Origin of the sequence: Nocardioides lacusdianchii (genome assembly GCF_020102855.1) — a bacterium.
GTDB lineage: Bacteria > Actinomycetota > Actinomycetes > Propionibacteriales > Nocardioidaceae > Nocardioides > Nocardioides lacusdianchii.
The window spans coordinates 1-56,242 of the sequence record NZ_JADHZD010000009.1; the positions used below are offsets into that span (position 1 = coordinate 1).

The following is a 56,242-nucleotide window of genomic DNA, read 5'->3' on the forward strand; positions in this document are numbered from 1 at the left end:
GGAAGCTCAACACCCGACCACGCAAGACGCTGGGCTGGGCCACCCCAGCCCAGCGACTCGAAGAGCTACTCTGCGGACACCAAATCAATCGTGGTGCAACGACCGGCTGAATCCGCCCGGCGTTACAACACGCGCCTGGACGCCGCGGCTCTCAGGGACGCGCGTGCTCGATCGCCTCGTCCTCCTCCGGCGAGAGCTGCTGCTCGCACGTCCAGGAGGAGATCGACTTGGCGTAGGTGCGGGCCTCGCTGCGGCCGTGGATCGAGGTCAGCACGACCCCGTGGCCGGCGTCGTCGAGCACCGCCAGGCTCCAGCTGAGGTGCCCGCCGACGTCGCCGAAGGCGTCGTAGCGCACGACGGAGAGGTGGCGCAGCGCGTCGGCGCTCTCCGCCTTGAGGGCCGCGACCTCCTGGCGCAGGCCGTGCACGTCCTCGGGCAACGCCTCGACCCCGTCACCGCCGGAGCGGGACGGCGTACGCCGCAGGGCGAGCACGGCGAGCACGCAGGCCAGGGCGGCGAGGACGACGGCGACGACGGAGAGCACGAGCACGCCCCGACCCTATGTTCGCGGGGCGGTCAACGACTGCCGGACACGGCCGGAGGTGACACACTCGCCGACGTGACAGCCCGACGGATCGCCTACCAGGGAGAGCCGGGAGCCAACTCCCACCTGGTGTGCCAGCAGGCCTACCCCGACTGGGAGCCGATGCCGTGCGCGTCGTTCGAGGACGCCTTCGCGGCGGTGGAGAACGGTGACGCCGACCTGGCGATGATCCCGATCGACAACTCGATCGCCGGCCGGGTCGCCGACATCCACCACTTCCTGCCGACCTCGGACCTGCACATCGTCGGCGAGCGCTTCCTGCGCATCCAGTTCTCCCTGATGGCCCTGCCGGGCGCGAGCGTCGGCTCGCTGCGCACCGTGCACAGCCACGTCCACGCCCTCGGCCAGTGCCGCGGCGTGATCCGTGAGCTCGGGCTGACCCCGGTCGTCGCGGGCGACACCGCCGGCGCGGCCCGCGAGGTGGCGGAGTCCGGCGACCTGACCCAGGCCGCGATCGCTCCTCCCCTGGCGGCCGGCATCTACGGCCTGCAGGTGCTCCGCGAGGAGATCGAGGACGAGGACCACAACACCACCCGTTTCGTGGTGCTCTCGCGCGACTTCGAGCAGGCCACGGCCGGCGAGGGACCGGTCGTGACGACCTTCATCTTCAACGTCCGCAACCTGCCGGCGGCGCTCTACAAGGCGCTCGGCGGCTTCGCCACCAACGGCGTCAACATGACCAAGCTGGAGAGCTACATGGTCGGCGGCCACTTCACCGCCACCCAGTTCCTCGCCGAGGTCGACGGCCATCCCGACGACCCGGGCGTGCGCAACGCGCTCGAGGAGCTCGCCTTCTTCACCACCGAGGTCAAGGTGCTCGGGGTCTACCCCGCCGACGCCTTCCGTGCAGAGTGATTGAGACACTTCCGCGGTGATCGATCTCCTCGTGGTCGCCCTCGCCTTCGGTGCCATCTTCGTCGTCGAGCTGCCCGACAAGACCTTCATCGCCACGCTGGTGATGTCGACGAAGATGCGTCCGCTCTTCGTCTGGATCGGCGTCGGGCTCGCCTTCCTCGTGCAGACCGGCATCGCGGTCGGCCTCGGCAAGGCGGCGTCCTTCCTGCCCGAGCAGCTCATCCACACCGTCGCCGCCCTGATGTTCCTCATCGGTGCGGTCATCCTGTTCCGGGAGGCACGCTCGGCCGACGACGACGAGGCCGACCAGGAGGAGGAGTACGCCGCGAAGGCCGACCCTGCCGCGCACGGCTTCCGGGTGGTCGCCACCTCGTTCCTGGTGCTCTTCGCCGCCGAGTGGGGCGACCTGTCGCAGCTGCTGACCATCTCCCTGGTCGCGAAGTACGACGACCCCCTGTCGGTGTTCCTCGGCGCCTGGGGCGCGCTGCTGGCCGTCTCCGGCCTCGCGGTCATCGTGGGCCGCCTGCTGCTCCAGCGGATCAAGCTCTCGCTGCTGCACTACGTGGGTGCCACGGTCTGCGTCCTGATGGCAGTCTTGACGGTGTGGGAGATGACGCGCTGACCCATCGGGTGCGGATGGCGGTCCACGACCGCTACGTCGCCGTCAACGGCGACCACCCGATGACCGCCGACGACGACGCCTACGTGCGCGAGCACTTCGTCCCGGCGACACCCGAGGCGATGGCGCTGATGCTCGAGGGTCGCCTGCCGCTGGCGTCGTACGTCCTGCGCGACGGCACGCCGATGGTGCCCGCCGCGCACGGCGAGCTGGCCGAGATCGCCGGAGGCATCGACCGTCTCCGGGAGTGGTTCGTCGCCTTCTGGGAGGGCGAGGAGGAGACCGGCGCCCAGGAGTGGGCGCACTACCTGTCCGGGCAGGAGGTCAGCCTGCGCGACGTCAACCCGGTGCGGATCCGGCAGCGCGAGGAGCGCATCGCCGAGGCCGCCGCAGCGCTCGACCTGCTGCGCCGCGACCCGCGCGACGGGACCGGCCGGGGGATGCTCGGCGAGGCCGTCGACGGCGTCCTCGCGGTGCCCGGGCTGGACTGGCTGCTCCTGCCGATGACGGCGTACGACCGGCTCCGGTTCGGTGGACCGACGGTGCGCGAGCTGTGGGTCGACCTCCCCCGCGCCGAGTTCCTCACGCCTGCCCCGCCGGCGTGGCCCCTGCGCACCGAACGGCTGGTGCTGCGCCCCTACGAGCCGCGCGACGCGGAGGCCTTCGTCGAGGCGTGGGCCTCCGAGGAGTGGAGCAGCCTGCTGCTGAGCCGCCCGATGAACCGGGCCGAGGTCGTCGAGATGGTGCGCCGGCGCACCGCCGCGGCCAGCGACGAGTTCGTCTCGCTCGTCGTCGAGCACGAGGGCGTGGTCGTCGGCGACTCCCTGCTCCACCTCCAGGGCACCGGGATGAGCGAGGGCGAGATCGGGTGGACGGTCCTGCCCCAGCACGCCGGACGCGGCTTCGCGACCGAGGCAGCCCGGGAGGTGCTGCGCCTCGGCTTCGAGCACTACGGCCTGCGCCGCATCGTGGCGAACCTCGACGCCCGCAACCACCGCTCCGCCGCGCTCTGCGAGCGGCTCGGGATGCGTCGCGAGGGCGACAAGGTCGCCGACTTCTGGTCCAAGGGCAGGTGGACCAGCTCGTACGACTACGCGCTCCTGCGCGAGGAGTGGGAGGCGGCGCTCGGCTGATCCGGCCGCCGCACGTGCGGCGGGCGTGGTTGACCGGGCCCCCTCGGCACTAGAGTCCGCACATGGTCTCCCACACTCCCGCCCCCCACGGCGCGGACAGCGAAGTCGGCCGGCTGGCCACGGTCATGCTCCACCGGCCCGGCAACGAGCTCAAGCGGCTCACGCCCCGCAACAACGACCGCCTCCTCTTCGACGGCATCCCGTGGGTCAGCCGCGCGCAGGAGGAGCACGACGCCTTCGCCGCGACCCTGCGCGAGCGTGGGGTCGAGGTGCTCTACCTCACCGAGCTGCTCACCGAGACCCTCGAGAGCGAGCTCGCCCGCAACCACGCGATCACGAGCGCGCTGTCCGGCTTGCACCTCGGCGACACGATGCGCCGCTACCTCGCCCAGGCGCTGCGCAGCCTGTCCCCCGAGGAGCTCACCGGCGTGCTCACCGCCGGCATCCGCAACGACGAGGTCAAGGGCGGCCACGGCCTGGTGACCAGCCTGCTCCACCCGCACGACTTCCTCGTCGACCCGCTGCCCAACCTGCTCTTCACCCGCGACTCCAGCGTGTGGGTCCGCGACCGGGTCGCGGTGACCAGCCTCGCGATGCCGGCCCGCAAGCGCGAGACCCAGCTGACCGAGCTGATCTACACCGAGCACCCGCGCTTCGCCGGCACCCGCAAGATCCACGGCTGGCACAACGAGCACGTCGAGGGCGGCGACGTCCTGCTCCTCGCGCCCGGCGTGATCGCCGTCGGCGTCGGCGAGCGTACGACGCCCGCGGGCGTGGAGCGGCTGGCCCGCCAGGTCTTCCACGCCGACCTCGCGCACACCGTGCTGGCCGTGCCGATCGCGCAGGAGCGCGCCACGATGCACCTCGACACGGTCTGCACGATGGTCGACGTCGACAAGGTCGTGATGTACCCCAACGTCGCCGACACCCTCCGCGCGGTGACGGTGACCCTGGCGGACCGCGGCTCGGGCGAGTCCGACCTGACGCTGAACGTCAGCGGGTCCGAGCCGTTCCTCGTCGCGGCCGCCAAGGCGATGCAGATCGACACGCTGCACCAGATCGACACCGGCCTCGACCCGGTCACCGCCGAGCGCGAGCAGTGGGACGACGGCAACAACACCCTGGCGCTCGCGCCGCGGGTCGCGGTGGCCTACGAGCGCAACGACGAGACCAACGACCGGCTCGAGGACGCCGGCATCGAGGTCGTGCGGATCGCCGGCTCCGAGCTGGGCTCGGGTCGCGGCGGGCCACGCTGCATGAGCTGCCCGATCTCGCGCGAGCCGCTGCAGGTGGACTGAACCACGCCGAACGGGCATCACCCTCGCGCCGGTGGCTCGTTGACCGGGCATGACTGACTCGATCCTCGACGCCCTGGAGCCCGCCGACGCCCAGCGCGTCCTGGCTGCCGGCAACGCCCTGCGCCTGCCCCAGGGCTGGTCGCCCATCGCCGAGAGCACCCCTGCCGACAAGGCGTACCTCATCACCGAGGGCGAGGTGTCGGTGCGCAAGGGCGGCGTCGAGGTCGCCACCCTCGGCCCCGGTGCCGTCGTCGGCGAGACCGCCATCGTCAACCGCACCCTCCGCTCGGCCACCGTCGTCGCGCTGACGCCGCTGCGGGTCGTGCACTTCACCAGCGAGCGGATCGAGCAGCTGGCCGACGAGATCCCCGCCTTCGGCGCCGCCCTGCGCGCTGCCGCGGCCGGGCGTGCCGCGGGCAGCTGAGCGACATGGGCGAGGGCGCCCCGGTCGAGGGGGCTCCCCCCGCGCTCGACGTGCCGGACGGGACCGTCCGCGCCATGGAGGCCTTCCTGCTCGGTCAGGAGCCGAGCCTCACCCGGGTGCAGGTCGCCGAGCGCGCCGGCGTACCGCTCGAGCTGGCGGTGACGCTGTGGCACCACCTCGGCTTCCCGCACCACCGCGACGACGACGTCGCCTTCGCCGAGAGCGACGTCGAGGCGCTGCGGCTGAGCGCCGACCTGGTCGAGATGGGCATCCTGCCGCCGGACTCGCAGGCGGCGCTCGTCCGCACGTGGGGCCGCAGCTACGCCCGGCTCGCGGAGTGGCAGACCGCGCTGCTGGCCGAGCTCGCCGTCGAGGGCGGTGACCCTGCCGCGGCGCTCACCGAGCTCGCCTCGGACGTGCTGCCGCGCGTCGAGGCCCTCCAGAGCTATGTCTGGCGCCGCCACCTGGCCAGCGCCTCGCAGCACCTGCTCGGGCACGCCACCACCCTCACCGTCGGCTCCGGCGAGGCCCGGATGTCGGTCTGCTTCGTCGACATCGTCGGCTACACCACCCAGAGCCGCAGCCTCGACGGCGCCGAGCTCGTCGCGTGGGTCGACCGCTTCGAGTCCGACACCACGACCCTCGTCGTCGACCACGGCGGCCAGGTCATCAAGACCATCGGCGACGAGGTGCTCTTCACCGTCGCCGACCCCGGGGCCGCCGTCACCATCGCCACCACGCTCACCGCGCGCGGCGACGACCCCGACGACCCGTTCCCCGCGGTCCGCGCCGGCATCGCCCACGGGGACGTCGTACGCCGTCTCGGCGACGTCTTCGGCTCCACCGTCAACGCCGCCTCCCGCCTCACCTCGGCCGCCCGGCCGGGCACCGTGCTGGTCGACGCCGGGGTCCGCGAGGCCCTGACGGAGGCGGCCGACGAAGGCGAGGACGACGGTGACGACACCTCACCCTGGCGCTTGCGCAGGCTGCGCCGGGTGTCGGCCAAGGGCTTCAAGAACCTCGAGGCCTGGCGGGTCAGACCGGCACCCGGGAGGAAGTGACGCGCATCGCGCGGATGCGATCAGGACGGCTGGGTACCGGGGGTCAGGTTCGCGGGCATTCATGAGTGCCCACGAGCTGAGGCCCGAGTGCTCATGATGGCGGGCACTCGGGCCGCCCCAAGCATCTGGAGACGTGAAAGCCCGGTCGTTGTTGACGGGGGAAACAACAACGACCGGGCAGGGACGAATCTACTCCGCTCGTGACGGCACGCACAACCGTTGGCCCGCTTGTGTTCTGCATGTGGCCAACACGTGGAGCCGCTCTTACCGGATCGTCACCTGACGGTTGGCGAGTCCGGCCCGGGCAGAGCGCTCGGCCGCCGTGAGCGCTCCGCCGCCGAGGGCCTCCTCGAGGTCGGCGGCGAATCGCGCAGCCGGCTCCTCGAGCACCTCGGCGCCGGTGCCGAGCGGCAGGTCCCACACGGGCGCGAGCAGGCCGTGCGCACGGAACATGCCCACGAAGCGCGAGCCCTCGGCCACCGAGTCCCGGCCGGCGGCGTGGAGGCGGGCGAGCGCGTCGAGCAGCGCGTCCTCGGGGTGCGGCATGACCCAGCGCAGGTGCTCCTTGGTGCCGACGTCGGTCCAGTACGCCGCCTCGACCGAGGTGAGCCGCGTGGTGGGCATGACGCCGCCGTTGGCCTGCTCGAGGGCGGCCTCCATGCCGGCGTCACGCTCGGGGATGTCGTCGATCCAGTAGTCGAAGCCGTCGTGGACGGTGATGTCGAGGCTGGTGTCGGTGATGAGGTCCTGCAGGGCGGGGCCCTCGCCGGGAGCGCTCAGGAGACCGACGACACCGGGCTCCTCGGTGGCCAGGGCCAGCTCGAGGACGGCGCCGAGGTCACGGGCCGGGTTGCCGTAGGCGTGCTGCACCTGCAGGCCCAGCCAGACGTCGCCGGAGTCGCGCACCATCGCGGGTGCTGCGCCGGGCAGGAGGGTGGCCAGGCGGACCGTGCGGTCGCCGTCCTTGAGGGTCAGCGGCGCGGTGGCCGCGGGCACGAGCTCGCGCAGCGCGATGACGTCGCACTCGCTGGGCATGCCTTCGAAGGGGCGCGCCACGAAGGTGGGTGCGGCACCGCCGGCCGCGCCGTGACAGGCCTTGTAGCGCTTGCCCGAGCCGCAGGGGCAGGGCTGGCGGGGGCCGACCTCGCCGGCGGCGGGGGCGGACGCGGACGTGCTGCGGTTGCGCGACTTCTTGGCCATTCCCCGAGCCTAGTGCGGGGTCCCGATGCCGCGCTCAGCGGTCGAGCAGCTCGAGGATGTGGGCCGGGCGGTCGCTGATCACGGCCGTGACCCCCAGGTCGAGGCAGATCTCGAGGTCGTCGGCGGTGTTGACCGTCCACACGTGGATCTCGCGCCCGGCCTTCACGAGGTGACGGCCCAGGCCGGGATGCTCGCGCAGCTCCTTGATGCCCGGACCGATGATCCAGTCGTCGTCGACGACCGGTCGCAGCACCGGCCAGTGGTGCGCCTTGTCGACGAGCATCACGACCTCGAGCCCCGGCGCCAGGCGGCGCACACGGCTCACGGCGTTGAGCGAGAAGCTCATCACCCGGGCCGGCGACCCCGCCCGGTCCCAGCCGAAGTCGCCCAGCGTCTCGACCAGGCGTCGCTCGACCAGCCCGCCGTAGCGGGTGGGGTGCTTGGTCTCGATGGCCAGCTCGACGTGGCGGTCGTAGTCGGCGACCATCTCGAGGAGCTTGCGCAGGGTGAGGACCTTGCCGTCCGCGGGGTCCCGGTCGGGGGCCTCGTCGTCGAGGTCGGACCACGGGCTCTTCCACGACGCGAAGTCGAGCTCGTCGAGCTCGGCGAGGTTCATCGTCGACACCAGCCCCGTGGTGGACGCCGTACGCCTCAGGTCGCGGTCGTGCACGCACACGAGGTGGCCGTCGGCGGTGAGCCGGACGTCGCACTCGAGCGCATCGGCCCCCTCGTCGAGGGCCTTCACGTAGGCCGCGAGCGTGTGCTCGGCCCTCTCGTGGCTGCTCCCGCGGTGGGCGACCACCTGCGGTCGGGTGCGGGGGTCACGGGGGCGCCGGATGCGCGGCGTACGACGCATGGTCCGAGCATGGCACGTCCGGGGACCTCCGCGTCGCAGGACGGCCGTCCCCCGGGCGGGTGCCATGCTGGGCGCATGTCCTGGGTCGCGCAGTACGCCGTCGCCGCCGTGGTCTTCTGCGTGCTCGACCTGATCTGGCTCGGCACCGTGGCGGAGGACACCTACGCGCGCCACCTCGGCGACCTGCTGGCGCCGGAGCCCGACGTCGGCGCGGCGTTCGTCTTCTACGCGATCTTCGTCGCCGGACTGCTCTACTTCGTGATCCACCCGGCGGTCGCCGCGGGCTCGTGGCGCCGGGCGCTCGGCGCGGGCGGCTTCTTCGGGTTCGTCACCTACGCCACCTGGGACCTCACGAACCTCGCGGTGCTGCGCGACTTCCCCGCGGCGCTCGTCCCGATCGACCTGGCCTGGGGCACGTTCCTGGCCGCGACGGTCTCCGTCACGACGTACGCCGTCGCGCAGCGCCTGCCCTCCTGGGCGCGCGGGGGCAGCTGAGCATCGCGGTCAGTGCACGTGGTCGCGCCAGTCCTCCGGCACGCGGCCGGCGGGCCCGGGCACGGGCTGGTCCTCGGGGCGGGACTGCGGGTCGGCGAGCCGCGGCCCGACCACCCCGACCGAGCGGGCGAAGTCCCAGAACCAGTCCTCGCCCGGCTCGTAGCTCTGCATCACCGGGTGCCCGGACGACTCGAAGTGGGCGGTCGCGTGCTGCGAGGGGCTGGAGTCGCAGCAGCCGACGTGGCCGCACTGCGCGCACCGGCGCAGGTGCACCCACCAGCCGCCGGCGGCCTCGCACTCCACGCAGCCGGGACCGGACGGGGCGACGTCGGGATCGATGCCTGCTGTCATGGGACCAGCGTGCCCCGTCGCGGTCGGATGTGCCAGAGCCGCGTCAGCCGGTGCCGGCGAGGAAGCCGGGCAGCCAGTGGGCCTCCCACGCCGGGATCTCCTGGTGCTCCACCGGCGCCCGCTCGGGGGCCCGCGCGGCCGTCCGGTAGCGGCCGTCCTCGCGCTCGAGGTAGCGGTAGTTCACCAGCTCGCGGCGCAGGTAGGCGAAGTCCTCGTGCACCCCGAGCAGGACGTCGTTCACCTCCCGCTCGGAGTAGACCCGCCCCGGCTCGAAGCGGCGCACCACCTCCAGCAGCACCGCCGCGCGGACCTTCCGCCTGGCAGGCACCCGCGCGATGCGGCCGTCGGCGAAGAGGCGGCCCACCAGCCGCTCCTGCTCGGCCCGCGCGGCGTCGTACGCCTCCCGGTGCGGGCTGCGGGTCTGCTCGAGGGTCGCTCGTGCGGCGGCGTAGCCCTCGCCGGTCTCGGCCATGCGCGCACGCACGACCGACTTGAAGTCACTGTCCCTAGTCATGTCGTGATCACCTTCGACTGCGCTGCGCCCCCAGTACGCCGCTGCAGCGGGCGTCGACGATGCGACTCGTGGATGCGCCCGAGGATCTGCTCCCCTTCGCCACCTCGCACGGACTGGGGCCGACGCGTGGGCTGGGCGCTGGACGGCGCCCTCGGGGTCGAGTCTCCCAGAGACTCAGCAGCAAGGGCAAAGACTTTCCCGCGGGGTCGACCGCGCGCCCTCGGGCAACATCCACACCCGCGAGAGCCGCTGGGACATCACCTGCTACACCTGCGGCTGCTGACCGGCCGGCTCCCAGCCGCGCAGCCCGGCCAGGGTGCGCTCCACCAGGTCCACCTCCACCCGCTGCGGGTCGTGCGACCACCACTGCGGGTCGTCCGGCGGGAGGCCGAGCGTGGAGCGGAGCAGCGCGAAGAGCGGAGCGTCCTCGTGCGCCACGTCGTCGTACGAACGGGTCGCGAGGTGGTGGATCATGGCCGGCTCCCCTGGATCAGCGGTGATTCCGTGGCGTTTCTCCCGAGCTTCCGCTGCGTCATCTGTTGTCGAACCTAGGCACCCCCGCGTGGGACGGGAGCGGTGTTACCGAGCAGTGGTCGGGACGTGCACGCACCGATGCCCCCGCACGGCCACCGGGCCGACATGGTCTAGCCCGGAACCGACGGGGGCACCGTCGCGGTGGAGCTTCAGCGCGAGCCGACCGGCTCGTCCTCGTCGAGGCCGGCGGCCGCCTTCGCCTTCGTGCGCCGGTTGGCGACCAGGCTGGTCGTGATGGTGACCGTCAGGATGCCGAGGATGACGAACAGCGACGTCAGCGTGGGCACGTCCGGCACCGACGGCCAGACCAGGTGCGCCCAGTGCAGGACCAGCTTGAAGCCGATGAAGCCCAGGATCGCGGCGAGGCCGTAGCTGAGGTGGGCGAGCGCGCCGAGCGCACCCTCGAGCACGAAGTAGAGCGCGCGCAGGCCGAGCAGGGCGAACGCGTTGGTGACGAAGACCAGGTAGGGGTCACCGGTGATGCCGTAGACCGCCGGCACCGAGTCGACGGCGAAGACCACGTCGGTGGCGAAGACCGCGACGGTCACGAGCGCGAAGGGCGTCAGCGCCCGCGCGCCGTCCTTGATCACGGTGAACTTCGCGCCCTCGTAGTCGTCGGTGACGGGCATGAAGCGGCGCATCACCTTGACCACGCGCATCTCGGCGACCTCGACCTCGTGCTCCTGGCCGCGGATCGCGTCACGCAGCAGCTTGACGCCGGTGAGCAGCAGGATCGCGCCGAAGACCAGGAAGACCCAGTCGAAGCGCGAGAGCGCGGCCGCACCGAGGGCGATGAAGATGCCGCGCAGCACGAGCGCGCCGATGATGCCGTAGAGCAGCACGCGCTGCTTGAGCACCTCGGGGACGGCGAAGGCCGCCAGCAGCAGCATGAAGACGAAGAGGTTGTCGACGCTCAACGTCTTCTCGACGAGGTAGCCGGTGTAGTACTCCAGGCCGCGGTCGCCGCCGTGGACGTTCCAGACGTAGAGGCCGAAGGCGAGCGGCAGCGCGACGTAGAACGCCGACCAGGCGATGGCCTCCTTCATCGACACCTCGTGCGGCTTGCGCGTGGCGATGAAGTCGACGGCGAGCAGGGCAAGCACCACGCCGATGGTGATGAACCACAGGGTGGGGGACGCGATGGACGTCATGGGTCTCCTCAGGATCGATCTCCTGAGGTCTCCCCCGCCGCGAGCTGCGATCGGCCGCTCGCCGGGGCGCCTGCTGAGGCGCCGTAGTGACCGACGAGTGTTGGTGGGGTACTCCCCTCGCCGCGGAGTCTAATTGACCCTTCAAGGTGATCGCCAATCGGCTCGGGCGCCGTAGTCTCGCGAGCATGGACGAGCTGGAGTACGACGTCGTCGTCATCGGCGGCGGACCTGCGGGCGAGAACGCCGCGCAGTACGCCGTCGAGGGCACCGACATGACCGCTGCCATCGTCGAGCGCGAGCTGCTCGGCGGGGAGTGCAGCTACTGGGCCTGCATGCCCAGCAAGGCGCTGCTGCGCCCGATCGCCGTCGCCGACCTCACCGCCGACCTGCCGGGGGTCTCGACGGCCCACGTGGCTCCGAAGGCGCTGCTGGAGCGGCGCGACGCCTGGGTCTCGCACTACGACGACGCCGGGCAGGTCACCTGGGCCGAGGACGCCGGTCTCGCAGTGCTCCGCGGCGACGGCCGCCTGACCGGCGAGCGGACGGTCCGGATCTCGGGCTCCGACGGCGAGCGCACGGTCCGGGCCCGCCGGGCGGTGGTCATCGCGACCGGCAGCGCGGCCCACGTGCCGGAGATGTACGCCGAAGCGCTGCCGTGGGACTCGCGCGACGCCACCGCGGTGACCGAGGTGCCGGACCGCCTCGTCGTGGTGGGCGGCGGCGTCGTCGCCTGCGAGGCCGCGATCTGGATGTCGGCCCTCGGCTCCGAGGTGACCCTCGTGGTCCGCGACCGACGCCTGCTCGGGCGCACCGAGCCCTTCGCCGGCGAGGCCGTGCTGGAGGGCCTGCGCGCGCGGGGCGTCACCGTGCACCTGGGGACCGACGTGACCGGCGTACGCCGTGAGGGCGCGGAAGCCACCGGGGTCGGCAGGATCCACGGGGGGACCGTCGCGCTGGCCACCTCGGCGGGCGAGATCGAGGCCGACGAGGTGCTGCTCTCGATCGGGCGCGCACCGCGGCTCGACGACCTCGGCCTGGACTCGGTCGGGCTCACCCCCGACGACGTCACCGGCGGCCGGCTGCCCGAGTGGCTGCACGCCGTGGGCGACGCCAGCGGCGGCCCGCCACTGACCCACTGGGGCAAGCACCAGGCCCGGCTCGTCGGCGCCCGCATCGTCGCAGCCGCCGCCGGCGAGGTGGCGTGGGAGCCGGACCGCGAGGCGCCCGTGCCGCAGGTCGTCTTCAGCGACCCGGAGGTCGCGAGCGTCGGGCTCACCGAGGCCGAGGCCCGCGACGCGGGGCACGACGTGGTCACCTCCCGCGTCCCGACCTCGGCCGCAGCCGGCACCGGCCTGCTGCGCGACCACGTCGCCGGTCATGCCCAGCTGGTCGTGGACACCGACTCGCGGCTCCTCCTCGGCGCGACCTTCGTCGGCCCGGAGGCCGGCGAGCTGGTGCACGCCGCGACGGTGGCGATCGTCGGCGACGTCCCGGTGCACGTGCTGCGGCACGCCGTGGCGTCGTACCCCACCGCTGCGGAGCTGTGGCTGCGGCTGCTCGAGGAGCTGCCGCGCGAGCTCCGGGTCCCGCCGGAGCGGTGAACCGTCAGCCGCGCTCGCGCAGGTAGCGCCCGAAGTGGGGCACGGTGAAGGCGATCCGACCGCGCTCACCGGAGTAGACGAGGCCCTTCTTGAGCAGGGAGTCGCGCGCCGGGGAGAGCGACTGCGGCTTCTTCCCGAGGTTCGCCGCGACGTCCGCGCTGAGCACGGCGTCACCCTCGGCCTCGTCCTGCGCTGCCGCGACCTCGGCCATCGCCATCAGGTAGTCGCGCTCCCCCGGCGTGGCCCGCTCGTAGCGTGAGCCGAAGAAGCCGACCGCGAGCTCCGACTCGGCCTCCGGTGCCGCGACCGCGACGTCGGCGGCGGTGATCGGCGAGCGCGGGGCGAGGTCCCACACGGCCTTGCCGTAGGCCTGGATGAAGTAGGGGTAGCCGCCGGTGGCGTCGTACATCGCGGCCAGCGCGTCGGCGGCGTACGCCGCGTCCTCGTCCGCGGCCGGCGCCTCGAGCGCGCGGTCGGCGGCCTCGCGGGAGAGCCGGTCGATGCGCTGGTAGCGGAAGAGCCGCTCGCTGTAGGACTTGCTCGCGCTCAGCACGGCCGGCAGGTGCGGCAGGCCGGCGCCGACGACGATGACGGGCAGGCCCGACTGGCTCAGCTCGTGGCAGGCCGCGCACAGCGCCGAGATGTCGTCGGGGCCGAGGTCCTGCATCTCGTCGATGAAGATGCCGATGCCCTTGCCCACGTCGGCGGCCAGGCCGCCGAGGTCGGTGAAGAGCTCGACGAGGTCGATCTCGATGTCGCCGGAGTCGGCCCGCCCGCGCACTGCGGGGGCGTCGATGCCAGGGCTCCACTGGTCCTTGAGCTTCGCGGCGGCGCCGGCGTCACGGTGGGCGAAGGACTTGATGACGCCGAGGACGTGGTCGACCGAGTCCTCGTCGCGGTGGCCGAGCTCGCGCACCGCCTGGTGCAGGGCGCTGCTCAACGGGCGCCGCAGCCCCTGCCCCGGTCGGGCCTCGAGCTTGCCGGTCCCCCACCCCTTGCGCACGGCGGCGCCGCGGAGCGCGTTGAGCAGGACGGTCTTGCCCACGCCGCGCAGCCCGGTGAGCACGAGGCTGCGCTCGGGGCGCCCCTTGGCGACGCGCTCGAGGACGACCTCGAAGGCGGCGAGCTGCTCGTCGCGGCCGGCGAGCTCAGGCGGGCGCTGCCCCGCGCCGGGGGCGTACGGGTTCCGGATCGGGTCCACGATCAGACGGTATCCGGGAATCTAGTTCGCGCCTTAGATTGCCGGATAGTCCGCGAGTCGGGCCTCGGACCTCAGCCCGCGCGGCTCGGCCGCTCCACCCGCTCGACCCGCTCGCGGGCGGTGTCGTACGCCTCGTCGAGCCCGCGGCGCAGGAGCGTGATCAGCTCCGGCACCTCGTCAGCGGCGAGGCGGAAGGTGCCGGCGCACACGTTGTCGCGCCACAGCGAGAGCACCACGACCTGCTGCTCCTGGTGCCAGGTGACGCGCATCGTGCGGTCCTCACCGCGGGGGTCGAGGAAGACCGTCCCGGTGCGAGGGGTGCGCTGCTGGGCCATGTCTCATTGTGACCCGTCGCACACAGATCTGCCTAGACTCGTCCTTGTGCCCGAGCTGCCCGAGGTCGAAGCCCTCGTCCAGGACCTGCGCGGCCGCCTCGTCGGTCGTGCGATCAGCCGCGTCGACCTCGCCGCCTTCAGTGCCCTCAAGACCTTCGACCCGCCGCTGCACGCGCTGCACGGCACGCTCGTCGAGGACGTGACCCGCCACGGCAAGTTCCTCGACATCGACGCCAGCGGGGTCCACCTCGTGATCCACCTCGCGCGCGCCGGCTGGATCCGGTGGCGCGACGAGGTGCCGGCGCTGCCCGCCCGGCCCAACAGCAAGAACCCGCTGGCCGCGCGCGTGGTGATCGACGACCCCGACCTCGACACGCAGCCCGGGCTCGACATCACCGAGGCCGGCACCCGCAAGGGCCTCGCGATCTACGTGGTGCGCGACCCGCAGCAGGTCGAGGGGATCGCGCGCCTGGGCCCGGACCCGCTCTCGGACGACTTCACGATCGAGGTGCTGCGCGGGATCCTCCAGGCCGAGGGGCGCAAGCAGGTCAAGGGCGTGATGCGGATGCAGTCGATCATCGCCGGCATCGGCAACGCCTACTCCGACGAGATCCTCCACGCCGCACGGATGTCGCCCTTCAAGCCGGCCAGCAGCCTCGAGGAGGACGACCTCGAGACGTTGTACGCCGCCATCCGCGGCACGCTGGGCGACGCGGTCCGGCGCTCGAGCGGGCTCGCCGCGAGCGAGCTCAAGGGTGAGAAGAAGAGCAACCTCGCGGTCCACGGCCGCACCGGCCAGGCGTGCCCGGTCTGCGGCGACACCGTGCGCGAGGTGTCCTTCGCGGACTCGAGCCTGCAGTACTGCGCGACGTGCCAGACCGGCGGGAAGCCGTTGGCGGACCGGCGCATGTCGAAGCTGCTGAAGTAGCCCGACCCGGACGCAGCGAAGGTGCCGGTCGGACTCACCCCCGTGAAGCCCGCCCGACACCTACTGCGTCAAGCGTACCTTGACAAGGACAGATCTTCTCACGCAGTGGCGCTCTTGTCGCTCGATTTCCGCGAGAACCTCTCCCAGGCAGCCTGCCGCGACACCCCGAGGGTGCGGCCGATCTCCGCCCACGAGACGTTGCGGGCGCGGAGCAGGTCGACCCACTCGTGCGCGAAGGACTGGTTCTGCTCGGCCGAGGCCAGGATCATCGGGAGCGCGGCGAGCACCTCGGTGTCGCTCATCCGCTCCCACGGGAAGGTCCCCCGCGCCTCGGCGACCTGCGACGGCTCGTGGACCATGACGTGGAAGTCGTCGACGCAGCCGCGGCAGATCTGCGCGCCGAGACCGCCGATCAACGGCACGTCGGTGTCCGGCCCCCCCTGCGTCCCGCAGAACGAACAGATCCTGCCCTCACGCGTGATCGCCATGGCCCTCGCCTCCCGCCGTCGATGCTACTCCCCGGCGGGCGAGCCCACCGGCGTACGCACAACCCCGGCTGCGGCTCATTCCGTCGACCCGGGCATCTCCGGCATCTCGGGCAGCTCCGGCATCTCGATGTCCCTGAGCGGGTCGCCGCAGGTCGTGGTGAGGTAGTCGGCGAAGGCCTCGGCCTCCTTCTGCGCAGCCTCCGAGGCGTCCGCACCGCCCTGCTCGAGCTCCTCGAGCTTGTCGATGGAGAAGTCGGCGGCATCGATCTCGCCGGCCTGCTCGACCAGCTGCTCGAAGCCGGCGCGGGCCTCGTCGGAGATGTCGTCGGGCGTCCCGACCTCCTCCAGCTCCCGGCCCCAGTCCTTGACCGCCTGCGCCATCTCCTCGTTGCTGGGGAGCTCCGGGGCGCTCATGTCCTCGGGCAGCAGGTCCGCGAACAGGCTGCTCTGGGTGTCGCAGAAGTCCTTCTCGCTGGCGTCGGCCGGGGCTCCCCCGCCACCGCCGCAGGCCGAGGTGGCGGCGCCGACGAGCAGCACGGTGCTGGTCAGGGCGAGGCGGGCGCGGACGTTCATGGGGATCCCCTTCGATCGGACGCGGACGCGTCGCGGTGTCGTCACTCGCGCCTACCCTTGCGCGGGTCGCCTCAATCGTCCATTCCGAAGGCGTCGGGCAGCGGCACCCGCAGGGACCGCTCGAGCGCCTCGAGGTACTCCCCGCGCGGACGGCGTACGACGCCCAGCGAGGCCAGGTGCGGCGTCTGCCACTGCACGTCGAGCACGCGGTGCCCGGCGTGCCGGTCCTGCATCATGTCCACGAGGGCGAGCAGGGCGACCTTCGAGGCGTCGCGCTCGTGGTGGAACATCGACTCCCCGGCGAACAGCCCGCCGACGGCGACGCCGTAGAGCCCCCCGGCGAGCCGGCCGTCGCGCCACGCCTCGACCGAGTGCGCCCAGCCGAGGCGGTGGAGGCGGCCGTAGGCCTGCTTGAAGTCAGGCGTGATCCAGCCGTCGGGCCGGTCCGTGCGTCCGCACTGCGCCACCACCTCGTCGAAGACGGTGTCGACGCGGATCTCGAAGTCACGCGCGGACCGGCGCAGCGAGCGCGACACCCGCATCCCGTCGAGCGGCAGCACCCCGCGCTCGACGGGCGAGAACCAGCCGAGCTGCTCGTCGCCGTCGAGGGTGACCGGCATGGGGAACAGGCCCGCCGCGTACGCCGTCACCAGGGTGCCGGCCTCGAGGTCGGCGCCCAGCGCGACGAGGTCGTCGTCGGGGTCCCACGTCGAGTGGTGCGGGAAGGCCCACGGCGTAGGAGCGGGAGCGATGGGCACGCTTCGCACGGTAGCGAACAACCTTTCGCACCGCGCCGACGTCTCCCCCTCGACACCCATCTCGGAGGACACATGCGACGCACCACCACCCTGACCGTCCTGAGCGGCCTCGCCGGCCTCGCGCTGGCGCCCGTCGTCGGCTCGGCACCCGCGCACGCCGCCGTCACCTGCGACGGACTGGCCGCGACGATCGTCGTGCCGGAGTCCGACCCCTACACCTCGCAGCCGGCCGTGCGGGGCACGCCCGGCGACGACGTCATCGTGGGCTCGTCGGGCGACGACGAGATCGAGGGCCTCGGCGGCAACGACACGATCTGCGGGCTCGCCGGCGCCGACACGATCCGCGGCGGCGAGGGCGACGACCGGCTCTTCGGCGGTCTCGACTTCTACGACTACGAGGACTACGACGGCGACCACGTCGAGCCCGGCCCGGGCGACGACCACGTCGACCTCGGCCACGACCCGGTGACCGAGGAGCTGTCCTGGGGCACCTACACGTGGGACCAGGTCTCCTTCGCCGGCGCCGCCGGATCGGTGACCGTCGACCTGACGGCCGGGACCGCGACGGGCGAGGGCACCGACACCATCGCGCCGACCACCCTGGTCGGCGGCGTGGAGGGCTCGGCCTTCGACGACCGCATCACCGGCTCGGAGCAGATCGACTGGATCACCGCGGGCGGGGGCGACGACGTGGTCGACGGCAGGGGCGGCGACGACTTCGTCCAGGCCGACGCCCCGACCCGGAGGCTCCCGGCCAAGGAGACCCAGGTGCCCGGCGACGACGTGGTCGACGGCGGCGACGGCAGCGACGTGGTCGAGGGTGGCCACGGCACGGACCTGCTCCGGGGCAACGGAGGGCGCGACGCCATCCGGGTCCAGGACGGTGAGCGCGGCACCCGGGCCCTCGGCGGACCCGGTCGCGACGGGATCGGGTCGTGGAGCTTCCGGGCGACGGGCGAGGCCCTCATGCTCGGCGGCGGTGGCGACGACACGTTCTACCCCGCGATCAGCGACCGTCGCGACCGGGTCGTCGTGCGCGGCGGAGGAGGTGCCGACCGGCTGGCGCCAGCCGTGTCGCTCAAGGCGGCGCCGCACAGGAGCAAGGTCGTCGTCGACGCCCGCAGGGGCACGGTGACCACGAAGGTCGGCACCCGGATCCGCTTCTCCTCGGTCAGGTCCTTCGGCTTCGAGGGCAGCACCGAGACCCGCTTCCACTTCCGCGGCTCGGACCGCCCCGAGGTCCTGCGGTTCACCGAGCAGTACGGCCCCGTCACCGCCACCGGCGGTGGCGGCGGTGACCGGCTCACCGGCGGGTGGGGACGCGACCTGCTCGACGGGGGCTCCGGGCGCGACGTGCTCGACGGGGACAAGGGACGCGACCGCTGCCTGCGGGGCGAGCGGCTGCGCAGCTGTGAGGCCCGTCGCTGACGCAGCGCTCTGGCGCGCCGCCGTACGATCGATGCATGGGCCTGAAGCAGACCGTCGCGCGCCAGCTCGCGCCGAGGATCACCGAGCTGACACCCGGGCTGAGCACGGGCTTCGTCCGTGAGGCGCTCAACCGGGCCATCGACGGCGTCGGCCCCCTCGCCCCCGCGGCGGTGGCCGCCGACAAGCAGCTCAGGGAGCAGCGCGGCAACGTCGAGCGCGCGATCCACGAGGTCATCGAGAACAACGTCCGCATCGCCGGCGCGCAGGGCTTCGCGACCAACGTCGGCGGGCTCGTGACGATGGCGGTGGCCATCCCCGCCAACGTGACCGGCCTGGCGATCATCCAGTGCCGGATGGTCGCCGGCATCGCGCACCTGCGCGGCCACGACCTCAGCGACCCGCGCGTGCGCAACGCGGTCCTGGCGCTGCTGCTCGGCGAGGAGCACGTCACCGAGCTCGTCAAGAAGAAGAAGCTGCCGGCCACGCCGATGGCCCTGGCCACCGCGCCGGTGCACGACCCCACCCTCGACGGCACGATCTCCGCGGTCGTCGCCTCCGACATCGTCACCCGCGTCGTCGGCAAGCGGCTGGCGACCACCGTCGGGCGCCGCGTGCCGGTGGTCGGCGGCGTCGTGGGCGCCGGGGCGGACGGCTTCGCGACCTGGAAGGTCGGGAGGTACGCCGACCGCGAGCTGCTGGTGCGCCGGCGCTGAGGCCTCAGCCCGCGCGGGCCGCCCACTCCTCGGCGAGCAGCGCGTAGCCGACCTCGTCGAGCCACCCGAGCTCGTGGTGCCACAGGGACTGGCGCGAGAGCCGCTCGCGTCGCATCCCGGCCTTCTCGAGGACCGCGACCGAGGCGTGGTTGTCGGCGTTGGCCGCTGCCGTGACGCGGCGCAGGCCGAGGTCGTCGAACGCGGCGCCGAGCAGCGCGCGGGCCGTGGCCGTGGCGATGCCCTGGCCGGCGAACCGCGGGTCGACGATGTAGCCGATCAGGCCGTCGGTGCCGTCGGGGACACCCGGCTGGCCGGGACCGTCGACGACGTCGAGGAAGCCGATCGCGACGACCTCGCCGTCACGCTCGACCACGCAGGAGTGGTCGGTCGGGCTGCCGGGCACGGCCAGCAGCTCGCGTCGCAGGTCGTCGGGGTCGACGTGGGTGCGGACCATGAAGTGGTTGACGACCGGGTCGTTGCGGAAGGCCAGCAACGCCTCGACGTCCGCCTCCACGGGGTCGCGCAGGAGCAGGTCGTCGGCACGGGCGGGCCAGGGGCTGGAGGGCACGGCGGGACCCTCGCACACGACGACGGTCCGGCGCACGGCGGTTTTCCGCCGCCGAGCGGGCTCAGCCGCGGAGCCGGCCCTTCGCCCGCCGGTAGGCGTCGAGCGTGCCCCGGCCCGCGGGACTGTCCTCGAGCGTGGTCACGACCTTGCGCCGGACCCGGTAGGACGGCGTGGCGCGCGCGTGGTCGCGCTCCTCGCGCGCCTCGCGCAGCTCCTCGTGCAGGCGCTCCTCGACGGCCCGCAGGCGGGCGCCCTCCACGAGCAGGGCGCTGATCGCGTCGAGCGCCGGCGCCAGCAGCTCGTCGGCGGCGGTGGTGTCGGGGTCGGCGAAGGTGCCCGGCTCCGGCCCGAGCAGGTCGTCGAGCGAGCCGACGACGTCGTAGCCGCGCTCGGCCAGCACGGCCGTCCAGCTGCGCGAGAGGTCGCGGGCCCACGCGTGGGCGTCGGGCGGCAGGCCCAGCCGGGCGGACGCGACGCCGCGCGACAAGGTCTGGTGGGCCAGCACCTCGCGCACGAGGGGGCGGTAGTCGGGAGGGGCGATGATCGAGGTGACCCGCTCGTTGATGGTGCGCAGCAGCGACGTCTCCGGGACACCGAGGGACGGGTTCTCCCGCTCCGCAGTCAGGTCCAGCGGAAGGTCGCCGAGGCCGAAGGTGCGCTCGAAGCGGCGCCAGAGCTCCCCGCGGTCGGAGCCCGACGGCGGGAGCGTGACGAGGTGGACCCGCTCCGGTGGCAGCGAGCTCCCCCAGCGCTCGAGGATGTCGGGGACCTCCTGCACCGCCCAGAACCACGACCCGATCCGCGACTCGCGCGCGGGGTCGCGGATGGTCTCGAGGAAGCGGGAGTAGGTGATGTGGCTGCGGTGCTTGACGTTCTCCTGCCACTCGGCCGGCACCTGGCGCACCAGGTCGCGCGCCGACAGCACGAGGTGGACCTCGGCGTCGCCGAGCGAGTCGAGCGCGCGCCGGACCTGGGTCGGGGTGGCCCGGGCGAAGATCTCGTGGCTGATGATCGAGGTGCCGTGCCACTCGCGCACCTCGGCGGCGAGCCGGTCCCAGGCCCCGACGGCCTCGGTCTCGATCCCGCCCCACGGGAGCGTCATCAGGTCGAGCGCAGCGAGGAAGTGGGCGTCGAAGCGGTCCGCGGGGTAGAGGATGTCGTGCTCGCGCAGCAGCGACTGGTTGCGGAACAGCACGTCCTGGAGGTAGGACGTCCCGGTCTTGGGGCAGCCCACGTGCAGCAGCACCTTCCTGCTCACTGCCCCACCTGCCTCTCCGTGCGCCATGCCGGGTCGACGACCATCCTGATCGCCAGGTCGAGGACCTGCTCGTCGTCGGCGCCGGTCACCGTGGCGGGCGCGCTGCGCGGCGCGAGATCGGCGAGGTCGCCGACGACAGGGTAGCCAGCGCGCGTCAGGTGGCGCGTCATCCGTGCCGCGGAGGAGGCGACCCAGTCGCGTTCGCGATCAGGTACGCCGACCGGTGCGACGCCGCTGTCGGGGATCCGCCGCTGCAGCGTGCGCATCAGCGCCGGCCGCTCGGCCGCCGGCACGCGCAGCCCGACGACCGCAGCCACGCGGCGGGCGAGCTCGGCCTGGTCGGCCCCGGGGACGCGCGCAAGAGACGACGGCAGGGACCGTACGCCGAGCTCGCGGGGCAACCGGTCGAGGTCGGTGACGACCCGCACGAGCGGGCGGCGTGGGTGCCAGCGGGCCACGGATTCGGCGAGGTCGACGCGGGCCGGCAGCTGGTCGCGCTCGCGCCAGAAGCGCAGCCACTCCGCCCACGGCTTGCTGCCGTGCTCGAAGCAGCGCTGGGTCCAGGTGCGCGCGAGGAGCTCGTCGAGCGGCGCGCCGAGGGCGACGACGTGCGGCCGAGGACCTCCCTCGGGCCGGCCGAGGGCGCGCAGGTGCTCGCGCAGGCCGGTGGCCAGGACCGGGTCGCCCACCAGGCGGAACCTGCGGCGCCACGGCCGCGCCCAGGTGGTGCACACGGGATCGGCGCCGAGCGCGACGAGGTCGTCGGCCACGAGGACGCTCGCCACGCGCAGCAGCTCGTGGGCGCCCACGGTCGCCGGGTCGACGGGTGCGGGACCGAACCCGGACCTCGGTAGCCCGACGAGCGGCAGGTCGGCCTTGCCGCGGCCGGCGGCCGTGGTCGCCAGCACGCGGTCGGCGAGCGCCGGGTCCGGGACCGCGGACCCGCGAGCGAGGTTGATCCGGCGCAGCAGCTCGAGCTGCTGGGCGCCCGGCAGCGTCGGCGCGGCCACCGGCGTGGTCCGGTCGGCCCACGCCAGCCAGGGCGTCGTACCTCCGTGACGGAGGTGCTCGACCCAGCTCGCGGCCGAGCCGGAGGAGTCGCCGGTCAACGGTCGCGCAGCCGACGCGCGGTCTCGCGGATCCTGCCGCTCACCGTGTCGGCGGAGGCGCGGTTGGCGGCCTCCTGCGTCATCACGGTCAGCGCGTCGAGCGCCGCCCCGAGCTCGAGCTTCGCGCGGACCCGGTCGGGGTTCTTCCAGTCCTCGCCCTCGGCGGGACGGCGCGGGCGGAGGTCCTCCACGTCGCCGATGACGTCGACGCCGCTGCCCCTGATCCACTCGATCCAGAGGTCGGCGCGCTCCTCGGCGAAGGCGTAGCGCTCGGGGGGCAGGCGCACCGGGACGGCGGTGCGGGAGACCAGCACCTCCTGGGCGAGCACCTCGCGGATGAGGTTGTCGTAGGCCGGCTCGCGCCACACGCCGAGCTCGAGGCGGCGGTTCAGCTTGCGCAGCAGGGACGTCTCGGCGATGCCGAGCGAGCGGTTGTCGCGCTCGGAGTCGAGCGGCGCCCAGTCCGGGTCGATGCTGAAGGCGCGGCAGAAGCGCAGCCACAGCTCGTCGCCGTTGGGACCGCGGTCGTGGGGCACGGTGACCACGTGCACGCGCTCGGGAGGGAGCTTGGCGCCCCACTGCGAGAGCACGCGCGGCAGGTCCATCGCGTTGAAGAACCACGTCTGGCCGCGCTCGACCTTGTTGAGGAAGCGGCGGAAGGGCCACTTGCGGCCCTGCTTGATCGACTCCTGCCAGGCGGCGGGCAGCTGGCGGCCCAGGTCGCGCGCGGAGTAGACGATGTGGACCTCGTTGCCGGCGAGGTCGTTCATCGCCTTGGCGATCTTGTCCGGCTTGGCACCGGCGAGGATCTCGTGGCTGATGACCACGTTGCCGTCGGAGCGGTTGACCCGCTTCACCATCGCCTCCCAGGCGCCCTTGGCGTGCCCGGGCGCGCCGCCCCAGTCCTGCTCGAGCAGGTCGAGCGCGGCGCGGAAGTGGAACATGTCCGAGCGACCGCCGCGCGTGCTCGGGACGGTCACGCCGTGCCGGGCCAGCGACGCGGAGTTGAGCAGCAGCCGGTCCTGGAGGTAGGTCGTCCCGGTCTTGGGTGCCCCGATGTGGAGGTGGACGACGCGGCTCATGGCGCTGATTGTGCCAGTCCCCCACCCAGTGCTCGTACGACGGCGCTCGGGCTCGGGCGGCCCAGCCGGCCGGCCATCCACACGCTGGTCGCGACCACGGCGTCGAGGTCGACCCCGTGGTCGATGCCGAGACCGGTCAGCATCCACACCAGGTCCTCGGTGGCGAGGTTGCCGGTCGCGGACTTCGCGTAGGGGCAGCCGCCGAGGCCCCCGGCACTGGCGTCGAAGGTGGTGATGCCGGCCTGGAGCGCGGAGAACGTGTTGGTCAGCGCCTGGCCGTAGGTGTCGTGGAAGTGCATCGCCAGCCGGTCGGTGCCGACGCCGACGTCCGCGAAGGCCGCGACGAGCGCCTTCACGTGCCCGGCGGTGGCCACGCCGATGGTGTCGCCGAGGCTCAGCTGGGAGGCGCCGAGGTCGAGGAGCCGGGTGCCGGCGGTGACGACCTGCTCGACCGGCACCGCTCCCTCCCACGGGTCGCCGAAGCACATCGACACGTAGGCCCGCACGTCCATCCCGGCCTCGCGGGCGCGGGCGACGGTGGGCTCGAACATCGCGAACTGCTCGTCGAAGGTGCGGTTGAGGTTCTTCGCGGCGAAGGTCTCCGTGGCGCTGCCGAAGATCGCGATGTGCTCCAGGCCGAGCTCGAGCGCCCGGTCGAGGCCGCGCTCGTTGGGCACCAGGACCGGCAGGTGACGCCCGGCCTCGCCCAGGTCGGCCATCAGCTCCGCGGCGTCGGCGAGCTGCGGCACCCACCGCGGGTGCACGAAGGAGGTGGCCTCGACGATCGGGAGCCCGGCGGACACGAGGCGGCGTACGAACTCCGCCTTGACCTCGACGGGCACGATCGCCTGCTCGTTCTGGAGGCCGTCGCGGGGGCCGACCTCGTAGATCGTGACGGCGGACGGAAGGCCGTCGGCCCGCACGGTCATGGGCAGCGGTTTCGACGCAGCCTCATCGGTCCCTGAGGTGCGAGGAGCGCCAGCGACGAGCCTCGAAGGGCGCACCTCAACCACCGATGCCTTCGGCGAGGGTCTCCACGACGAAGAGGGTGGCGCCGAGCTTGACGAGGTCGCCGGTGGCCGCGCCGACCGACGTGACCGTGCCGGCGAAGGGTGCCTTGAGCGCGAGCTCCATCTTCATCGCCTCCATCACGCCCAGTGTCTCCCCCTCGGCCACGGCCTGGCCCTCGGCGACGTTGACCGCCAGCACGGTGCCCGGCATCGGGGCGAGCAGCGTCCCGTCGCCCGCCGCGGCGGCGTGGTCGGCGAAGGGGTCCGGCCGGTCCCACACCCAGCGCTGTCCGCGGTGCACGACGTCGACGAAGTCGCTCTGCACGTTGAGCACCGCGTGCTCGGCCACGCCGTCGACGAGGAGGTGCACGGTGTGGTCGGCGGCGGAGACCAGGCGTACGCCGTGGGTCGTCCCGTCGAGCGACACCTGTCCGCGGTGCCGGTCGACGACGGCGGAGGCGTCGCCGAGGACGACCATGTCGGCGGCCGGATCCCCGCCCATGCGCCACCCGTCGGCCCGCCAGGGGCCCGAGGTGCCCGCGGTGTCGAGGAGCACCTCGGTCCACGCCGCGAAGACCCGGGCCAGCGCGGCGTCGGGCTCGGGCACCTCGTGGCGGTCGAGCCAGGCGGTGTCGATGGTGGCGTCGCGGAACTCCTCCGACGCGGCGAGCGTGCGCAGGAATCCGGTGTTGGTGGTGATGCCCAGGATCGCGGTGTCGTCGAGCGCGGCCACGAGCGCGGTGCGCGCGGCCTCGCGGTCGGTGCCCCACGCGATGACCTTGCCGAGCATCGGGTCGTAGGAGGTCGAGACCTCCTGCTCCGGCTCGAGGGCGTGGTCGACCCGGATGTGGGTCTCGATACGCCGCTCGTCCCTCGCGGCTACTCGACCACCGGGGGTGGACGCCCATCTGACGATCGACGTACGTCCCGCCTGCGGCAGGAAGCCGTGGAAGGAGTCCTCGGCGTAGACCCGCGCCTCGATGGCGTGGCCCTCGAGCGTGACCTGCGACTGCTCGATGCCGAGCGGGTCGCCCGTCGCGGCCCGCAGCTGCAGCTCGACGAGGTCCACGCGCCCGCCGTCGACGCGGACGACCTCCTCGGTCACCGGGTGCTCGACCTGGAGACGGGTGTTCATCTCGAGGAAGTAGAACTCCCCGGTGGCGTTGTCGAGGAGGAACTCGACCGTCCCGGCCCCGGTGTAGCCGCACTGCTCGGCGAGCGCCACTGCGGACGACGTGATCGCCGAACGCTGCTCGTCGCTGATCGTCGGGGCGGGAGCCTCCTCCAGCACCTTCTGGTGTCGGCGCTGGGTGGAGCAGTCACGCTCGAAGAAGTGCAGCACGGTGCCGTGGGAGTCGCCCATGACCTGGACCTCGACGTGGCGCCCGGACTCGACGTACTTCTCCACCAGGATCGTGTCGTCGCCGAAGGACGACAGCGCCTCGCGCTGGGCGGCAGCGAAGGCCTCGGCGTAGTCGTCGGCCGAGCGCACCACGCGCATGCCCTTGCCGCCACCGCCGGCGGCGGCCTTGACCAGGACGGGGTACGCGTAGGTGGCCGGGTCGTCGTCGAGGGAGTACGACGGCACCACCGGTACGCCGGCGGCGAGCGCCACCTCGCGCGCGGCGTCCTTGCGCCCCATCGCGTCCATCACGTCACCCGACGGGCCGACCAGGGTGATGCCCGCCTCGGCGAGCGCGCGGGCGAACGGCGCCCGCTCGGACAGGAAGCCGTAGCCGGGGTGGACGAAGCCGGCGCCCGAGTCGATCGCGGCGGCGACCACCGCGTCGATGTCGAGGTAGGACGAGACCCGCACCGCGCGGTCGGCGGCGCGCACGTGCGGGGCGTCGGCGTCGAGGTCGGTGTGGATCGCGACCGTTCGCCAGCCGAGGCGTCGCGCCGTCCGCATGACCCGCAGGGCGATCTCGCCGCGGTTGGCGATCAAGAGGGTGTTCATGGGGTGCTCCTGGTTTCAGCTTCGCTGGTTGAGGTGCGAGGAGCGCCGGCGACGAGCCTCGAAACCTGACCGGGGAGTGTGGCCTCGAGGCTCGCTGCGCTCGCACCTCGACCACCGAGGGGGACTACATGCGAAAGATCCCGTACCTCGGCTCGGGGATCGGGGTGTACGACGTCGCGGCGAGCGCCATGCCGAGCACCCGGCGGGTGTCGGCGGGGTCGATCACGCCGTCGTCCCACAGCCGCGCGCTGGCGTAGTAGGGCGAGCCCTGGGTCTCGTACTGCTCGCGGATCGGCGCCTTGAAGGCCTCGACCGCCTCGTCGTCCTCGAGGTCGGTGCGGACGGTGGCCAGCACCGAGGCGGCCTGCTCGCCACCCATCACCGAGATGCGGGCGTTGGGCCACATCCACAGGAAGCGCGGGTCGTAGGCCCGTCCGCACATGCCGTAGTTGCCGGCCCCGAACGAGCCGCCGATGACCACGGTGAACTTCGGCACCACGCTGCACGCGACCGCGGTGACGAGCTTGGCGCCGTCGCGGGCGATGCCCTTGTTCTCGTACTCGCGCCCGACCATGAAGCCGGTGATGTTCTGCAGGAACACCAGCGGGATGCCGCGCTGGTTGCACAGCTCGATGAAGTGGGCGCCCTTGAGCGCCGACTCGCTGAAGAGGATGCCGTTGTTGGCCACGATGCCGACCTCGTAGCCGTCGATGCGGGCGAAGCCGCACACCAGCGTGTCGCCGTAGAGCTTCTTGAACTCGTGGAACCGGCTCCCGTCGACGACCCGGCGGATGACCTCGCGCACGTCGTACGGCGTACGGGTGTCGGTGGGGACCACGTCGTAGAGCGACTCCGGCGGCTCGTGCGGCTCCTCCACCTCGGCGCGGGGCTCGCGGGCCGGGCGGGCGGCGGGCAGCGTGTCGACGATCGAGCGCACGATGGCCAGCGCGTGGGCGTCGTCCTCGGCGAGGTGGTCGACCACCCCGGAGGTGCGGGCGTGGACGTCGCCGCCCCCGAGGTCCTCGGCCGAGACCACCTCACCGGTCGCGGCCTTCACCAGCGGCGGGCCGCCGAGGAAGATCGTGCCCTGGTCGCGCACGATGACGGTCTCGTCGGACATCGCCGGGACGTAGGCCCCGCCGGCGGTGCAGGAGCCCATCACGCTGGCGATCTGCGGGATGCCCTGCGCGGACATGTTGGCCTGGTTGAAGAAGATCCGGCCGAAGTGCTCGCGGTCGGGGAAGACCTCGTCCTGCAGCGGCAGGAAGGCGCCGCCGGAGTCGACGAGGTAGATGCAGGGCAGGTGGTTCTCGGCGGCGATCGTCTGCGCGCGGAGGTGCTTCTTGACCGTCATCGGGTAGTAGGTGCCGCCCTTGACGGTGGCGTCGTTGGCCACGATCACGCACTCGCGGCCCGAGACCCGGCCGATGCCGGCCACGACGCCGGCGGACGGGACAGCGTGGTCGTCGCCGTCGGCCCCGGAACCGCTGCCGTACATGCCGTACGCCGCCAGCGGGGCGAGCTCGAGGAACGGGCTGCCGGGGTCGAGCAGCCGGTCGACCCGGTCGCGGACCAGCAGCTTGCCGCGGTCGGTGTGCTTGCGGCGCGCGCTCTCCGACCCGCCCTGTCGCACCCGGGCGAGCCGGGCGCGCAGGTCGTCGACGAGCTCACGCATGGTCGGGGGACCCTGGATCGGGCTCAGCTGCTCGGACACGGGCTCAGGTTAGCGATCGTTAACCTCAGGCGTCCAGTGGCGGAACTCCCCACGCAGCGTGGTGCCACGACCCGGCGCGGTCTCGAGGTGGAGGATGCCGCCGGCCGCCGCGACCCGGGCCTCCATCCCGAGCAGGCCACCGGGGGTGACCACCTCGCGGTCGAAGCCGCTGCCGTCGTCGCTGACGCTGAAGCTCAGGTGCGGCCGCCCGCGGAGGGTGACCAGCACCGCGCTCGCCCCGGCGTGCTTGGCAGCGTTGGTCAGCGCCTCGAGGATGCAGAAGTACGCCGCCGCCTCCACCTGCCGGTCCGACCGACCGACGTCGGCGACGTCGAGGGTCACCGGGACCGGCGAACGGCGTGCGGCGGACTGGAGCGCGGCGACCAGGCCGCGCTCGGCCAGCAGGGGCGGGTAGATGCCACGCGCGAGCTCGCGCAGCTCGAGCAGCACCTCGCGGTTGTCGGCGGCGAGCTGTCCGAGCAGGGTGGCGGCGCCCTCGTCGCGCCCGGCACGCAGCTCCGTGCGCGCCCGCTCGATCGTCACGCTCATGGCGAGCAGCCGCTGCTGGGCGCCGTCGTGGAGGTCGCGCTCGAGGCTGCGGCGCGCCGCGTCGGCGACCTGGACGATGCGCGTGCGCGACTCGACGAGCTGGTCGGACTGCTCGCGCAGACGGGTGTAGGCGTCGCGGACCAGGTAGGTCACCACGAGCACGCCCGCGGGCAGGGAGGAGGCGATCACTACCGCGTTGACCCACCACAGGTCGTTGAGCGCCTCCGTCCGGCGCCACTCCCCGATGGCCACCACGCCGGCGCTGCCCAGGATCGCGAAGACGCCCAGCACGTTGAGCCACAGGCGCGAGACGTAGGGGATCGCCACCAGCATCGGGATCAGCATCAGCAGCGCGGTGAGCGGACTGAGGTTGGGCGTGGCCCAGGTGCCACCGACACCGAAGGCAGTCGCCGACAGGGTGAGGCCGACCAGCACCGCCGCCGTCCCGAAGCGGCGCGCCAGCGGCAGCGTCGCGAGCATCAGCAGGAGGGACAGCGCCATCACCGCGAGGTCGACCTCGACCGCGGTGTGCCGGAAGCCCAGCGCGTACGACGCTCCCAGGACCACCGTCGACCCGCTCAGGGCGTAGAGGTTGATGCGCAGCAGGCGGGCCAGGGCCGGGTCGAGCGCGTCCCAGCCCGACAGCAGGGCCTTCACCGGCTCCTCATCGACGCGGCGGCACCCCGCCGCTGCCCACGCCGACACCCGCCTCGCTGAGGAAGACCAGGGTGGCGGCGACGCGGCGGTGCACGGGCGCGTCGGAGGGCAGGTCGAGCTTGGTGAGGATCGAGCTGATGTGCTTCTCCACCGCCCGGTCGGTGACCACCAGCTCCTCGGCGATCGCCGCGTTGGTCATCCCCCGCGCGACCATCCCGAGCACCTCGAGCTCGCGCGGGGTGAGCCGGTCGAGCAGGGAGTCGTGGCGACGGGTGCCGGTGGCCATCAGGGCGTCGACGACGATCTGGTCGATCACCGACCCGCCGGCGGCGACCGTGCGCAGCGCCGCGACCAGCTCGTCCACGTCGGCCACGCGCTCCTTGAGCAGGTAGCCGCGACCGTCGCTGCCCTCGCGCACCAGGTCCAGGGCGTACTCGACGTCGGAGTACTGCGTCAGCGCCACCACCCCGGTGCCGGGGTGCGTGCGCCGCAGCTCGCCCGCCGCGCGGATGCCCTCGTCGGTGAAGTCGGGCGGCATCCGGATGTCGGTGAGCACCACGTCGGGGTGGTGCTCCTCGACCGCGGCCATCAGCTCCGGGAGGCTGGTCGCGGTGGCGACCACCTCGAGGTCGTCGCAGGCCGCGAGCAGGGCGAGGATGCCCGCCCGGAGCAGGTCTCCGTCCTCGGCCAGGACGACCCGGATCCGCGTCATGCGCGCAGCGTAGCCACGGCGCGACCCCGGCGTCTGTAGAGCAGGCACCACACCCCGGCAGGATGTGTCGCAAGGTGTGGCCGTCGCGTGTCCCGCGCGTGTGGATCGGTTTTGCTGCTGTGGGGTAGACCAGAGGTGGTGCTGGCACCACTGCGGCGATCCGCCCCGAGGAGGACACTTCTCGACGGATGCCAGGTGCACTGATCGTGGGGATCAGTGGGCCGCTGCGGGGGTGCGGCCCACTGGAGCACGACATGGGGAGGCACGTGTGATTCCGCTCGCGGTCTGGCAGGCGCAGCAGCGCCCGGTGGCGCTCCCGACCCCGCGCGCGCCGCATGACGGGTCGTCGGGCACTAGCCTCGGCCCCGTGACCCCCCGCCGGCAGCAGATCCTCGACATCGCGGCCGACCTGTTCGCCGCGCGCGGCTTCCACGGGGTCTCGGTCGTCGAGCTCGGCTCCGCCTGCGGCATCTCCGGGCCGGCGCTCTACAAGCACTTCGAGTCCAAGGACGCGATGCTCGCCGAGATGCTGGTGAGCATCAGCGAGACCCTCCTCGCCGAGGGCCGTAGCCGCGTGGCCGGCGCCGACGGCCCGCGCGAGGCCCTCGAGGCCCTGGTCGAGTGGCACATCCAGTTCGCCATCGAGCACCCCGCCCTCATCGTCGTGCAGGACCGCGACTGGAGCAGCCTGCCCGACGAGGCCCGCGAGCGCGTGCGCGCGCTCCAGCGGGCGTACGTCGACGTGTGGGCCACGCAGGTGCGCCGCTTCCACACCGGCCTCAGCCCGGAGGCGTCCCGCACCCGCGCCCACGTGCTCTTCGGCCTGCTCAACTCCACCCCGCACAGCGGCCGGCTCCCCGACCCGCAGATGCACGACGTGCTCCGCGACATGGCGCACGGAGCCCTCGGCCTGACCTGAGGCGCCGGCGCGCTCACATCGCGTCGAAGGGGCTCTCCTGCTGCAGCAGCCGCGCCGCGCGGACTGCGGCGTCCTCGGCCACGACGAGGTCGTCGAGCTCCTCCGGTCCCTCACCTGCGCGATCGCGGTCCTCCTCCGACCCGCCGCGCGGCTGGTGGATGCGGTGCAGCTCGCGCAGCACCCGCTCGCGCGAGAGCCCGCGCAGGTGGGTGAGCACGAAGGGGTCGGCGGCGATCAGCCACGCCAGCTGGGTGAGCACGGCCAGCGCGTGCGGGCACGGGTCGAGCCAGGCCTCGCACGTGCAGGCCGAGCCCAGCTCGCCGCCGTACGGCAGCAGCTCGACGCCCGCCTCCTCCACGGCCTCGACGAGGGTGTGGGGCAGCTCGCCGGCCATCAGCGCCGCGATGCGGCCCGCCTCGGCGGCGACGAGCTCGGTGAAGGCCGACGCGTCGGAGTCGTCGAGCACCGGCACCGTCACCTCGACGGTGAAGGTGTCCTGGCCCTCGCCCACCGCCGCCACCGCGGCGCCGTCGGAGACGGTGATCGCCCCCACCGCCCCGGCCCGGGCGAGCGCCCGGCCGCGCCTGAGGTCCTCGGCGCTGTAGGCCGCCTCCTCGACCGAGCGCAGCACCGCCTTGCTCCACCACGTGCCGGAGCCGCCGCCGCGCCGGGCGGCCAGGCGCGGGTGGGTGGTGCCTGCCGCACTCATCGGCGCAGCTCCACGAGGTCGCGCAGCTCGGCGTCGGACAGCTCGGTCAGCGCGGTCTCCCCGCGCGTGAGGACCGAGTCGGCGATGGACCGCTTGCGGGCCAGCAGCTCGGCGATCTTCTCCTCGATCGTCCCCTGGGTGATCGCGCGGTGCACCTGCACCGGCCGGGTCTGGCCGATGCGGTAGGCCCGGTCGGTGGCCTGGTCCTCCACCGCGGGGTTCCACCAGCGGTCGAAGTGGATGACGTGGTCGGCGCGGGTGAGGTTGAGCCCGGTGCCGCCCGCCTTGAGCGACAGCAGGAAGACCGGCACCTCCCCGGCCTGGAAGCGCGCCACCATCGCGTCGCGCTCGCGCACGGGCGTGCCGCCGTGCAGGAACTGGTGCGGGACCCCGGTCGTGGTCAGGTGGCGCTCGAGCAGCCGCGCCATGGCGACGTACTGGGTGAAGACGAGGACAGCACCGTCCTCCGCCACGACCGTGCCGACCAGCTCGTCGAGCAGGTCGAGCTTCTCGGAGCGACCGCGCAGGCGCGGGTTGGCCTGGCGCAGGAAGTGGGCCGGGTGGTTGCAGATCTGCTTGAGCCCGGTGAGCAGCTTGAGCACCAGCCCGCGGCGGGTCTCCTCGTCGGCCTCCTCGATGCGGCGCATCGACTCGCGCACGAGCGTCTCGTAGAGGACGACCTGCTCGCGGGTCAGCCCCAGCACGTGGTCGGTCTCGGTCTTGGGCGGCAGCTCCGGCGCGACCCCCGCGTCGGACTTGCGCCGGCGCAGCAGGAACGGCCCGATCAGGTCGGCGAACTGGCGCGCCTTGGTCGGCTCGAGGCCGGACTCGATCGGTCCGGCCCACACCTTGCGAAAGGCGTTGCGGCTGCCGAGCAGGCCCGGGATCGCCCAGTCGAGGATCGACCAGAGCTCGGTGAGGTCGTTCTCGACCGGGGTGCCGGTCAGCGCGACCCGGGCGGTGCACGGGATCGTGCGCAGCGCGCGGGCGGCGGCCGAGCGGGAGTTCTTGATGTGCTGCGCCTCGTCGGCGACCACGAGGTCCCACGCCACCTCGGACAGCAGCTCGGCGTCGTTGCGCATCGTGCCGTAGGTCGTCAGCACGAAGCCCGCAGTCACGCCGTCGAGGTCGCGCGCGCTCCCGTGGTGGCGGCGTACGGCGACGCCGGGGGCGAAGCGGCGGATCTCGGCCTCCCAGTTGCCGAGCAGCGACGCCGGGCACACCACGAGCGTCGGACCGCGGGTGTTGTCGGTGGTCGGGTGCCCGGCGAGGGACGAGCCGGGTGTATCGAGACCCGCCCGGTGCAGGTGCAGCGCGATCACGGTCACCGTCTTGCCGAGGCCCATGTCGTCGGCCAGGCAGGCGCCGAGCCCGAGCGAGGTCAGCTCGGCGAGCCAGGAGAGACCGCGGCGCTGGTAGTCGCGCAGCTCGGCCCTCAGGGCAGGGGGCACGTCGACCAGCGCGCCGGTCGCGGCGTCGCGGAGCCGGTCGCGGACCGTCAGCAGGCTCGCGCCGACGACGGCCTCGTAGGGGACGTCCTCGATGTCGACGACGCCGGTCAGCGTCGCGGCCAGCGCCTGCACGGGGGTCACGGTGCGGATCAGCCGCTTGCGGGCGCGCTTGATGATCCCGGAGTCGACCGCGACCCAGTTGTCGCGCAGCTTGATGATCGGGCTCGCCGTGCGGGCCAGCTCGTCCATCTCCTCCTCGGTGAGCTCCTCGCCGTGCAGCGAGACCTGCCACTCGAAGCCGAAGAGCGCCTGCGGGCCGAACAGCCCGTCCTGCAGCGGCTCCTCGCGACGCCCCGGCGCGGACCGGTGGCCCAGCTCGACGCGCTGGGTGACCTCGCGGTCGAGGTACTTCGGCCACAGGACCGGGTGCCCGGCCTCGGTGAGCGCCGCCGCCCCCTCGTCGAGGAGGGAGAGGATCTCGTCGGAGTCCAGCGTGATCTCGTCGGGGACCCGGAGGTCGAGCAGCCGCTCCAGCACCGGCCAGGCGTCGGCCGCCGAGCGCAGCGCGATGGCGGCGTGGGTGCGGGCGCGCTCGCCGAAGCCGTGCGCCGCCTCCGGACCGGACTCGGCCCACAGCTCGGATGCGTCGGCCATGTGGGCGGCGTTGTCGACCGCGTGCACCTGCGTGACAAGGCGTACGGCGCCGGCGACCAGCTCCTCCTCGTCGGCCTCGATGCGGAAGGAGATCGTCACCAGGTGCGGCCGGTCGTCGCGGGCACGCGTGCGGATCCGCGCGATCCGCTGCTGGAGCCGGTCGCTGAACTCGTCCGGGCTCTGCGACCCGACGGGCGCCGGCACCGCGGCCGCCGGGGCGCGGTGGCGCGATCGCCCGGGCGTCGTGCGCGGGACGGTGTCGACCACCGCGTCGAGCAGCGCCCGGACGGTGCCCTCGGCGGTCGCCTCGTCGAAGCCGTCCCAGGCCCGCGAGCGGGCCAGCTCGCCGATGCGGCGCTCGTCGTCGGCGTCGAGGCCGGCGACCTGCCAGTGGCGGCCCTCGGGGTCCGGGGCGAAGCGGCCCGACGCCACCAGCTGCAGGCCCATCAGCGCAGCGCCGGCGAGCAGCGCGACCGACGGGTGCGGCTCGTCGGCGTCGCGGACCTTGCCCAGGACCGGGAGCGCGCCGCGGATCGGCAGCACGATCGTGCGGCGCTCGTCGGTGAACTCGATCGAGCCCTCCCGGGGCGGCTCTCCCACCAGCAGCCTGGCGGGACCGGTGACCGGGACAAAGCTCATGCAGCACCCTTCGTTGATCCGCTCGACCTGACGCTAACGCCTCGGACCGACAGGGAGTTCCCCGGCGACTACCGTCGGGCGGCATGGACGTCGCCGAGCTGCTCGCCGCCCACCCCGTCATCGACGGGCACAACGACCTGCTGTGGACCGCGCGCGCGGCAACGGCGTACGACTTCGCCCGCCTCGACGTCGGCGCCGGCGGCACCCCCACCCACACCGACCTGCCGCGGATGCGCGCCGGCGGGATGGGTGCGCAGTTCTGGTCGGTCTACGTCCCGACGCGCCTCACCGGCGACGACGCGGTGAGCGCCACGCTCGAGCAGGTCGACGCCGCGCGCCTGTTGACCGACACGTACGCCGACCAGCTGGCGTGGGCGACGACCGCCGACGAGGTCGAGCAGGCGTGGGCGTCGGGCCGGATGGCCTCGCTCATGGGCGCCGAGGGCGGGCACTCGATCAGCTGCTCGCTCGGCACGCTGCGCCAGCTCCACGCCCTCGGCGTGCGCTACCTGACGCTCACCCACAACGCGAACACGCCCTGGGCCGACTCCGCCACCGACCGACCGGTGGCCGGCGGGCTCACGGAGTTCGGCCGCGAGGTCGTGCGGGAGATGAACCGCCTCGGCATGATGGTCGACCTCTCGCACGTCTCCGCCGACACGATGCGCGACGCGCTCGCCGTCAGCGAGGCGCCGGTCGTTTTCAGCCACAGCTCGGCCCGCGCGGTGACCGACAGCCCGCGCAACGCCCCGGACGACGTGCTGGAGGCGACGGCCCGCGGTGGCGGCGTGTGCATGGTGACCTTCGTGCCGAAGTTCGTGAACGCCGCCTGCGCCGACTGGCACCGGGAGATGGTCGCGGCCGCCGCGGCCGAGGGCGTCCCCGAGTCCGACGGCGAGCGGTTCGGCGCCTTCCAGGACGCCTGGGTGCCCGACCACCCGCAGCCGCGCGCGTCGCTCGCCGACGTCGTGGCGCACGTCGAGCACGTCCGCGACGTGGCCGGGATCGACCACGTCGGCCTCGGCGGCGACTACGACGGCGTCGAGACCCTGCCGGTCGGGCTCGAGGACGTCTCGACCTATCCGGCCCTCGTCTCCGCGCTGGCCGACCGCGGCTGGTCGGAGGCCGACCTGGCCCGGCTCACCTGCCGCAACACGCTGCGGGTGATGCGGGAGGTCGAGGCGGTCGCACGCGACCTGCAGCAGGTGCGCGGTCCGAGCCTGGCGCGCATCGAGGACCTCGACGGCGTACGCCCGGGGGCCTGAGACCCGCGTCCACCCCGCGGGGTGACGCAGCCCACCCGAAAAGGAATAGGTGGTTGTCGACGGCAACCAATATCGTTCTCGGGTGACCGACACCCAGATCGACTCCGGCGAGACGCGGCCGGACAGCTCCGACAAGCTCGACAAGAACGTCCTGATGGTGGCCGGCGTGGTCGTCCTCGGGGCGATCATGTCGATCCTCGACATCACGGTCGTCTCGGTGGCCCTCGAGACCTTCCAGCGCGAGTTCGACGCCACCGCGGCCGAGGTCGCCTGGACGATGACCGGCTACACCCTGGCGCTGGCCAGCGTCATCCCGCTGACCGGCTGGGCGGCCGACCGCTTCGGCACCAAGCGCCTCTACCTCCTGGCGGTCCTGCTCTTCACCGCGGGCTCCGTGCTGTGCGCCGCAGCGACGTCGCTCGAGATGCTCGTCCTCTTCCGGGTGCTGCAGGGTCTCGGCGGCGGCATGCTGATGCCGCTCGGCATGACGATCCTGACCCGCGCCGCCGGCCCCGAGCGCGTGGGCCGCGTGATGGCGGTCCTCGGCATCCCGATGCTCCTCGGTCCGATCTTCGGCCCGATCCTCGGCGGTGCCCTGATCGACAGCGCGTCGTGGCACTGGATCTTCCTGATCAACCTGCCCATCGGCATCGCCGCGATCGTCTACGCCTGGATCGTGCTGCCGAAGGACGAGGTCGAGCCGTCGGAGACCTTCGACTGGCTCGGCATGGTGCTGCTCTCCCCCGGCCTCGCCGCCTTCCTCTACGGCATCAGCTCGATCCCCGAGGAGGGCACCGCGATGGCCGCGCGCGTGCTCGTGCCGATGATCCTCGGCATCGCGCTGATCGTCGCCTTCGTCCCGTGGGCGCTGGCGCGCCGCAACATCCACCCGCTGGTCGAGCTGCGCCTGTTCAAGAACCGCAACATGACCGTCGCGGTGCTGGCGATGATGCTCTTCGCGATCGCGTTCTTCGGCGCCTCGCTGCTCTTCCCGCTCTACTTCATCCAGGTGCGCGGCGAGGACGCCCTCGGTGCCGGCCTGCTGCTCGCACCGCAGGGCATCGGCGCGATGGTGACGATGCCGATCGCCGGCATCCTGGCTGACCGCATCGGCCCCGGCAAGATCGTGCTCACCGGCATCAGCGTGATCACCGTCGGCATGGCGATGTTCACCCAGATCGGCGCGGACACCTCCTACACCTACATCCTCGCCGCCCTCTTCGTGATGGGTCTCGGCATGGGCGGCACGATGATGCCGATCATGACCGCCGCGCTCGCCACCCTCACGGCGCACAACGTGGCCCGCGGCTCCACCCTGCTCAACATCACCCAGCAGGTCGCGGCCTCGATGGGCACTGCGCTCTTCTCGGTGATCCTCACCAACGAGCTCAAGGGCAAGGAGTCGGTCGCCGTGGCCGGCGCCGTCCAGGAGGCCGGCAACGACCAGGGTGCTGTCGCGGGCGTGCTCGAGCGCTTCGGCCTCTCGCCGGCCGAGCTCGACAGCGTGCTCGCGCGAGTCCCGGGCGACATGGCTGACTCGTTCGCGACGGTCTTCATCGTCGCCACGATCCTGGTCGCGTGCTGCCTGATCCCGGCGGCGTTCCTGCCCCGCCGCAAGGTCGCGCCGGTCGACCCGACCGCGATGATGGGTCACTGACCGGGCACTTCGTTCTCCTGAAGCACCTCGACCGGGCACTTCCTCGCGCTGCGTGCGTGGGGAAGTGCCCCTTCGGCGCGGGTGGTTCGTCCGCCCCCTCCCTCCTATGCTTCGAGACGTGGACGGACTCGGGACGGAACTTCCTCAGCGCCATACCGTCGTGTGGTTCCTGCTCATCGCGGCACTGGTCTTCGCAGTGCCGGTCCTCCGCACGGGCCGCTCGGCGATGGGCGAGTCGGGAGGACCGGCGATCGGTGGCTGGGCGATGGCGGCGGTGATGGCGCTCGTGCTGGTCGTGGTGCCGCTGCTGCTCGTGCGCAGCATCCTTGCCCGCCACACCTACGTCTCCGATGAAGCTGTCTCGGTGGTCACCGGCGGCGACGTGCGGCAGCAGATCGCCTTCGACGACCTCGCGGAGGTCAAGGTCCGGTTCTCCGGTCGTGGCGGCAGCACGCTGCGCAACGAGAAGGTCTTCCTCTCCGGCTCGCTACGCACGGGCAGCGGCACCGTGCTCGTGTCGCGGTTCCACGTCGACTCGCTCCAGCCCCTGCTCCAGCGCCTCGAGGCCGAGGTGGCGGAGCGGCCGGAGCTCCTCAAGGGCGAGGTCGAGCGGGACGTCTTCGAGCGTGCGCTGGCCACGGCCCCCTGACGCAGGTCCGCGCGGCCCGCGTGACGGGCGCTGCGGCCATGCAGTCGGCCGCTAGGACCGGCTGCCCAGCCACAGCGGCAGCACCGCGCTGGCACCGGCCTCGCGCAGCGCGACCGCGGCGAGCGTCGAGCTCCACCCCGTCTCGACCAGGTCGTCGACCAGCAGCACCGTGGCGCCCGGCGGCACCTCGGCGACCAGCCCGCTGCGGCGGCGTACGGCGGCGACGCGCTGCGCGGAGTTGGACTGACCGGCACGCGGGGGCACGGTCGCGTCGCGCACCGCCCAGGTGCCGACGACCGGCACCTGCATCACCCGCGCGAGGCCTTCGGCGAGGTCGCGCGTCAGCGTCGGCCGGGTCGCCGACTCGGTCACGACGATCGCGTCGGGCCGGCTGCGCCACTGCGGCGCCCAGTCCTTCATCACGTCCATCACCGCCTGCGCCAGCCCGGGCGGGACCGGACCGTCGGGGGTGTCCTCGCGGAAGAGGTCGCGCAGCGCCTGGCCGTGGCCGAGGTCGGTGAGCCGGGCGACCGCGCGGCCCGGCTCGGCGCCGGCGGAGATCTTGCCCCTGAGGTCGAGGCCGAGGTTGGCCAGCGCGGTGGGCCACATCCGGCGCGGGTCGATGGTGACGCCGGGGCGCGAGAGCCGCTCACCAGCCTCGGCGACCGCGGCCTCGCTCACCGACGTCGACAGGTCGAGACCGCCGCAGTTGTCGCAGCGCCCGCAGTCGGTAGCGCCCTCGTCGTCGAGCTGCTCGCGCAGGTAGCGCATCCGGCACTGGTCGGTGTCGAGGTAGCCCAGCATGGCCTGCTGCTCGCGCTCGCGTGCCTCGGCGACGCGGGCGTAGCGCTCGGCGTCGTAGTGCCAGGGCCGGCCGGTGGCGATCCAGCCGCCCTGCACCCGCTGCACCGCACCGTCGACGTCGAGCACCTTGAGCATCGACTCGAGCCGGTTGCGACCGAGCTCGACACGGGTCTCGATCGTCGCGGTGGAGAGCGGACGCTCGGAGTCGGCGAGCGCGGCCAGAGTCTCGCGCACCTGCTCCTCGCGCGGGAAGCCGAGGGAGGCGAAGTAGGCCCAGATGTCGCGGTCCTCGACCTGCGGCAGCAGCACGACGGTGGCGTCGTCGGTGCCGCGCCCGGCACGGCCGACCTGCTGGTAGTAGGCCACGGGCGAGGCGGGTGCGCCGAGGTTGATCACGAAGCCGAGGCTGGCGTCGAAGCCCATCCCGAGCGCGCTGGTCGCGATGAGGGCCTTCACCCGACCGTCCACCAGGGCCTGCTCGAGGCCGTGACGCTCGTCGGCCTCGGTCTGGCCGGAGTAGGCCGCGACCTCCAGGCCGCGGTCGCGGAGGTAGCCGGCGACCTCCTGGGTGGCGGCGACGGTGAGGCAGTAGACGATGCCCGACCCGGGCTGCTCGGCGAGGTGGTCGGCCAGCCAGGCCAGGCGCTGCTCCGGCGTCCTGAGACGTACGACGCCGAGGCGCAGCGACTCGCGGTCGAGGGTGCCGCGCTGCACGAGCACCGCGGAGTCGCCCGTGCCCTCGGCGTGCACCCCGAGCTGCTCTGCGACGTCGCCGGTGACGCGGGAGTTGGCCGTCGCGGTCGTGGCCAGCACCGGGATCCCCGCCGGCAGCTCGGCCAGCAGCGTGCGGAGGCGGCGGTAGTCGGGGCGGAAGTCGTGGCCCCAGTCGGAGATGCAGTGGGCCTCGTCGACCACCAGCAGGCCGCACGTCGCGGCCAGGCGCGGCAGCACCTCGTCACGGAAGCCGGGGTTGTTGAGTCGCTCGGGGCTCACCAGCAGCACGTCGACCTCGCCGGCATGGATCTGGTCGTTGATCGGCTGCCACTGGTCGATGTTGGTGGAGTTGATGGTCACCGCGCGGATGCCCGCACGCTCGGCCGCGGCGATCTGGTTGCGCATCAGCGCGAGCAGCGGGCTCACGATGACGGTCGGGCCGGCGCCCTCCTCGCGCAGCAGCTTGGTGGCGACGAAGTAGACCGCCGACTTGCCCCACCCGGTGCGCTGCACGACGAGCGCGCGACGGTGGTCGACCGCGAGCGCCTCGATGGCCGCCCACTGGTCCTCCCGCAGGACGGCGTCGTCGCGTCCGACGAGGGCCCGGAGGTGGCGCTCGGCGGACTCGCGGGCCGAGCGGCGTACGTCGTCGGCGACGGGTGCGGCGGGAGTGGGGGTGGTCATGTCCCCTGTCTACCAACAGGGACCGACGGCCCGCCCGGCGGTTGCGTAGTCCACCGGGAAGTGGTCGTTCGGCGCGACGGCCGGCAACCACGTCCCGGTGGACTACCCGGGGGTCGAGAAGGCTCAGCGACGCGCGCTGCGCTCCAGGAACTTCTCGATGTCGACCCCGGCCCGACGGGCGTCACGACGTGCCTCGGGGGTGGTGAGGTCCGGGGCCACGAAGGTCTCCGGCTCGATGGAGCGGTCGGCGTCGGCGTACTGGCTCTGGAGCGCGGCCTGCTCGTCGGCCGAGGAGGAGGACTCGGCGACGACCTGGGCGGTCACGGCGACGGCGGCGCCGGTGAGCAGCGGGCTCACGGTGGGGGTGTAGCCGCTGGCGTGGCCGTTGGCCTTGGGGTGGTAGCTCTCGCTGATCGGGCTGGACAGCCCGTTGATCCACTCGTCGTCGGCGCAGACGGCGTGGCCGACGAAGCGGCTGGTGGGGTTGGCGAAGGAGAAGCCGGCAGCCGACGCGGCAGCGGCGAGACGGCTGTTGAGCAGGTCGGCGGTCTGGTTGAGCCGCGTCTGCTCCGCCGGGGAGAACCACGTGAAGGCGTTGCAGTCCTCACCGTTGAAGATCCGCGGGTAGCCCACGACCACGACCTTGGCGTACGGCGCACGCGCGCGGATCTGGGAGTAGAGGGTCGTCAGCCGGGACGGCAGGGTGTTGTTGACGAAGGACTGGGCGGAGTTGATCGCGCCGTCACAGTTGCCGGCCCACCAGGGCGTGGCGCAGGTGGTGAGCACGTCGGCGAAGCCGGCGTCGTTGCCCCCGACCGAGATCGACACGTAGTTCGTCGCCGACGTCAGCGCCGCCAGCTGGGTGTTGGTGACGTCGGGGATGGTCGCGCCGGAGCAGGCGCGGAAGTTGAGCGCGTAGCCGCGAGCGGCGGCGATCAGGCTCGGGTAGGCCGAGGTGGAGCGCTGGCAGCTGGTGCCGTCGCTGATGTAGGAGCGGGTGCCGGTGCCTGAGGCGTAGGAGTCGCCGAGGGCGACGTAGGCCGGCGCGGCGGCCTGGACCGGCTGGAGAAGGAGCGGCGTGAGCAGGCCGGCGAGGGCCGAGCCCAGCACTGCCAGGCGTCGAGTCGTGCGATTCATCTGTGTGAGTCCTCCGAGATCGTGGCCATCCGAGTGTGACCGCGCTCACAGTAGGCAATGCGGCCCCGCCGCCACCAGACCGAACGGTCAGGTTTTGCTCACGATCCGACCCGGCGCAGCCGCGGGCCGTCCGGCGGCAGGGTCGCGGCGTCACGGAACGACTCGCCCACCAGCACCGGCACCACCTCGCTGACGTCGTGCTGCGCGGCGATCTCCACGTCGGCCACGAAGCCGGCCTCCCGGAGCTCGCGACCGCCGGCGCAGTCGAGCAGGTCGGTCGGGAGGTCGGTCGCGCGCCACGCGGCGACCGCCATCCGCGCCTCGGGGCTCGCACCGGCGTCGACCCCCGGAGCGTCGAGGAGCGCGTCGAGGACCGCGCCCGCGCCCCACAGGTCCTCGGCCGCCGGGCGCAGCGTGTCGTCGTACCACCGCTCCCCCGCAGGTACGACGACCACGCTCGCGCCGGCGGCCACCCGCGGCGCCAGCCACCGGGCGACGGCGCCGGCGTTGCGCAGGCACGCGCCGACCACGCTCGAGCCAGCGTCGGCGAGCGCGAAGGCGATGGTGGAGCCGTTGGGCGAGGGCAGCACGAGGCGCTCCACCCCCTCGACCTCGGCCAGGCTGGCCGGCGAGAGCGAGACGTGGCGCGCGTCGCCGCGCGAGAGCGCCTCGAACCTGCCGACCGCCAGGGTCGCGGCGTGGCGCATGGCGTGCTCGGCCGCCCGGGCGTCGCGCCAGCGGAACGGGAAGACCTCGATGCCGCGCTCGACCGCGACGCTCAACGTGGTCGTGAAGGACAGCACGTCGACGACGACGGCGTAGTCGGCTCGCACGGCCTCGGCGCCGGTCGGCCCCCACTCGAGGCGCAGGCGATAGCTGGACTGGTCGTGGCCCGGGATCGTCACGGGCTCATTCAACATCCTGCGCAGGGCTGTCACGGAAATCGCGGATCGGCTCCCGGGCACCGCCGCGCAGTCCTACCCTCGATCTCCACAGCCAGCCAACAGAAGGCCCACATCGAACCCTGGAGTGTCCCGTGAAGACCACGCCCCGCACGGCCCTGGCCGTCCTCGTCGCCGTCATCGCCCTCGTCCTCTCGGCCGCAGCCGGCGCCACGGCGTCCCGCCTCATCACCGGCAAGCAGGTCAAGGACGGCAGCCTCACCTCGGCCGACGTCAAGAACCGCACCCTCAAGCCCAAGGACTTCTCGGCGAAGGCGAAGAGCAAGCTCCGCGGTCCCGCCGGCGAGACGGGCCCGCGGGGCGCGACCGGCCCGGCCGGCCCCCAGGGCGCCGCGGGCCTGAGCGGTTTCGAGGTGATCACCCGCACGGTGTCGATCCCGGGCCTGGGTGGCACCGACTCGATCACCGCCGCATGCCCTGCGGGCAAGAAGGCGATCGCCGCGACCGCGGGGTACGCCGCCCCGCTGGTGAACCTGGTCAGCGAGGTCACCCGCACCAGCGACACCGCCTTCAGTGCGAGCGGGCTCAACCTGCTCGGCAGCCTGACCGGTCAGGTCCTCACCCTCGACGTGGTCTGCGCGACCATCCCGAGCTGAGCGACGAGCAGGGCCGCCTCGCGGCCCTGCTCACCAGATCCGGACGCGCGACTCCGGCTCGAGCCACAGCCCGTCGCCGGGCGCGGTCTCGAACACGTCGTGGAACTCGTCGAGGTTGCGCACGATGTTGGCGCGGAACTCGGCCGGGCTGTGCGGGTCGATCGTGAGGTACTGCAGCTCCTGCTCCTTGCGACGCTTGGTGCGCCACACGTGGCTCCAGTTGAGGAAGAGCGAGCGCCGGTCCTCGACCGAGGCGTCGCCGCCCTGGCTGATGACGTACGCCTTGTGCGCGATCGTCAGGCCGCCGAGGTCCCCGATGTTCTCGCCGACCGTGAGGCTGCCGTTGACGTGCTCGCCGGGCAGGTTGCGCGGCTCGAAGGCGTCGTACTGCGCGATGAGGGCCTGCGACTTGGCCTCGAACGCGGACTTGTCGTCGGCGGTCCACCAGTCGTGCAGGTTGCCGTCGCCGTCGTACTGCGCACCCTGGTCGTCGAACCCGTGCCCGATCTCGTGGCCGATGACCGCGCCGATGCCGCCGTAGTTCTCCGCGTCCGTGGCGTCAGGGCTGAAGAACGGGGGCTGGAGGATCGCGGCCGGGAAGCAGATCTCGTTGGTGCCGGGGTGGTAGTAGGCGTTGACCGTCTGCGGGAGCATCAGCCACTCGTCGCGGTCGACCGGCTGGCCGACCTTCTCGAGCTGGCGGTCGGTCTCGAACGCCGAGGCCGACGCGACGTTGCCCATCAGGTCGTCGGCGGAGATCTCGAGCTCGGAGTAGTCGCGGAACTCCGTCGGGTAGCCGATCTTGGGGTAGAAGCGGTCGAGCTTGTCGTACGCCTTCTGCTTGGTGTCCTCGCCCATCCAGTCGAGCGTCTCGATCGAGCGGCGGTAGGCCGTCACGAGGTTGGCGACGAGCTCGTCCATCATCTGCTTCGACGTGGGCGGGAAGTGCCGCGAGACGTAGACCTTGCCGACGGCCTCGCCGATCGCGCCCTCGACGAAGTCGACGCCGCGCTTCCAGCGGGCGCGCAGCTCGGGGGTGCCGTTGAGGGTGCGGCCGTAGAAGTCGAAGTTGGCCTCGACGAACGGCTCGGGCAGGTAGGGCGCGGAGCTGCGGACGATGCGCACGTGCAGGATGTCGCGCCAGGTCTCGATCGGCGTCTCCTCCAGCACCGTGGACAGGTGGGAGAAGAAGTCGGGCTGCATCACGATCGTGGTGCGCAGCGTCTCGTCGCTGCCGCCGAGGGCCGCGACGTAGGTCGACCACTCGAAGGCCGGGCAGAGCTCGCGCAGCTGCTCGAGCGAGAGGTGGTTGGTCGTCTTCTGCACGTCGCGGGTGGCGGCGGCCTCCCAGTGGCCCTCGGCCAGCCGGGTCTCGTAGGCCAGGACGCGGGCGGCCGCGCCGGCTGGGTCCTCGTGCTCGCTCAGCGTGAGGAGGGTCGTGAGGTACTTCTCGTAGGTGGCGCGGATCTCGGCGAACTTCTCGTCGCGGTAGTAGGACTCGTCGGGCAGTCCGAGCCCACCCTGGGCGAGGTAGACGATGTTCTTCGAGGCGTCGACCCGGTCGGGCGTGATGTAGGAGCCGAACAGCCCGGGGCCGCCGATGCGCTCGAACATGCCGAGGAAGTCGGCGAGGGCGGCGAGGTCGCCGATCGCGTGGGCGCGGTCGAGCAGGTCGCGGACGGGCTCGAGGCCGAGCGCCTCGATCCGCTCGGTGTCCATGAAGGAGGCGTAGAGCGCCGCGATCTTGGTCTCCTCGTCACTGGAGAGCTGGTCGGCGGGACGGTCGGCGAGCTCGGTGATGATGTCGCGGACCTGCTGCTCGGCGGCGTCGGCGAGGGCGATGAAGGCACCCCAGCTCGACTTGTCCGAGGGGATCTCGGTCTCGTCCAGCCAACGCCCGTTGACGTGGCCGAACAGGTCGTCCTGGGGGCGGATGTCGGGGTTCATGCCCTCGCGGGCGTCATCGAGGATCGTCACGCCTCCGACCATAACGTCGCGCGCCCAGCACACGCGGAGCCGGACCGGTCCAGACCAGGTGCTGGCACGAGTGGCAAACCCGCCCGGATGGGTGAGTCTGGACCGAGCCACACGGCTCCGATCGGGAGGACCTCATGTTCGTACGCGCCCGCTCCCTGGCCCTGCTCGTCTCGACCGGCGTCCTCGTGGCCGCGGCCGCCGCCCCGCCCGGCTCGGCGGCGAGCGCGGAGCGTGTGACGCCGCGGTCGTGGCAGCCGCTGACCTCCAGCGTCTCGCCCAACTTCGCGCAGGCGGCGGTCGCGCGCACGGCCGACGGCACCCAGCACGTCGTGTGGATCGTGGACAACCCCGACCGCACCCACAACTACGAGCACACCACGATCTCCCCGAGCGGCTCGCAGGGCCGGGTCACCCGCGTCCTCGCCACCGACTGGGCCCAGCTCAGCACGCCGGTGGACCTCGGCGTGAACGCCGACGGCAGCCTCCGCCTGGCGTTCCGCGGGACCGCCGACGGCGACACCTCCAACTTCTTCACCTACAAGGGCGTCTACACCGCCGTCTCCGGCGACGGCGGCGCGTCGTGGGTGCTGCCGCGCGAGGTGCTCGCGCCGAGCATCAGCGACGGCGGCGTCACGATGGCGTACACCCCCGACGGCACGCCGATCACCGGCTACGGCGACACCGGCGGGTTCCACTGGAACGTCGGGACGGTGCCCGAGGCCGCACTCCCGGCCGCGACGGTGCAGGAGTTCACCGACCACGACGCCAACGCCGCGAGCCTGGTGGCCACCGGTTCGGCCGTGCTCGTGGTCTACCAGAGCATCCGGGGCTCCGGGATCTACGCCCGGCAGGTCTGGCCGTTCCTGGGCGCGCCGGTCCGCGCGCCCGGCACCTACACCAACCCGGGCCAGCCGATGGCCGTGGTCGACCGGCCCGGAGTCGGGCCGGTGGCGGCCTACGCGATCGACGGGGAGGTCGTGCTGTGGGACATCGCCGCCAACGGCATCCACCGCGTCCGGGGCATGGACGGCCCCAACAACGTCGCGCTGGCGAGCCTGCCCGACGGCCACCTGTGGGTCGCCGCCCAGGGGCCGATCGGCTACACCCCGCGGGTCTCGCGGGTCTCGGCGCGGGGCTGGACCATCGACCGCAGGCCGGTCCGGCTCGACGACCTCTACAGCACGTTCGGCCTCGAGGTCAGCAGTGCCGGCGCGCTGCGCGCCGAGCTGCTCCTGACCGGCAACGAGGCCGGCGACCCGTCGCGGATCCAGGCAATGTCCGCGCTGGCGCAGATGAGGCTGCGGGCCACGCCCGGCCGGTGGCGGGTGAACCGGGCCCAGCGGGTCGTCTTCCGGGTGACCGACGTCGACGGCGGGGTGGCCGGGGTGAAGGTCCGCGCCGCCGGTCGTCGCTGCACCACCAACGGTGCCGGGCGCTGCGCGATCCGGTTCCCCGGGCAGGCCCGACCCGGACGGATCACCGTCAAGGCGACCAAGCGCAGCTACTACCCCGTGAAGGCGAAGCTGCGCGTGCGCCGGTGAATCAGCGGACCCGCACGACCGACTTGCCCAGGGTGCGGCGCTCGTCCATGTCGACGAGCGCGCGCCCGAAGTCGCCGAGCTCGTACGTCGCACCGACCGGCGGTCGCACGACACCCGAGGCGATCATCGGCTCGAGGCGGTGCCACTGCTTCTGCATGTAGCCCGGGCGGGTCATGGCGTACGCCCCCCAGCCGACACCGCGGACGTCGGTGTTGCCCAGCAGGAGACGGTTGACCTTGACCTCGGGGATGCCCTGCCCGGCGGCGAAGCCGACCACCAGCACCCGCCCCTGCTCGGCGAGGCAGCGCAGCGAGTCGGTGAAGGCGGGGCCGCCGACGACGTCGAGGACCACGTCGACACCCACGCCCTGGGTCAGCTCCTTGACGGCGTCCTTGAAGTCCGGGCCGACGACGACCTCGTCCGCTCCCGCGGCGCGCGCGAAGGCGGCCTTCTCCTCGGTGCTCACGACGGCGATGGTGCGGGCGCCGAGGCCCTTGGCGACCTGCAGGGTGGCGGTGCCGACCCCGCCGGCCGCACCGTGGACGAGGACCGTCTCGCCCTCGCGCAGGCTCCCGCGCTCCTCGAGCGCGAAGAGGGCGGTGAGGTAGTTCATCGGCAGCGCCGCGCCCTCGTCGTACGACAGCGCGTCGGGCAGCGCGAAGGTGAAGATCGCCGGGTTGGCGACCTGCTCGGCCGCCCCGCCGTGGAGGTTCACGCCCGCGACCCGCTGGCCGACGCTGAAGCCGCTGGACTCCGGCGAGCCGGGGTCGAGGACGACGCCGGCGAAGTCGACGCCGAGCGTGAAGGGCGGCTCGGGCTTGAACTGGTACTCCCCGCGGCTCAGCAGCAGGTCGGGGAAGGCCACCCCGACGCTGTGCACCTCGACGAGCACGTCGTGGGGGCCGGGGGTCGGCGGGTCGACGTCGCGGACCTCGATGTCGGCTGGACCGGTGGGCGTGAGGACCTGGACTGCCTTCATGCAAGCGAGCCTAGGGGGCCGTGCTCAGCCGACCGCCTTCACCTCGCTGAGCTCGAAGTGCATCGGGTCGGTGTAGCGCCAGTCCCCGCCCCACGCGAAGCCCCACGTCTTGAAGATCGCCACCACGTCGCGGTCCATCTCCCCGACGGTGCCGCGCAGGTTGCCGGGCACGTTGAGGTCGAGGGCCAGGCCGAAGGAGTGGTTGGACAGGGTCGTGGTGTTCGCGATGAAGCGCGGGTAGTAGCAGCCGGCGTACTCGCCGGGGTTGATCTCGTCGGCCAGCCCGCGCTGCTGCACCTCCAGCAGCGCCGCGCGCAGCTGGGGGAAGAGGTCCTCGTGGCAGGTGACGCTGCCGAGGATCGGCACGACCTCGGTGCGGATGTTGGCCGCCACCCACGCGGGGTCCGGCGCGATCCGGTTGCCGCCGACCACGCGGTAGCGGTAGGTCCCGACGACGCTGCCCAAGGTGCCACCGGTCGGGATGGCGGTGAGCCGGGCGTCGGGGTCGAGCCCGATCCGCGATGCGACGTCGAGCATCTGGACCGACACGTCCTCGCCGACCAGCCGCTCGAGGGGCTTGCGGATCGTGGCGGGGGTGATGTCGTCGGTCGAGATCAGCAGGCCGTTGCTCGTGGCCATCTCGATGTCCTCGGCCCACGCGGTGTTGACCACCATGTCGATCGTCGGGATCTGGGGGGTGTACGCCCCCACGTGCAGCACCGGGGCGTCGTCGTCGTTGCCGAGGCGGATCATCCCGTCGTCGTCCGCGAGCCGTCGCGCGACGGCGCGGTCGATCGCCAGCTCGCCGCCCGCCACCCGGTCCCAGGCCTCCTGGAAGTCCGCCACCTCGGCGCGGGTGAAGTGGCGGTAGTCGGCCGGGTCGACGGACGCGACGGTCAGCACGCGGTTCTCCAGGCTGACCTGGCCGAGGCCGATCCGCTCGGTGTGCGCGACGCCCCTGAGCTTCTCGATCTCCTCGACCAGGTCGTCGTCCAGCGGCTGGTCCCACTGTACGAGGATGTCGGCGCTCCACAGCCGACCGTCGCGCTCCCCGGGAGGGTCGACAGCGTGCTCCGGGTCCGCGACCGGGACGGCAGGCGTCGTCGGTGGCTCGGTGGAGGAGGGCGCCGGCCCGGGCTCCGGTTCGCCGGTGCTCCCGGCCTCGCTGCAGGCGCCGAGCAGCAGGACCAGCGCGGCCGCTGCCACTCCGCCCCGCAGTCCCCGTCGCCCGTGCATGCCACAGACCCTAGGCGGCAGGGGCAGGCGTGCGGACCCGAGCGGGAATGGTGAACCACGAGACCACCCCGCCCACCACGAGCAGCACGGCGCAGGCCACCATCGCCGAGCCGTACGCCGTGTCGAAGCGTGCCGGGTCGCGGTAGTCGTCGCCGGCCAGTCCGACGGCCATCGGCAGGGCGGCGACCGCGAGCAGGGAGCCCGCGCGGGCCACGGCGTTGTTGATCCCGCTCGCCACGCCGGCCACCTCGTCCGGCGCCGCGGCGAGCACGGTCGCCGTCAGCGGGGCGACCATCAGCGCCAGGCCGAGCCCGAAGACCGTCAGGCCCGGGGCGACGTCGCGCCACCACACCACGTCGGGACCGACCACGAGCAGCCACAGGGTGCCGGCAGCCATCACGAGCGGACCGAAGGTCATCGGGATCCGCGGCCCGATCCGCTCGCCCAGCGCCCCGCCGCGAGCGGCGAGGAAGAGCATGCAGGCGGTGATCGGCAGCGTCGCCAGCCCGGCCGCGAGGGCGCCGTAGCCGCCGACGGTCTGGAGCTGGAGCACGAGGAAGAACAGGATCGCGCCGAGGGCGGCGTAGACGAGCAGCGTCATGAGGTTCGCGGCGCTGAAGGTCCGGTCGGCGAAGAGCCCCAGCGGGACCATCGGCTCGCGGGTCCTGCGCTCGACGACCACGAAGGCCACCGCAGCGAGCAGCCCGAGCGCGGCGGCCCACGGCGTCACCGGGCCGCCGGCGTCGGTGAGGGCCCAGGTGGTTCCCGCGAGCGCGAGCGAGGCGAGCACCGCCCCCGTGAGGTCGAAGCGGCCGTGGGCACGGGGGTCGCGGGTCTCGGGCACCCACCGCAGCGCCAGCCACACGGTGAGCGCGGCGAGAGGCAGGTTGATGAGGAAGATCCAGCGCCAGGACGCGTGGTCGACCAGCAGGCCGCCGACGAGCGGGCCGAGCGCCGCTGCGATTCCGCCGAGCCCGGACCACGCGCCGATGGCCCGGCTGCGGTCCTCGGCGCGGAAGGCGCCCTGGATCATCGCGAGGCTGCCCGGGGTGAGCAGTGCGCCGCCGATCCCCTGCAGGACCCGCGCCACCACCAGCACCTCGGCCGTCGGGGCGAGGCCGCACAGCAACGAGGCCAGTGCGAACCAGACCGTGCCGATGATGAAGACGCGGCGTCGGCCGAGCCGGTCGCCCAGCGAGCCGCCGAGGAGGATGAGCGAGGCCAGCGAGAGCAGGTAGCCGTTGGTGATCCACTGCAGCTGCGACAGCGATGCGTCGAGGTCCTCGCCCATCGTGCGCAGCGCGACGTTGACGACCGTGCCGTCGAGCAGGGTCAGTCCCGACCCGAGGGTCGCGGCGGCGACGATGCCCCGCGCGCTCGGCGTACCCCAGGCGACGGCGCTCACGCAGCAAGCGTAGGGCTCAGGTCGCGAGCACCTGCCCGGCGAGCCAGGCGATGTCGGCGCCCGTCTGCTCCGGCGATCCCGAGGGCTGCATGACGTGGCTGAGCACCACCCGCACGACCATGTCGATGGCCGGGTCGAGGTGGGCCGGGTCGATCCCGGGGGCGTACGGCACCACACGGGCGCTGATGACCTCCTTGGCGACGCCGAGGAGGGAGCCGGCGTTCGTCGTCAGCAGCGGCAGCAGCTCGGTGTCGGCGCCGTGGGTGGCGCTGACGACGGCGTGCAGGAGCGGGTTGGCCCGGGCGTAGGTGAGCACGTCGCTCACCGCGCGCTCGATCGCGCGGGTCAGCTCTCCGGGCTCGGCGTCGAAGGCCTCCTCGACCACACGGAGGAAGCGGGCGAGCTCCTCGAGGATCATCGTCTCGGCCAGCGCCGGCTTGGACCCGACCTCGTTGTAGACCGTCTGCCGGCTCACCCCCGCCTCCTGGGCGAGCCGGGCCATCGTCACCGAGGCCCAGCCCGAGGAGGTCGTCATCGCCACGGCCGCGGAGACGATGCGGTCGCGGGTGGAGGGCATGGTCGCAGTGTAGGAGTGAGCGGTGACGTCCGTGGTTCAGGCCACCGACCGCTCGGGCTCGCACGGCACGAAGTCGACCTTCTCGCGCACCCCGCAGTCGGGACAGCACCAGTCAGCGGGAATGTCGGCCCAGGCGGTGCCGGCAGCGAAGCCCTCGTGCTCGTCGCCGGCTGCCACCTCGTAGACGTACTCGCAGCTGGGACAGCGAGCGGCGAGGACCTCGGCCACGGCACCGGGCAGGGCCTCCTGCGCGGCGCGAGCCGCCGCCGACGCAGCTGCGTGACCCGCTGCGTCGTACCTCGTCAGGTACGCCTCCCGCTTCCGCGGGCTGATGTTGGCCAGCGACACGTCGCCGCCGAAGTGGTCGACCACCCGCTGGTCCATCACGCGCCGCCAGACGGCCGGCACGATGGCCAGGACGATCATCCCGGCGTAGCCGGTGGGCAGCGTCGGGCTCTCCTCGAAGTCGCGCAGCGTCTGGTAGCGCCGGGTCGGGTTGGCGTGGTGGTCGCTGTGGCGCTGGAGGTGGTAGAGCAGCACGTTGGTCGCGATGTTGTTGGAGTTCCAGCTGTGGCTCGGCAGCACCCGCTCGTAGCGCTGGCGCTCACCCTCGCCGACCTTCTGGCGCAGCATCCCGTAGTGCTCCATGAAGTTGACGACCTCGAGGAGCGAGAAGCCGACGACCGCCTGGACGAGGAGGAAGGGAAGGACCTCGATGCCGAAGGCCGCGACGACGCCCGCCCACAGCACCAGCGACATCAGCCAGGCGTTCAGCACGTCGTTGTCGAGGCGCCACGGGCTCTGCTTGCGCCGGGCCAGCCGGCGCTTCTCCAGGCGCCAGGCCGACGTCAGTGACCCGCCGACCGTGCGCGGCCAGAACTGGTAGAAGTTCTCCCCCAGCCGGGCGCTCGCGGGGTCCTCGGGGGTGGCGACCCGGACGTGGTGCCCGCGGTTGTGCTCGATGTAGAAGTGGCCGTAGAACACCTGGGCCAGCGCGATCTTCGACAGCCAGCGCTCGTTGGCCTCCTTCTTGTGCCCGAGCTCGTGGGCGGTGTTGATGCCGATGCCACCGATGCAGCCGATCGAGATCGCCAGGCCGACCTCGTCGACCAGCGACAGGGGCTGGTCGGCCAGTACGCCGAACGCGTCCCACCCACCGACGAGGGCCATCGCGCCGAGGAAGCCGGCGTACTGGATGGGCAGGAAGAGGTAGGTGATCCAGCGGTAGTAGCGGTCCTGCTCGAGCGCCTCGATGACGTCGTCGGGCGGGTTGGAGCGGTCGAGCCCGGCGATCAGGTCGATCGCCGGCACGATGCCGAGGATCACGATGGGGCCGACCCAGAACCACACGCCCCAGCCGGTGGCGGCGTACCCCCCGAAGGCGACGAAGGCGAGGCTCGGCACGACCAGCCCGATGAGCCACAGGTAGCGCTTGCGGTCCTTCCAGAGCTCGGTCGTGCCGTCGGGCACCGTGCCGCTGGGAGCGAGTCGGGTGGGATATCCAGCCATCTGCCTGACCTCCTGCCGTGGGGTTTACATGAGGGTACGATCTGTAAACTCTTTTGACAAGACCCCCCCTTTTGTCAAACGTCGCCCGGGAGATGTCTCGTCCGGTGTTGCCCGCGTCACACGCGCCCGGGCCGGGCGATAGGTTGGTGCCCATGGAGCACCCCTTCGGCATCGACTTCGGCGGCACGGGCATCAAGGGAGCCCCCGTCGACCTCGAGCGCGGCGACTTCGTCCACGACCGCGTCCGCATCGACACCCCGCGCCCGGCCACGCCCGACGCCGTGGCGGAGGTCTTCCGCGGCATCGTCGGCAGCTTCCCCGCCTCGAGCAGCCCCGTCGGCGTGACCGTCCCGGGCATCGTGCGCCACGGGTTCGTCCACTCCGCGGCCAACATCGACAAGTCGTGGGTCGGCAAGGACGCTGACGCGATCTTCACCGAGGCGCTGGGTCGCGAGGTCCACGTCGTCAACGACGCCGACGCCGCCGGGCTCGCCGAGTCGGAGTACGGCGCCGCCCGCGGACGCCGCGGCCAGGTCCTCGTCATCACGCTCGGCACCGGCATCGGCTCGGCCATGATCTGGGACGGCGAGCTGGTGCCCAACACCGAGCTCGGCCACCTCGAGCTCGACGGCGCCGTCGCCGAGGTCACCACCGCGACGAGCGCCCGCGAGCGCGAGGGCCTGTCGTGGGAGGAGTGGTCGCAGCGCCTGACGCGCTACTTCCGCCACGTGGAGCGGCTCTTCAGCCCCGACCTCTTCGTCGTCGGCGGCGGGGTGAGCAAGTCGTGGGACAAGTTCGGCCACCTCATCGAGATCGAGACCGAGATCATCCCCGCCAGCCTGCGGAACCGCGCCGGCATCGTCGGCGCCGCCCTGGTGGCGCAGCGCAAGGCGGGCCCCCCGGACTGAGGGTCCGGCTCAGCGCTCCAGGATCTCCTCGAAGGCCGCGGCCGCGCCGCGCAGGTAGCGCTCGACGACCGCCTTCTCCTCGTCGGTGAAGGACGAGTCGTGACGGTGGAGCGCGCTGAACATCGGCATCAGGTGCCCGACGATCTCGCTGCGGCCCGAGTCGGTGATGTGGAGGTCGGTGCGCCGGCGGTCGACCTCGTGCGGTCGCCGCTCGACGTGCCCGCGTGACACCAGCCGGTCGACGATGCCCGTGGCGGCGGCCGTGGAGACCTCGAGCCGGCGCGCCACCTCGGCGGGCCCGATCTGCTCGCGGGTCAGGTGCTCGAGGGTGACGAGCTCGGTCTCGCTCAGGCCGGCCCGGCGAGCGACCGTGTGGTTGACCCGGCTCCCGGCAGCGACGAGGTCACGCAGGGCGAGCAGCGTCGGCGGCTGCTGCCGCTCCTGGCCGCGCGCGACCCACGGCGGGGCCTCGGCTGCGTCCTGCTGCTCGGTCACGCTGTCCTCACTACGTCGGTGTCGATCCGGCGCCGAGGAGGCGCCGCACTTGCCACTCTAAACATTCTACCGCTAACTTGATAAGTAACTTGGTTAGCAATCACCCTGACTAGCGACTTCTGCCGCCCGACCTTCGTCTCCCGAGGAGCATCGTGTCCGCACACCGAACCCCCGCCCTGGCCCGGGCCATCGCCGGCCGGCGGCTCGCCTGGGTCGTCGCCCTGATCCCGCTCCTCATGGCGCTCGCGGTCATCGCGATGGTGCCCGAGGGCGACCGCGAGGGCTCCGCCACCGACACCCTGCCCGCGGGCGCGGACAGCACGCTGGCCGTCGAGCTGGCCGACCGGCTCCCCGAGGACGAGGGCCAGGTCGCCATCGTGCTGTGGACCGCCGACTCCGGCGAGCTCGACCAGGCGGTCCAGGGCGAGCTCACCCAGCAGGCCGTCGCGCTGCTGTCGCAGGCGGGCGGCGAGGGCGCACCCGAGGGTGAGCAGGGCGGACCCCCTTCCGGTACGCCGGACAGCGGGGGCGCGCCCCAGTCGCCGGTCGTCGTGGCCGAGGACGGCACCGCCGCGTTCGTCGCCGTGCCCGTCACCTCGACGTCGGCGACCGACAACATCGACCGCGTGGAGAAGCTCCGCGAGGACCTGCGCGACGACGCCCCCGACGGGGTCACGGTGGAGGTGACCGGCCCGGCCGGCATCCAGGCAGACATCGGTCAGGTCTTCGACGGCGCCGACTTCCGCCTGCTGCTCGCCACCGCCGGCATCGTGGCGATCCTGCTGATCATCACCTACCGCAGCCCGGTGCTCTGGCTGGTCCCCCTCGCCGTGGTCGGCATCGCCGACCGCTTCGCCGCCATCGTCGCGACCAACGTCCTCGAGGTGACGGGGGTCGCCTGGGACGAGTCGACGGTGGGCATCCTGAGCGTGCTCGTCTTCGGCGCCGGCACCGACTACGCCCTGCTGCTGATCTCGCGCTACCGCGACGAGCTCAAGACCACCGACTCGCGCCACGAGGCGATGGCCCACGCGCTCGCCCGCACCACCGAGGCGGTCGTGTCGAGCTCCACGACGGTCGTGCTCGGCCTGCTCACCCTGCTGCTGTCCGCGATCCCGACCACCCGCGGCCTCGGCCTCGCCTGCGCGGTCGGTGTCGTGATCGCCGCGACCTTCGCACTCGTCGTGCTGCCGGCCGCGCTGGTGCTCTTCGGCCGCTGGGTCTTCTGGCCCAAGGTGCCCCGCGTCGGCGACCCGGTGCTGGTCGACTCGCGCGGCGTGTGGCGTCGCGTCGGCGACGCCGTGGCCAAGCGGCCGCGCACCTTCGTCGCCGGCACCGTCGCCGCCCTGGCCCTGCTCGCGATCGGCACGACCTCCATCACGACCGGCCTCGACCCCGCCGACCAGTTCCTCCAGCGTCCCGAGGCCATCTCGGCGGCGGAGCGGCTCGGCGAGTCCTTCCCGGCCGGCACCAGCGACCCGGTCCAGGTCGTCACCCGCGACACCCCCGAGCAGGTGCTGGGCGCGGTCGAGGGCGTCGACGGCGTCGACTCCGCGCGGATCACCACCAGCGCGGACGGCATCGCCCGCATCGACGCCGTACCGGATGCGGCACCGGGCAGCGACGCGGCGCGTGACGTGGTGCTCGACGTACGTGCGGCGGTGGCCGACTTCGACGACACCCACGTCGGCGGCGGCGACGCCGAGGCGCTGGACGCCAAGGACTACGCCGCCAGCGACCGGCTGCTCATCCTGCCGCTGATCCTGCTGCTGGTGCTGGGCGCGCTGCTCCTGCTGCTGCGCTCGATCGTGGCCCCGCTGCTGCTCGTCGCGACGGTGCTGGCGACGTACGCCGCTGCGATGGGCGCGTCGTGGTGGCTCTTCCAGGGCGTCTTCGGCTTCGAGGCGATGGACACCGGCGTGCCGCTGCTCGCCTTCCTGTTCCTCGTCGCGCTCGGCGTCGACTACAACATCTTCCTCGTCACCCGGGCGCGGGAGGAGGCGCGCGAGCACGGCACCCGCAAGGGCATGCTGCGCGCGCTGACCGCCACCGGCGGCGTCATCACCAGCGCCGGCATCCTGCTGGCCGCGGTGTTCGCCGTCCTCGGCGTGCTGCCGCTGGTGGTGCTGGCGCAGCTCGGCGCGATCATCTTCGTCGGGGTGCTGCTCGACACGCTGGTCGTACGCACGGTGCTGGTGCCGGCGCTCGCGCTCACGCTCGGCGAAAAGTTCTGGTGGCCCCGGAAGGTGACCGGGGCGTGACCGGACTCAGCCCTCGCGGCCGCTGATCGCGGCGGCCACCCGCTTGGTCACGTCGGGGTGGAACACGCTCGGGATGATGAAGGCGGCGTGGAGCTCCTCCTCGCTGACGGTGTCGGCGATCGCCTGGGCGGCGCGCAGCAGCATGTCGACGGTGACCTCGTGGGCACTGGCGTCGAGCAGGCCGCGGAAGACACCCGGGAAGGCGAGCACGTTGTTGATCTGGTTGGGGTAGTCTGAGCGGCCCGACGCCACCACGGCGGCGTACTTGTCGGCCTCGGCCGGGTCGATCTCCGGGTCGGGGTTGGCAAGCGCGAAGACGACCGGCGACTCGGCCATGGTCGGGATCCACTCGGCCTTGAGGATGCCGGGCGCGGAGACGCCGACGAACACGTCGGCACCGACCAGCACGTCCTGCAGGGAGCCGGTCGCGCGACGCGGGTTGGTCGCGGCGGCGAGCTCGGTGTGGGCCGCGGACAGCGACTCGTCGCCCTCGGCCAGGGCGCCCTCGCGGTCCACGACGACGACGTCGTGCGCGCCCGCGGCGAGGAGCAGCGTGACGATCGCGGTGCCCGCGGCACCGGCACCCGAGACCACGATCCGCACGTCGGCGAGCTGCTTCTCCACGCACCGGAGCGCGTTGGTCAGCGCCGCCAGCACCACGATCGCGGTGCCGTGCTGGTCGTCGTGGAAGACAGGGATGTCGAGCGACTCGCGCAGGCGTGCCTCGATCTCGAAGCAGCGCGGCGCGGCGATGTCCTCGAGGTTGATGCCGCCGAAG

The 56,242-nt window shown here is 72.7% G+C and carries 53 protein-coding genes (1 of these 53 cut by a window edge); 19 read left to right on the forward strand and 34 right to left on the reverse strand.

Annotated elements, in window-relative coordinates; genetic code table 11:
- Window positions 1-151: 151 nt before the first annotated feature.
- The gene (locus IRX98_RS13705; protein WP_224277646.1) at window positions 152-550 is read right to left on the reverse strand and encodes a DUF4446 family protein; all 399 of its coding nucleotides are present in this window, start codon (window positions 548-550) and stop codon (window positions 152-154) included.
- A 69-nt stretch (window positions 551-619) separates the two neighbouring features.
- Here IRX98_RS13705 and IRX98_RS13710 point away from each other — a divergent pair, with 69 nt between their 5' ends.
- The 6 genes from IRX98_RS13710 to IRX98_RS13735 all read left to right on the forward strand — a co-directional run bounded on the left by IRX98_RS13710 (window position 620) and on the right by IRX98_RS13735 (window position 5,994).
- Window positions 620-1,459: a prephenate dehydratase gene (locus IRX98_RS13710; RefSeq protein WP_224277648.1), complete on the forward strand. Its 840-nt coding sequence runs from the start codon at window positions 620-622 to the stop codon at window positions 1,457-1,459.
- Between the two features lie 16 nt (window positions 1,460-1,475).
- A complete protein-coding gene (locus IRX98_RS23515; protein ID WP_224277650.1) occupies window positions 1,476-2,081 on the forward strand; it encodes a TMEM165/GDT1 family protein in 606 nt (201 codons plus the stop codon).
- Window positions 2,063-3,211 carry a GNAT family N-acetyltransferase gene (locus tag IRX98_RS13720; RefSeq protein ID WP_224277652.1) on the forward strand — a complete coding sequence of 383 codons (1,149 nt, stop codon included), beginning with the start codon at window positions 2,063-2,065 and terminating at the stop codon, window positions 3,209-3,211. Before IRX98_RS23515 ends, IRX98_RS13720 begins: the two co-directional genes overlap by 19 nt.
- A 62-nt stretch (window positions 3,212-3,273) precedes the next feature.
- Window positions 3,274-4,509, forward strand: a complete 1,236-nt coding sequence (locus IRX98_RS13725) for an arginine deiminase (protein WP_224277654.1) — start codon at window positions 3,274-3,276, stop codon at window positions 4,507-4,509.
- A gap of 49 nt (window positions 4,510-4,558) precedes the next feature.
- On the forward strand, window positions 4,559-4,933 hold the full coding sequence (locus IRX98_RS13730) for a cyclic nucleotide-binding domain-containing protein (protein WP_224277656.1): 375 nt from the start codon (window positions 4,559-4,561) through the stop codon (window positions 4,931-4,933).
- Between the two features lie 5 nt (window positions 4,934-4,938).
- Complete coding sequence (locus IRX98_RS13735) at window positions 4,939-5,994, forward strand: adenylate/guanylate cyclase domain-containing protein (protein WP_224277658.1); 1,056 nt, start codon at window positions 4,939-4,941, stop codon at window positions 5,992-5,994.
- A 264-nt stretch (window positions 5,995-6,258) separates the two neighbouring features.
- Here IRX98_RS13735 and IRX98_RS13740 read toward each other — a convergent pair whose 3' ends face one another.
- Together IRX98_RS13740 and IRX98_RS13745 are read right to left on the reverse strand one after the other, a co-directional pair.
- Window positions 6,259-7,194, reverse strand: coding sequence for a DUF5926 family protein (locus IRX98_RS13740; RefSeq protein WP_224277660.1), 936 nt, complete (start codon window positions 7,192-7,194; stop codon window positions 6,259-6,261).
- A 34-nt stretch (window positions 7,195-7,228) separates the two neighbouring features.
- Window positions 7,229-8,050: a glycerophosphodiester phosphodiesterase family protein gene (locus IRX98_RS13745; protein ID WP_224277662.1), complete on the reverse strand. Its 822-nt coding sequence runs from the start codon at window positions 8,048-8,050 to the stop codon at window positions 7,229-7,231.
- Window positions 8,051-8,125: 75 nt separating this feature from the next.
- Here IRX98_RS13745 and IRX98_RS13750 point away from each other — a divergent pair, with 75 nt between their 5' ends.
- A complete protein-coding gene (locus IRX98_RS13750) occupies window positions 8,126-8,545 on the forward strand; it encodes a DUF2177 family protein (RefSeq protein WP_224277664.1) in 420 nt (139 codons plus the stop codon).
- Window positions 8,546-8,554: 9 nt separating this feature from the next.
- Here the strand turns inward: IRX98_RS13750 and IRX98_RS13755 are convergent, their stop codons facing one another.
- From IRX98_RS13755 to IRX98_RS13770, 4 genes are all read right to left on the reverse strand, one after another.
- Entirely contained in the window at window positions 8,555-8,896 is a 342-nt protein-coding gene (locus tag IRX98_RS13755) for a UBP-type zinc finger domain-containing protein (RefSeq protein ID WP_224277666.1), read from the reverse strand.
- 43 nt (window positions 8,897-8,939) lie between these two features.
- Window positions 8,940-9,410, reverse strand: a complete 471-nt coding sequence (locus tag IRX98_RS13760) for a DUF2087 domain-containing protein (RefSeq protein ID WP_224277668.1) — start codon at window positions 9,408-9,410, stop codon at window positions 8,940-8,942.
- A gap of 264 nt (window positions 9,411-9,674) precedes the next feature.
- Window positions 9,675-9,884, reverse strand: coding sequence for a hypothetical protein (locus IRX98_RS13765; protein WP_224277669.1), 210 nt, complete (start codon window positions 9,882-9,884; stop codon window positions 9,675-9,677).
- Window positions 9,885-10,093: 209 nt separating this feature from the next.
- Window positions 10,094-11,095, reverse strand: a complete 1,002-nt coding sequence (locus tag IRX98_RS13770) for a TerC family protein (RefSeq protein ID WP_224277671.1) — start codon at window positions 11,093-11,095, stop codon at window positions 10,094-10,096.
- Window positions 11,096-11,280: 185 nt separating this feature from the next.
- Here IRX98_RS13770 and IRX98_RS13775 point away from each other — a divergent pair, with 185 nt between their 5' ends.
- Window positions 11,281-12,696 (forward strand): dihydrolipoyl dehydrogenase family protein, encoded by a 1,416-nt coding sequence (locus IRX98_RS13775; protein WP_224277673.1) that lies wholly within the window; start codon window positions 11,281-11,283, stop codon window positions 12,694-12,696.
- A 4-nt stretch (window positions 12,697-12,700) separates the two neighbouring features.
- Here IRX98_RS13775 and IRX98_RS13780 read toward each other — a convergent pair whose 3' ends face one another.
- Both IRX98_RS13780 and IRX98_RS13785 read right to left on the reverse strand, forming a co-directional pair.
- Entirely contained in the window at window positions 12,701-13,897 is a 1,197-nt protein-coding gene (locus IRX98_RS13780; protein ID WP_224277675.1) for an ATP-binding protein, read from the reverse strand.
- A 71-nt stretch (window positions 13,898-13,968) separates the two neighbouring features.
- Window positions 13,969-14,232 (reverse strand): hypothetical protein, encoded by a 264-nt coding sequence (locus IRX98_RS13785; RefSeq protein ID WP_224277677.1) that lies wholly within the window; start codon window positions 14,230-14,232, stop codon window positions 13,969-13,971.
- Window positions 14,233-14,278: 46 nt separating this feature from the next.
- On the opposite strand from IRX98_RS13785, the gene IRX98_RS13790 reads away from it, so the two are divergent.
- Complete coding sequence (locus IRX98_RS13790) at window positions 14,279-15,160, forward strand: Fpg/Nei family DNA glycosylase (protein ID WP_224277679.1); 882 nt, start codon at window positions 14,279-14,281, stop codon at window positions 15,158-15,160.
- Between the two features lie 98 nt (window positions 15,161-15,258).
- Here IRX98_RS13790 and IRX98_RS13795 read toward each other — a convergent pair whose 3' ends face one another.
- The 3 genes from IRX98_RS13795 to aat all read right to left on the reverse strand — a co-directional run bounded on the left by IRX98_RS13795 (window position 15,259) and on the right by aat (window position 16,979).
- Entirely contained in the window at window positions 15,259-15,648 is a 390-nt protein-coding gene (locus tag IRX98_RS13795) for a hypothetical protein (protein WP_224277680.1), read from the reverse strand.
- A gap of 75 nt (window positions 15,649-15,723) precedes the next feature.
- On the reverse strand, window positions 15,724-16,221 hold the full coding sequence (locus tag IRX98_RS13800) for a hypothetical protein (protein ID WP_224277683.1): 498 nt from the start codon (window positions 16,219-16,221) through the stop codon (window positions 15,724-15,726).
- Window positions 16,222-16,292: 71 nt separating this feature from the next.
- The gene (gene aat, locus IRX98_RS13805; protein ID WP_308045001.1) at window positions 16,293-16,979 is read right to left on the reverse strand and encodes a leucyl/phenylalanyl-tRNA--protein transferase; all 687 of its coding nucleotides are present in this window, start codon (window positions 16,977-16,979) and stop codon (window positions 16,293-16,295) included.
- A gap of 72 nt (window positions 16,980-17,051) precedes the next feature.
- On the opposite strand from aat, the gene IRX98_RS13810 reads away from it, so the two are divergent.
- Window positions 17,052-18,407 carry a calcium-binding protein gene (locus IRX98_RS13810; protein ID WP_224277685.1) on the forward strand — a complete coding sequence of 452 codons (1,356 nt, stop codon included), beginning with the start codon at window positions 17,052-17,054 and terminating at the stop codon, window positions 18,405-18,407.
- Window positions 18,408-18,442: 35 nt separating this feature from the next.
- Window positions 18,443-19,120, forward strand: a complete 678-nt coding sequence (locus tag IRX98_RS13815) for an EcsC family protein (RefSeq protein WP_224277687.1) — start codon at window positions 18,443-18,445, stop codon at window positions 19,118-19,120.
- Between the two features lie 4 nt (window positions 19,121-19,124).
- Here the strand turns inward: IRX98_RS13815 and IRX98_RS13820 are convergent, their stop codons facing one another.
- From IRX98_RS13820 to IRX98_RS13860, 9 genes are all read right to left on the reverse strand, one after another.
- Entirely contained in the window at window positions 19,125-19,688 is a 564-nt protein-coding gene (locus tag IRX98_RS13820; protein WP_224277689.1) for a GNAT family N-acetyltransferase, read from the reverse strand.
- A gap of 61 nt (window positions 19,689-19,749) precedes the next feature.
- Window positions 19,750-20,946, reverse strand: a complete 1,197-nt coding sequence (locus IRX98_RS13825; RefSeq protein ID WP_224277691.1) for a hypothetical protein — start codon at window positions 20,944-20,946, stop codon at window positions 19,750-19,752.
- Entirely contained in the window at window positions 20,943-22,055 is a 1,113-nt protein-coding gene (locus tag IRX98_RS13830; protein WP_224277693.1) for a hypothetical protein, read from the reverse strand. Before IRX98_RS13830 ends, IRX98_RS13825 begins: the two co-directional genes overlap by 4 nt.
- Window positions 22,052-23,137 carry a hypothetical protein gene (locus IRX98_RS13835; RefSeq protein WP_224277695.1) on the reverse strand — a complete coding sequence of 362 codons (1,086 nt, stop codon included), beginning with the start codon at window positions 23,135-23,137 and terminating at the stop codon, window positions 22,052-22,054. The genes IRX98_RS13830 and IRX98_RS13835 overlap by 4 nt, the downstream gene beginning before the upstream one ends.
- On the reverse strand, window positions 23,134-24,066 hold the full coding sequence (locus IRX98_RS13840; RefSeq protein ID WP_224277697.1) for a hydroxymethylglutaryl-CoA lyase: 933 nt from the start codon (window positions 24,064-24,066) through the stop codon (window positions 23,134-23,136). Before IRX98_RS13840 ends, IRX98_RS13835 begins: the two co-directional genes overlap by 4 nt.
- 76 nt (window positions 24,067-24,142) lie before the next feature.
- Window positions 24,143-26,104, reverse strand: a complete 1,962-nt coding sequence (locus IRX98_RS13845) for an acetyl/propionyl/methylcrotonyl-CoA carboxylase subunit alpha (RefSeq protein ID WP_224277699.1) — start codon at window positions 26,102-26,104, stop codon at window positions 24,143-24,145.
- Window positions 26,105-26,228: 124 nt separating this feature from the next.
- The gene (locus IRX98_RS13850; RefSeq protein WP_443683704.1) at window positions 26,229-27,818 is read right to left on the reverse strand and encodes a carboxyl transferase domain-containing protein; all 1,590 of its coding nucleotides are present in this window, start codon (window positions 27,816-27,818) and stop codon (window positions 26,229-26,231) included.
- Window positions 27,819-27,827: 9 nt separating this feature from the next.
- Window positions 27,828-29,024, reverse strand: coding sequence for a sensor histidine kinase (locus tag IRX98_RS13855; RefSeq protein WP_224277701.1), 1,197 nt, complete (start codon window positions 29,022-29,024; stop codon window positions 27,828-27,830).
- A gap of 7 nt (window positions 29,025-29,031) precedes the next feature.
- The gene (locus IRX98_RS13860; RefSeq protein ID WP_235745685.1) at window positions 29,032-29,736 is read right to left on the reverse strand and encodes a response regulator transcription factor; all 705 of its coding nucleotides are present in this window, start codon (window positions 29,734-29,736) and stop codon (window positions 29,032-29,034) included.
- Between the two features lie 367 nt (window positions 29,737-30,103).
- On the opposite strand from IRX98_RS13860, the gene IRX98_RS13865 reads away from it, so the two are divergent.
- Entirely contained in the window at window positions 30,104-30,655 is a 552-nt protein-coding gene (locus tag IRX98_RS13865; RefSeq protein ID WP_207083368.1) for an SACE_7040 family transcriptional regulator, read from the forward strand.
- A 13-nt stretch (window positions 30,656-30,668) separates the two neighbouring features.
- Here the strand turns inward: IRX98_RS13865 and IRX98_RS13870 are convergent, their stop codons facing one another.
- Together IRX98_RS13870 and IRX98_RS13875 are read right to left on the reverse strand one after the other, a co-directional pair.
- Window positions 30,669-31,364 carry an SWIM zinc finger family protein gene (locus IRX98_RS13870; protein ID WP_224277703.1) on the reverse strand — a complete coding sequence of 232 codons (696 nt, stop codon included), beginning with the start codon at window positions 31,362-31,364 and terminating at the stop codon, window positions 30,669-30,671.
- Window positions 31,361-34,108, reverse strand: coding sequence for a DEAD/DEAH box helicase (locus tag IRX98_RS13875; protein WP_224277705.1), 2,748 nt, complete (start codon window positions 34,106-34,108; stop codon window positions 31,361-31,363). The genes IRX98_RS13870 and IRX98_RS13875 overlap by 4 nt, the downstream gene beginning before the upstream one ends.
- 83 nt (window positions 34,109-34,191) lie before the next feature.
- Between IRX98_RS13875 and IRX98_RS13880 the strand changes: the two genes are divergently transcribed.
- From IRX98_RS13880 to IRX98_RS13890, 3 genes are all read left to right on the forward strand, one after another.
- Complete coding sequence (locus IRX98_RS13880) at window positions 34,192-35,373, forward strand: dipeptidase (RefSeq protein WP_224277707.1); 1,182 nt, start codon at window positions 34,192-34,194, stop codon at window positions 35,371-35,373.
- Between the two features lie 82 nt (window positions 35,374-35,455).
- Window positions 35,456-37,030: a DHA2 family efflux MFS transporter permease subunit gene (locus tag IRX98_RS13885; RefSeq protein WP_308045008.1), complete on the forward strand. Its 1,575-nt coding sequence runs from the start codon at window positions 35,456-35,458 to the stop codon at window positions 37,028-37,030.
- A gap of 118 nt (window positions 37,031-37,148) precedes the next feature.
- A complete protein-coding gene (locus IRX98_RS13890; RefSeq protein WP_224277709.1) occupies window positions 37,149-37,679 on the forward strand; it encodes a hypothetical protein in 531 nt (176 codons plus the stop codon).
- 51 nt (window positions 37,680-37,730) lie between these two features.
- Here IRX98_RS13890 and IRX98_RS13895 read toward each other — a convergent pair whose 3' ends face one another.
- The 3 genes from IRX98_RS13895 to IRX98_RS13905 form a co-directional block, all read right to left on the reverse strand.
- Entirely contained in the window at window positions 37,731-39,881 is a 2,151-nt protein-coding gene (locus IRX98_RS13895; protein ID WP_224277711.1) for a RecQ family ATP-dependent DNA helicase, read from the reverse strand.
- Window positions 39,882-40,004: 123 nt separating this feature from the next.
- Window positions 40,005-41,018 carry an SGNH/GDSL hydrolase family protein gene (locus IRX98_RS13900; protein ID WP_224277713.1) on the reverse strand — a complete coding sequence of 338 codons (1,014 nt, stop codon included), beginning with the start codon at window positions 41,016-41,018 and terminating at the stop codon, window positions 40,005-40,007.
- A gap of 98 nt (window positions 41,019-41,116) precedes the next feature.
- The gene (locus tag IRX98_RS13905; RefSeq protein WP_224277715.1) at window positions 41,117-41,923 is read right to left on the reverse strand and encodes a 2-phosphosulfolactate phosphatase; all 807 of its coding nucleotides are present in this window, start codon (window positions 41,921-41,923) and stop codon (window positions 41,117-41,119) included.
- 131 nt (window positions 41,924-42,054) lie between these two features.
- On the opposite strand from IRX98_RS13905, the gene IRX98_RS13910 reads away from it, so the two are divergent.
- Window positions 42,055-42,576 (forward strand): collagen-like protein, encoded by a 522-nt coding sequence (locus IRX98_RS13910; protein WP_224277717.1) that lies wholly within the window; start codon window positions 42,055-42,057, stop codon window positions 42,574-42,576.
- Between the two features lie 30 nt (window positions 42,577-42,606).
- Here the strand turns inward: IRX98_RS13910 and IRX98_RS13915 are convergent, their stop codons facing one another.
- Window positions 42,607-44,553 carry a M13 family metallopeptidase gene (locus IRX98_RS13915; RefSeq protein WP_308045013.1) on the reverse strand — a complete coding sequence of 649 codons (1,947 nt, stop codon included), beginning with the start codon at window positions 44,551-44,553 and terminating at the stop codon, window positions 42,607-42,609.
- Window positions 44,554-44,687: 134 nt separating this feature from the next.
- Between IRX98_RS13915 and IRX98_RS13920 the strand changes: the two genes are divergently transcribed.
- The gene (locus tag IRX98_RS13920) at window positions 44,688-46,094 is read left to right on the forward strand and encodes a hypothetical protein (protein ID WP_224277719.1); all 1,407 of its coding nucleotides are present in this window, start codon (window positions 44,688-44,690) and stop codon (window positions 46,092-46,094) included.
- A gap of 1 nt (window position 46,095) precedes the next feature.
- On the opposite strand, the gene IRX98_RS13925 is transcribed toward IRX98_RS13920, so the two are convergent.
- From IRX98_RS13925 to IRX98_RS23520, 5 genes are read right to left on the reverse strand one after another with little or no spacing between them, the layout of a single operon-like run.
- Entirely contained in the window at window positions 46,096-47,073 is a 978-nt protein-coding gene (locus IRX98_RS13925) for an NADPH:quinone oxidoreductase family protein (RefSeq protein WP_224277721.1), read from the reverse strand.
- 24 nt (window positions 47,074-47,097) lie between these two features.
- Complete coding sequence (locus IRX98_RS13930) at window positions 47,098-48,309, reverse strand: M15 family metallopeptidase (protein ID WP_224277722.1); 1,212 nt, start codon at window positions 48,307-48,309, stop codon at window positions 47,098-47,100.
- Window positions 48,310-48,319: 10 nt separating this feature from the next.
- The gene (locus tag IRX98_RS13935) at window positions 48,320-49,714 is read right to left on the reverse strand and encodes an MFS transporter (protein WP_224277724.1); all 1,395 of its coding nucleotides are present in this window, start codon (window positions 49,712-49,714) and stop codon (window positions 48,320-48,322) included.
- A gap of 16 nt (window positions 49,715-49,730) precedes the next feature.
- The gene (locus tag IRX98_RS13940) at window positions 49,731-50,291 is read right to left on the reverse strand and encodes a TetR/AcrR family transcriptional regulator (RefSeq protein ID WP_224277727.1); all 561 of its coding nucleotides are present in this window, start codon (window positions 50,289-50,291) and stop codon (window positions 49,731-49,733) included.
- Between the two features lie 36 nt (window positions 50,292-50,327).
- Entirely contained in the window at window positions 50,328-51,800 is a 1,473-nt protein-coding gene (locus IRX98_RS23520) for a fatty acid desaturase (RefSeq protein WP_308045019.1), read from the reverse strand.
- 92 nt (window positions 51,801-51,892) lie between these two features.
- Here IRX98_RS23520 and ppgK point away from each other — a divergent pair, with 92 nt between their 5' ends.
- Window positions 51,893-52,708: a polyphosphate--glucose phosphotransferase gene (ppgK, locus tag IRX98_RS13955; RefSeq protein WP_372456089.1), complete on the forward strand. Its 816-nt coding sequence runs from the start codon at window positions 51,893-51,895 to the stop codon at window positions 52,706-52,708.
- A 9-nt stretch (window positions 52,709-52,717) separates the two neighbouring features.
- On the opposite strand, the gene IRX98_RS22705 is transcribed toward ppgK, so the two are convergent.
- Window positions 52,718-53,203 carry a MarR family winged helix-turn-helix transcriptional regulator gene (locus IRX98_RS22705; RefSeq protein WP_224277731.1) on the reverse strand — a complete coding sequence of 162 codons (486 nt, stop codon included), beginning with the start codon at window positions 53,201-53,203 and terminating at the stop codon, window positions 52,718-52,720.
- A 152-nt stretch (window positions 53,204-53,355) separates the two neighbouring features.
- On the opposite strand from IRX98_RS22705, the gene IRX98_RS13965 reads away from it, so the two are divergent.
- Window positions 53,356-55,464 (forward strand): MMPL family transporter, encoded by a 2,109-nt coding sequence (locus IRX98_RS13965; RefSeq protein WP_224277733.1) that lies wholly within the window; start codon window positions 53,356-53,358, stop codon window positions 55,462-55,464.
- Between the two features lie 6 nt (window positions 55,465-55,470).
- Here the strand turns inward: IRX98_RS13965 and IRX98_RS13970 are convergent, their stop codons facing one another.
- Window positions 55,471-56,242, reverse strand: the 3' portion of a protein-coding gene (locus tag IRX98_RS13970) for an NAD-dependent malic enzyme (protein WP_224277735.1). Its footprint extends 608 nt past the window's final position; 772 of the gene's 1,380 nt are visible here — the last part of the coding sequence; the start codon falls outside the window, past its right edge; its stop codon occupies window positions 55,471-55,473.

Excerpts from the sequence above, each read along its gene's own strand:
- IRX98_RS13725 (WP_224277654.1), top strand. The coding sequence starts at position 3,274 with ATGGTCTCCCACACTCCCGCCCCCCACGGCGCGGACAGCGAAGTCGGC.
- IRX98_RS13730 (WP_224277656.1), top strand. The coding sequence starts at position 4,559 with ATGACTGACTCGATCCTCGACGCCCTGGAGCCCGCCGACGCCCAGCGC.
- IRX98_RS13735 (WP_224277658.1), top strand. The coding sequence starts at position 4,939 with ATGGGCGAGGGCGCCCCGGTCGAGGGGGCTCCCCCCGCGCTCGACGTG.
- IRX98_RS13740 (WP_224277660.1), bottom strand. The coding sequence starts at position 7,194 with ATGGCCAAGAAGTCGCGCAACCGCAGCACGTCCGCGTCCGCCCCCGCC.
- IRX98_RS13745 (WP_224277662.1), bottom strand. The coding sequence starts at position 8,050 with ATGCGTCGTACGCCGCGCATCCGGCGCCCCCGTGACCCCCGCACCCGA.
- IRX98_RS13750 (WP_224277664.1), top strand. The coding sequence starts at position 8,126 with ATGTCCTGGGTCGCGCAGTACGCCGTCGCCGCCGTGGTCTTCTGCGTG.
- IRX98_RS13755 (WP_224277666.1), bottom strand. The coding sequence starts at position 8,896 with ATGACAGCAGGCATCGATCCCGACGTCGCCCCGTCCGGTCCCGGCTGC.
- IRX98_RS13760 (WP_224277668.1), bottom strand. The coding sequence starts at position 9,410 with ATGACTAGGGACAGTGACTTCAAGTCGGTCGTGCGTGCGCGCATGGCC.
- IRX98_RS13765 (WP_224277669.1), bottom strand. The coding sequence starts at position 9,884 with ATGATCCACCACCTCGCGACCCGTTCGTACGACGACGTGGCGCACGAG.
- IRX98_RS13770 (WP_224277671.1), bottom strand. The coding sequence starts at position 11,095 with ATGACGTCCATCGCGTCCCCCACCCTGTGGTTCATCACCATCGGCGTG.
- IRX98_RS13775 (WP_224277673.1), top strand. The coding sequence starts at position 11,281 with ATGGACGAGCTGGAGTACGACGTCGTCGTCATCGGCGGCGGACCTGCG.
- IRX98_RS13785 (WP_224277677.1), bottom strand. The coding sequence starts at position 14,232 with ATGGCCCAGCAGCGCACCCCTCGCACCGGGACGGTCTTCCTCGACCCC.
- IRX98_RS13795 (WP_224277680.1), bottom strand. The coding sequence starts at position 15,648 with ATGGCGATCACGCGTGAGGGCAGGATCTGTTCGTTCTGCGGGACGCAG.
- IRX98_RS13800 (WP_224277683.1), bottom strand. The coding sequence starts at position 16,221 with ATGAACGTCCGCGCCCGCCTCGCCCTGACCAGCACCGTGCTGCTCGTC.
- IRX98_RS13810 (WP_224277685.1), top strand. The coding sequence starts at position 17,052 with ATGCGACGCACCACCACCCTGACCGTCCTGAGCGGCCTCGCCGGCCTC.
- IRX98_RS13815 (WP_224277687.1), top strand. The coding sequence starts at position 18,443 with ATGGGCCTGAAGCAGACCGTCGCGCGCCAGCTCGCGCCGAGGATCACC.
- IRX98_RS13835 (WP_224277695.1), bottom strand. The coding sequence starts at position 23,137 with ATGAGCCGCGTCGTCCACCTCCACATCGGGGCACCCAAGACCGGGACG.
- IRX98_RS13840 (WP_224277697.1), bottom strand. The coding sequence starts at position 24,066 with ATGACCGTGCGGGCCGACGGCCTTCCGTCCGCCGTCACGATCTACGAG.
- IRX98_RS13845 (WP_224277699.1), bottom strand. The coding sequence starts at position 26,104 with ATGAACACCCTCTTGATCGCCAACCGCGGCGAGATCGCCCTGCGGGTC.
- IRX98_RS13860 (WP_235745685.1), bottom strand. The coding sequence starts at position 29,736 with ATGACGCGGATCCGGGTCGTCCTGGCCGAGGACGGAGACCTGCTCCGG.
- IRX98_RS13870 (WP_224277703.1), bottom strand. The coding sequence starts at position 31,364 with ATGAGTGCGGCAGGCACCACCCACCCGCGCCTGGCCGCCCGGCGCGGC.
- IRX98_RS13875 (WP_224277705.1), bottom strand. The coding sequence starts at position 34,108 with ATGAGCTTTGTCCCGGTCACCGGTCCCGCCAGGCTGCTGGTGGGAGAG.
- IRX98_RS13880 (WP_224277707.1), top strand. The coding sequence starts at position 34,192 with ATGGACGTCGCCGAGCTGCTCGCCGCCCACCCCGTCATCGACGGGCAC.
- IRX98_RS13895 (WP_224277711.1), bottom strand. The coding sequence starts at position 39,881 with ATGACCACCCCCACTCCCGCCGCACCCGTCGCCGACGACGTACGCCGC.
- IRX98_RS13900 (WP_224277713.1), bottom strand. The coding sequence starts at position 41,018 with ATGAATCGCACGACTCGACGCCTGGCAGTGCTGGGCTCGGCCCTCGCC.
- IRX98_RS13920 (WP_224277719.1), top strand. The coding sequence starts at position 44,688 with ATGTTCGTACGCGCCCGCTCCCTGGCCCTGCTCGTCTCGACCGGCGTC.
- IRX98_RS13925 (WP_224277721.1), bottom strand. The coding sequence starts at position 47,073 with ATGAAGGCAGTCCAGGTCCTCACGCCCACCGGTCCAGCCGACATCGAG.
- IRX98_RS13930 (WP_224277722.1), bottom strand. The coding sequence starts at position 48,309 with ATGCACGGGCGACGGGGACTGCGGGGCGGAGTGGCAGCGGCCGCGCTG.
- IRX98_RS13940 (WP_224277727.1), bottom strand. The coding sequence starts at position 50,291 with ATGCCCTCCACCCGCGACCGCATCGTCTCCGCGGCCGTGGCGATGACG.
- IRX98_RS23520 (WP_308045019.1), bottom strand. The coding sequence starts at position 51,800 with ATGGCTGGATATCCCACCCGACTCGCTCCCAGCGGCACGGTGCCCGAC.
- ppgK (WP_372456089.1), top strand. The coding sequence starts at position 51,893 with ATGTCTCGTCCGGTGTTGCCCGCGTCACACGCGCCCGGGCCGGGCGAT.